41 protein-coding genes and 3 tRNA genes are annotated in these 52628 nt (G+C 45.5%); 16 read left to right on the top strand and 28 right to left on the bottom strand.

Going from position 1 to position 52628, the window contains the following annotated elements; genetic code table 11:
- Positions 1-377: 377 nt before the first annotated feature.
- The 13 genes from H9629_RS08785 to H9629_RS08725 form a co-directional block, all read right to left on the bottom strand.
- Complete coding sequence (locus H9629_RS08785) at positions 378-938, bottom strand: TPM domain-containing protein (RefSeq protein ID WP_191730938.1); 561 nt, start codon at positions 936-938, stop codon at positions 378-380.
- Positions 932-1987 (bottom strand): TPM domain-containing protein, encoded by a 1056-nt coding sequence (locus H9629_RS08780; RefSeq protein ID WP_191730937.1) that lies wholly within the window; start codon positions 1985-1987, stop codon positions 932-934. Before H9629_RS08780 ends, H9629_RS08785 begins: the two co-directional genes overlap by 7 nt.
- Positions 1988-2017: 30 nt before the next feature.
- Positions 2018-2608, bottom strand: a complete 591-nt coding sequence (locus H9629_RS08775) for a LemA family protein (RefSeq protein WP_191730936.1) — start codon at positions 2606-2608, stop codon at positions 2018-2020.
- Positions 2609-2792: 184 nt separating this feature from the next.
- Positions 2793-4214, bottom strand: a complete 1422-nt coding sequence (locus tag H9629_RS08770; RefSeq protein ID WP_191730935.1) for an FAD-dependent oxidoreductase — start codon at positions 4212-4214, stop codon at positions 2793-2795.
- 73 nt (positions 4215-4287) lie between these two features.
- On the bottom strand, positions 4288-8763 hold the full coding sequence (gene gltB / locus H9629_RS08765; RefSeq protein WP_191730934.1) for a glutamate synthase large subunit: 4476 nt from the start codon (positions 8761-8763) through the stop codon (positions 4288-4290).
- A 448-nt stretch (positions 8764-9211) separates the two neighbouring features.
- A complete protein-coding gene (locus tag H9629_RS08760; protein WP_191730933.1) occupies positions 9212-10084 on the bottom strand; it encodes a hypothetical protein in 873 nt (290 codons plus the stop codon).
- Positions 10085-10094: 10 nt separating this feature from the next.
- Positions 10095-11174, bottom strand: a complete 1080-nt coding sequence (aroB, locus tag H9629_RS08755) for a 3-dehydroquinate synthase (RefSeq protein WP_064094598.1) — start codon at positions 11172-11174, stop codon at positions 10095-10097.
- Positions 11175-11202: 28 nt separating this feature from the next.
- On the bottom strand, positions 11203-11739 hold the full coding sequence (gene aroK / locus H9629_RS08750) for a shikimate kinase AroK (protein WP_064094599.1): 537 nt from the start codon (positions 11737-11739) through the stop codon (positions 11203-11205).
- A 36-nt stretch (positions 11740-11775) separates the two neighbouring features.
- Complete coding sequence (gene pilQ, locus H9629_RS08745) at positions 11776-13941, bottom strand: type IV pilus secretin PilQ family protein (protein WP_064094600.1); 2166 nt, start codon at positions 13939-13941, stop codon at positions 11776-11778.
- An 18-nt stretch (positions 13942-13959) separates the two neighbouring features.
- Positions 13960-14487: a pilus assembly protein PilP gene (locus tag H9629_RS08740; protein WP_064094601.1), complete on the bottom strand. Its 528-nt coding sequence runs from the start codon at positions 14485-14487 to the stop codon at positions 13960-13962.
- Positions 14487-15206, bottom strand: a complete 720-nt coding sequence (gene pilO, locus H9629_RS08735) for a type IV pilus inner membrane component PilO (RefSeq protein ID WP_191730932.1) — start codon at positions 15204-15206, stop codon at positions 14487-14489. The genes H9629_RS08740 and pilO overlap by 1 nt, the downstream gene beginning before the upstream one ends.
- Positions 15203-15841: a PilN domain-containing protein gene (locus H9629_RS08730; protein ID WP_064094603.1), complete on the bottom strand. Its 639-nt coding sequence runs from the start codon at positions 15839-15841 to the stop codon at positions 15203-15205. Before H9629_RS08730 ends, pilO begins: the two co-directional genes overlap by 4 nt.
- Positions 15841-16899 (bottom strand): pilus assembly protein PilM, encoded by a 1059-nt coding sequence (locus H9629_RS08725; protein ID WP_064094604.1) that lies wholly within the window; start codon positions 16897-16899, stop codon positions 15841-15843. Before H9629_RS08725 ends, H9629_RS08730 begins: the two co-directional genes overlap by 1 nt.
- Before the next feature lie 165 nt (positions 16900-17064).
- Here H9629_RS08725 and ponA point away from each other — a divergent pair, with 165 nt between their 5' ends.
- On the top strand, positions 17065-19587 hold the full coding sequence (gene ponA / locus H9629_RS08720; protein ID WP_191730931.1) for a penicillin-binding protein PBP1a: 2523 nt from the start codon (positions 17065-17067) through the stop codon (positions 19585-19587).
- 56 nt (positions 19588-19643) lie between these two features.
- Here ponA and H9629_RS08715 read toward each other — a convergent pair whose 3' ends face one another.
- From H9629_RS08715 to H9629_RS08675, 9 genes are all read right to left on the bottom strand, one after another.
- Positions 19644-20447, bottom strand: a complete 804-nt coding sequence (locus H9629_RS08715; RefSeq protein WP_005101392.1) for a putative RNA methyltransferase — start codon at positions 20445-20447, stop codon at positions 19644-19646.
- 54 nt (positions 20448-20501) lie between these two features.
- Complete coding sequence (gene mraY, locus H9629_RS08710) at positions 20502-21620, bottom strand: phospho-N-acetylmuramoyl-pentapeptide-transferase (RefSeq protein WP_064102373.1); 1119 nt, start codon at positions 21618-21620, stop codon at positions 20502-20504.
- A complete protein-coding gene (locus H9629_RS08705; protein WP_191730930.1) occupies positions 21621-23024 on the bottom strand; it encodes a UDP-N-acetylmuramoyl-tripeptide--D-alanyl-D-alanine ligase in 1404 nt (467 codons plus the stop codon).
- Positions 23025-23033: 9 nt separating this feature from the next.
- Positions 23034-24530, bottom strand: coding sequence for a UDP-N-acetylmuramoyl-L-alanyl-D-glutamate--2,6-diaminopimelate ligase (locus tag H9629_RS08700; protein WP_144723599.1), 1497 nt, complete (start codon positions 24528-24530; stop codon positions 23034-23036).
- An 11-nt stretch (positions 24531-24541) separates the two neighbouring features.
- Complete coding sequence (ftsI, locus tag H9629_RS08695) at positions 24542-26365, bottom strand: penicillin-binding protein PBP3 (protein ID WP_191730929.1); 1824 nt, start codon at positions 26363-26365, stop codon at positions 24542-24544.
- A gap of 15 nt (positions 26366-26380) precedes the next feature.
- Entirely contained in the window at positions 26381-26647 is a 267-nt protein-coding gene (gene ftsL / locus H9629_RS08690; RefSeq protein WP_404793807.1) for a cell division protein FtsL, read from the bottom strand.
- Positions 26648-26723: 76 nt separating this feature from the next.
- A complete protein-coding gene (gene rsmH / locus H9629_RS08685; RefSeq protein ID WP_191730927.1) occupies positions 26724-27635 on the bottom strand; it encodes a 16S rRNA (cytosine(1402)-N(4))-methyltransferase RsmH in 912 nt (303 codons plus the stop codon).
- Between the two features lie 186 nt (positions 27636-27821).
- The gene (locus H9629_RS08680; RefSeq protein WP_191730926.1) at positions 27822-28841 is read right to left on the bottom strand and encodes a sulfate ABC transporter substrate-binding protein; all 1020 of its coding nucleotides are present in this window, start codon (positions 28839-28841) and stop codon (positions 27822-27824) included.
- A gap of 245 nt (positions 28842-29086) precedes the next feature.
- On the bottom strand, positions 29087-30088 hold the full coding sequence (locus H9629_RS08675) for a sulfate ABC transporter substrate-binding protein (RefSeq protein ID WP_191730940.1): 1002 nt from the start codon (positions 30086-30088) through the stop codon (positions 29087-29089).
- 394 nt (positions 30089-30482) lie between these two features.
- On the opposite strand from H9629_RS08675, the gene H9629_RS08670 reads away from it, so the two are divergent.
- From H9629_RS08670 to H9629_RS08650, 5 genes are all read left to right on the top strand, one after another.
- Positions 30483-30785 (top strand): hypothetical protein, encoded by a 303-nt coding sequence (locus H9629_RS08670; protein WP_191730925.1) that lies wholly within the window; start codon positions 30483-30485, stop codon positions 30783-30785.
- Positions 30786-30912: 127 nt separating this feature from the next.
- Positions 30913-32421, top strand: a complete 1509-nt coding sequence (gene gltX / locus H9629_RS08665) for a glutamate--tRNA ligase (RefSeq protein ID WP_191730924.1) — start codon at positions 30913-30915, stop codon at positions 32419-32421.
- A gap of 57 nt (positions 32422-32478) precedes the next feature.
- A tRNA-Ala gene (locus H9629_RS08660) sits at positions 32479-32554 on the top strand.
- A 38-nt stretch (positions 32555-32592) separates the two neighbouring features.
- Positions 32593-32668 (top strand) — tRNA-Glu (locus H9629_RS08655).
- 157 nt (positions 32669-32825) lie between these two features.
- A complete protein-coding gene (locus H9629_RS08650; protein ID WP_064094615.1) occupies positions 32826-33167 on the top strand; it encodes a hypothetical protein in 342 nt (113 codons plus the stop codon).
- Between the two features lie 76 nt (positions 33168-33243).
- On the opposite strand, the gene ettA is transcribed toward H9629_RS08650, so the two are convergent.
- Positions 33244-34905: an energy-dependent translational throttle protein EttA gene (gene ettA / locus H9629_RS08645; RefSeq protein WP_064094616.1), complete on the bottom strand. Its 1662-nt coding sequence runs from the start codon at positions 34903-34905 to the stop codon at positions 33244-33246.
- Between the two features lie 308 nt (positions 34906-35213).
- On the opposite strand from ettA, the gene H9629_RS08640 reads away from it, so the two are divergent.
- The 10 genes from H9629_RS08640 to H9629_RS08595 all read left to right on the top strand — a co-directional run bounded on the left by H9629_RS08640 (position 35214) and on the right by H9629_RS08595 (position 47062).
- The gene (locus tag H9629_RS08640) at positions 35214-36491 is read left to right on the top strand and encodes an O-acetylhomoserine aminocarboxypropyltransferase/cysteine synthase family protein (protein ID WP_064102368.1); all 1278 of its coding nucleotides are present in this window, start codon (positions 35214-35216) and stop codon (positions 36489-36491) included.
- A 296-nt stretch (positions 36492-36787) separates the two neighbouring features.
- Positions 36788-37675, top strand: a complete 888-nt coding sequence (locus tag H9629_RS08635) for an SDR family NAD(P)-dependent oxidoreductase (protein ID WP_064094618.1) — start codon at positions 36788-36790, stop codon at positions 37673-37675.
- A gap of 226 nt (positions 37676-37901) precedes the next feature.
- Positions 37902-38684 carry a bifunctional phosphoribosyl-AMP cyclohydrolase/phosphoribosyl-ATP diphosphatase HisIE gene (gene hisIE, locus H9629_RS08630; RefSeq protein WP_064102367.1) on the top strand — a complete coding sequence of 261 codons (783 nt, stop codon included), beginning with the start codon at positions 37902-37904 and terminating at the stop codon, positions 38682-38684.
- 15 nt (positions 38685-38699) lie between these two features.
- Positions 38700-40202 carry a UvrD-helicase domain-containing protein gene (locus H9629_RS08625; RefSeq protein WP_064102425.1) on the top strand — a complete coding sequence of 501 codons (1503 nt, stop codon included), beginning with the start codon at positions 38700-38702 and terminating at the stop codon, positions 40200-40202.
- Positions 40203-40841: 639 nt separating this feature from the next.
- On the top strand, positions 40842-43679 hold the full coding sequence (locus H9629_RS08620) for a monovalent cation/H+ antiporter subunit A (RefSeq protein ID WP_064094621.1): 2838 nt from the start codon (positions 40842-40844) through the stop codon (positions 43677-43679).
- Between the two features lie 4 nt (positions 43680-43683).
- Complete coding sequence (locus H9629_RS08615) at positions 43684-44049, top strand: Na+/H+ antiporter subunit C (RefSeq protein WP_004281114.1); 366 nt, start codon at positions 43684-43686, stop codon at positions 44047-44049.
- Positions 44049-45857, top strand: coding sequence for a monovalent cation/H+ antiporter subunit D (locus tag H9629_RS08610; RefSeq protein WP_064094622.1), 1809 nt, complete (start codon positions 44049-44051; stop codon positions 45855-45857). The genes H9629_RS08615 and H9629_RS08610 overlap by 1 nt, the downstream gene beginning before the upstream one ends.
- Positions 45857-46375, top strand: coding sequence for a Na+/H+ antiporter subunit E (locus H9629_RS08605; RefSeq protein WP_064094623.1), 519 nt, complete (start codon positions 45857-45859; stop codon positions 46373-46375). Before H9629_RS08610 ends, H9629_RS08605 begins: the two co-directional genes overlap by 1 nt.
- Positions 46372-46647 (top strand): monovalent cation/H+ antiporter subunit F, encoded by a 276-nt coding sequence (locus H9629_RS08600; protein WP_064094624.1) that lies wholly within the window; start codon positions 46372-46374, stop codon positions 46645-46647. Before H9629_RS08605 ends, H9629_RS08600 begins: the two co-directional genes overlap by 4 nt.
- 10 nt (positions 46648-46657) lie before the next feature.
- Positions 46658-47062 (top strand): Na+/H+ antiporter subunit G, encoded by a 405-nt coding sequence (locus H9629_RS08595; protein ID WP_064094625.1) that lies wholly within the window; start codon positions 46658-46660, stop codon positions 47060-47062.
- Between the two features lie 99 nt (positions 47063-47161).
- Here the strand turns inward: H9629_RS08595 and H9629_RS08590 are convergent, their stop codons facing one another.
- The 5 genes from H9629_RS08590 to H9629_RS08570 form a co-directional block, all read right to left on the bottom strand.
- On the bottom strand, positions 47162-47566 hold the full coding sequence (locus tag H9629_RS08590; protein ID WP_064094626.1) for a ribosome-binding factor A: 405 nt from the start codon (positions 47564-47566) through the stop codon (positions 47162-47164).
- Positions 47566-50274: a translation initiation factor IF-2 gene (gene infB, locus H9629_RS08585; RefSeq protein WP_064094627.1), complete on the bottom strand. Its 2709-nt coding sequence runs from the start codon at positions 50272-50274 to the stop codon at positions 47566-47568. Before infB ends, H9629_RS08590 begins: the two co-directional genes overlap by 1 nt.
- A gap of 10 nt (positions 50275-50284) precedes the next feature.
- Positions 50285-51769, bottom strand: a complete 1485-nt coding sequence (gene nusA, locus H9629_RS08580; RefSeq protein ID WP_064094628.1) for a transcription termination factor NusA — start codon at positions 51767-51769, stop codon at positions 50285-50287.
- 35 nt (positions 51770-51804) lie between these two features.
- Positions 51805-52329: a ribosome maturation factor RimP gene (rimP, locus tag H9629_RS08575; protein ID WP_064094629.1), complete on the bottom strand. Its 525-nt coding sequence runs from the start codon at positions 52327-52329 to the stop codon at positions 51805-51807.
- A gap of 223 nt (positions 52330-52552) precedes the next feature.
- Positions 52553-52628, bottom strand: a tRNA-Met gene (locus H9629_RS08570).

The raw sequence follows: 52628 nt of genomic DNA, 5'->3' as shown, positions 1-52628 counted from the left end.
ACCTCACACCCAAGTTGTCACTTAAATTTGAATGGATTGGGGAAAACTCAGCTTTTGAATGTTTATGCAACAAAGCCTGTCCATATTGACTTACTTATGGATTGTTCATTTTATATGGACACTTATGGAGTATCGATAAGGGTAAAACCCTTTTGTACTGTATTCATAACATTCTCCACAAATGTTTTTGTTTATTTATAAGCCTAAAGAAAAAGCTCATTTAGCTTAATTTTATATTTAGCACTAAGTATGCCAAGTTTTATTATAATAAAATTGAGAGAAAAAACAGCACTTTAAAAAAATATTTTTATTTTTGTAATCCTTATGTTTTATTTTGTGTAACTAACTGACAAAAATTGTCAGTTAGTTGACTAAAATCACCCCAGAATGATCGGTTTATTCCCCAATTCATTTTCTAAATCTATTATTTTCCGATCATAGTATTGATCTAAAACCTCTCCGATCTGCTTCACCCCTGCAATGACACCTTCTTTAAACTTCTGCTGGACCAAATGCTGAATAATATTTTGACAGATTTCATCCCAGACTTGCTGGGTGGTTGCATTTTTAATTCCACGATCAATCACAATTTCCACCTTGTGCTCGCAGAGGTTCAAATACAGCAGTACACCACTGTTATATTCGGTATCCCAAACCCCAATTTCAGCAAATAACTGTCGGGCCCGACATAAGGTATCTTGATAATAGGCAGATCGTGAAGGCAGACAGCCTTCGATCACCACCTGAATCTCCCCCACATGTCCATGCTCAGCTTCTTCCACTGCCACTGCAATCGCATGCTGATCCTGTTTGGAGAAAAAGCGCTTGGTTGCCGGCATATAAAAGAAATGCTTGAGCCAGCGTTTAAAGCTTGGCTGTGCATGTTCTTCCAGCTTGGGCTGCGTGACTATATCTGTCGTATCTGTAGTTGTTACCATGAGCCTGATGCTCCTCCCCCACCAAAACCACCACCGCCACCGCCGAAGCCGCCGCCGCCAAAACCACCACGACCACTACCGCCGCCTCGACCACCACCGGCCAAGAAGGCATGTAATATCAGCTGAGCTATAGAGGTGATCAATAAAAAGAAAATACCTGCACCAATCATCAAACTTGCAAGCAGCCCCATGCCATTTACCAGACCAGCAGCAGTCCCTGCAACTGCGGCAGTCGCAGCGCTCAGTTTTCTGCCGAAAATCATGGAACCTATGACACCTGCGACAATAATAAACAGCACACTACTGAACGTCGCCTTGCTGGCTTTTTGTGCCTGATAAGCCTGTTCCTGACGCTCTTTAAGCTCATCGGCCGCCTGTGCGGCAATTTCAGGATCCAGATTTAAAATCCGTTCTATTTCAGCCAGTCCTGAGTCGATCCCCTGAGCATATTGAGCCTGTTTAAAATACGGCGTGATCTTGTCATTGATAATCCGGCCTGCCACGATATCGGGCAGTACACCTTCCAGCCCATAGCCAGTCAGGATCTGAATACGGCGATCATTGATGGCAATGGTCATCAATAAACCATTATCGCGTTTGGCTGAACCGAGCTGCCAGGCTTCAGCAACGCGCATGGAGTAATCAAAAATATCTTCTTGCCCCGTGGTCGGAACAATCACGACACCTATTTGCCCTTTACCTTCATTATAAAGTTTCAGAATACGCTGACTGAGTTGCTGCTTTTCAGTGGCACTGAGTATATTGGCTTGGTCAATAATAGGTTGGTTCAGGCTTGGCAAGTCGCGCTGCAGCTGCCCTTCAGTCATATCATTGGCAATTTGTGGCTGTGATGCTGCTGCAGTTTCTGTTTCAGGTCCACTTTTTTGAGCTGAAGCATTTTGACCCGCTTTAGGCTGCAAAATTTCACGGGCCACGATGACTTCTTCAGTATCCGTAGCTGTGGCTGTTTCTGCTGACACAGGCGCTACCATACCCATGCCCAGCATAAGGAGCAACCCGGCACAGTATTTCAGCAGCATCTCAGGCATCTGATTTCTCGCTTATTTACAGATCAGTTATTATTCAAAGGAAACTGTAGGTGCTTTCTGTGCACTTTGCTCGGCGCTAAAGTTCGGTTTAGGCTCCATTCCGATCACTTTGGCAGTCATGACTTGCGGGAACTGACGTGCATAAGAGTTAAAGTCCTGAACCGTGGTAATGTAACGGTTACGTGCCACAGCAATCCGGTTTTCAGTTCCTTCCAGTTGTACCTGCAGATCACGGAACTGCTGATTGGCTTTCAGGTCCGGATAATTTTCAGTGACAGCCAAAAGACGTGACAAGGCACTGGTCATCTGCTCCTGTGCTTCCTGATAGCGCTGAAACAGTTCAGGATCTTCCAGTACTTCACGATCTACTTTCAGACCGGCAACATTGGCACGTGCTTGGGTCACTTCTGTTAAAACCTGCTCTTCATGCGAGGCATAGCCTTTGACTACATTGACCAGATTAGGTACCAGATCGGCACGGCGCTGATACTGGTTCTGGACTTCTGACCAAGCTGCCGTTACAGCTTCATCTTTGACTTGCAAGGTATTATAGCCACAGCCACTCAGGGTCAAGGTACTGGCCAGCATCAAAGCTATGAGAGATTGTTTTAATACACGCATGATGTCTCGTCCTCAATTCTTTATTGATATTTATATAATTAATTTGATTTTAAACACTATTTTTTGAAGTTTTGTTACTTTTTATAATATTTTTAATGCTTTCCATTTTAGGACTCAAACTTATCAAAGATTAAAAAACCCGCCGTGGCGGGTTGTTTGAATGACTTCAGTGAATTTCCAACTGTTAGATATCTAGATAATCCAGGATACCTTCAGCTGCCTGACGGCCTTCCCAGATTGCAGTTACCACAAGATCAGAACCACGAACCATGTCACCACCAGCGAAGATTTTTGGATTGGAAGTCTGGAATTTGTATTGTTGCTGCTCAGCGGCAACGACACGACCTGAACCATCCAGATTGATTTCCACATCGGTGAACCAGTCTGCTGGACTGGTACGGAAACCAAAAGCCAGCAGAACTGCATCTGCCGGCAGAATCTCTTCTGAACCTGGAATCGGCTCTGGACTACGGCGACCGCGACTGTCCGGCTCACCCAGCTGAGTAGTAATAAATTTCACACCAGTCACTTTACCATTTTCACCAACAACTTCGATCGGCTGACGGTTAAACTGAAAACTCACTCCTTCTTCACGCGCATTTTGCACTTCACGGCGTGAACCCGGCATATTTTCTTCATCACGACGGTAAGCACAAACTACCGACTCAGCACCTTGACGAATTGAGGTGCGGTTACAGTCCATAGCTGTATCACCACCGCCTAAAACGATGACTTTCTTGCCTTCAACACTGATGTATTCAGATGGATCTTTTTCCCAGCCCTGACAACGATTGACATTCGCAATCAGGAAATCCAGTGCATCATACACACCATCCAGATCTTCACCGGCAAAACCACCTTTCATATAGGTATAGGTTCCCATACCCATAAATACCGCATCATAATCAGAAAGTAGCTGGTCGATGGTCACATCTGTACCAATCTCAGTGTTCAGACGGAATTCAACCCCCATACCCGTGAAAATTTCACGGCGGCGTTTCATTACGTCTTTTTCCATTTTGAATTCTGGAATACCAAAAGTCAGCAAACCACCGATTTCCGGACGTTTGTCAAAGACTACAGGTTTTACCCCGTTACGCACCAGAATATCTGCACAGCCAAGTCCGGCAGGGCCTGCACCAATGATCGCAACTTTTTTGTCTGTCCATTTCACATTGGACATATCTGGACGCCAGCCCAATGCAAAGGCGGTATCGTTGATATATTTTTCTGCATTCCCGATCGTCACTGCACCAAAACCGTCGTTGAGGGTACACGCCCCTTCACACAGACGGTCTTGCGGACAGACACGGCCACAGACTTCAGGCAAGGTATTGGTCTGATGACACAGTTCAGCCGCCTGGAACAACCGGCCTTCAGACACCAGTTTCAACCAGTTTGGAATGTAGTTATGTACCGGACATTTCCACTCACAATACGGGTTACCACAACCTAGGCAGCGATGCGTCTGGTTGGCTGCAATTTCCGCGGTAAACGGTTTATAAATTTCTACAAATTCTGCTTTGCGGACATCAAGCTCTTTTTTCTCTGGATCTTGGCGTGCGACATCCAGAAATTGAAAGTCATTATGTAGGCGTTCAGCCATGTCTCTCTCCGTGGCTAGAGGTAAAGGCTTTACAGTTGCCTTACCTCTGCCTATATATCTGTTGGTCGTGGAATTATTGTGGATCAGCTTGAGTTGTTTTCAACAGCGTTTGCAAGTTGGCTGCTTTTGGTTTTACCAACCAGAACTTACGGCTATAGAAATCAAACTCATGGCGGATCTTGTACGCCCAAGCACTACCGGTTTCTTTAATATGTTCATCCAAAATGCGACCCAGGAAGGCTTTGTGCTCTTCCATCGCTTCCGTAGAAATACGGTTCAGCTCAATCAGTTCGTGGTTATAATGATCAACGAAGTCATTATCCAGATCAAGTACATAAGCAAAACCACCAGTCATACCCGCACCGAAGTTATGTCCGACTTTACCCAGCACTGTCACAATACCGCCGGTCATATATTCACAACAGTGATCACCTGCGCCTTCAATCACGGCAAATGCACCCGAATTACGCACCGCGAAACGCTCGCCCGCTGTACCCGCTGCATATAACTTACCGCCAGTCGCACCGTACAAACAGGTATTCCCAATAATCGCGGTATTTTGCGTCTGGAATGGCGAACCTTTTGGCGGGAAGATAGAGATGCGACCACCGGCCATGCCTTTACCGACATAGTCATTGGCATCGCCTTCCAGGCTGATGTGCAGACCACCAGCGTTCCAGACACCCAGTGACTGGCCCGCAGTACCATTCAGGTGAACTTTCACCGGATGAGCTTCCATGCTCAGGTTGCCATAGCGTTTCGCAATTTCACCAGACAGACGGGCACCAATCGAACGGTCACAGTTACCGATCATGAAGCTATATTCACCGCCAGTTCCCGCTTCAATCGCAGGTAGAATTTCATCCACCATTTTTTCAGCCAGAATGCCTTTATCAAATGGCGCATTGCCCTGTACTTCGCAGTACTGTGCTTTACCTTCTGCAGCAGGATGTGACTCAAGCAATTTACTTAAATCAAGATGTGCATGCTTTGCAGTTTCACCTGGCAAGACTTCCAGCAGATCTGTACGGCCAATCAGGTCTTTCAGACTCGATACCCCAAGTGCTGCCAGCCATTCACGGGTTTCTTCAGCAATAAAGGTGAAGAAGTTGATCAACATTTGTGGCTCGCCAATATAATGCTCTTGACGTAAATGATCTTGTTGAGTTGCTACACCGGTTGCACAGTTATTCAAGTGGCAGATACGCAGGTATTTACAACCCAATGCGATCATTGGGGTTGAACCAAAGCCGAAGCTTTCTGCACCCAGAATTGCGGCTTTTACGACATCCAGACCGGTTTTCAGACCGCCATCTGTCTGTACGCGAACTTTACCACGCAGGTCATTGACACGAAGGGCCTGATGCGCTTCAGAAAGACCCAGTTCCCACGGTGAACCTGCATGATGAATTGAAGAAAGTGGAGAAGCCGCTGTCCCGCCATCATAACCAGAAATGGTAATGAAATCGGCATAGGCTTTCGCTACACCTGCCGCAATCGTACCGACACCCGGTTCAGAAACCAGCTTAACTGACACCATCGCCTGTGGGTTAACCTGTTTTAAATCAAAGATCAACTGTGATAAATCTTCAATTGAATAGATGTCATGATGCGGAGGTGGCGAAATCAGGGTAACGCCCGGCACAGAGTAACGTAAACGGGCAATGAGACCGTTTACTTTACCACCCGGCAACTGACCACCTTCACCTGGTTTTGCACCTTGCGCGACTTTAATCTGGAGAACTTCTGCTGATGTTAAATAAGCAGGCGTTACACCAAAACGGCCCGATGCAATTTGTTTGATTTTCGAGTTACGGATGGTGCCGTAACGCGCTGGATCTTCACCGCCCTCACCCGAGTTTGAACGACCGCCAATCGTGTTCATGGCAATCGCAATCGCTTCGTGTGCTTCAGGTGATAGTGCACCCAAAGACATGCCGGCAGAGTCAAAGCGAGGCAGGATCTCTTCCACAGATTCCACTTGTTCGACTGGAATCGAGTTGTCTGTTTTGAGTTTAAATAAGTCACGAATGGTCGCAATCGGACGATTGTTTACCAGTTCTGCATACTCTTTAAAGTCTGCATAATTACCCGAACGCACTGCTTTATGCAGCGAGTTGATCACGTCTGGATTAAAGGCATGATATTCCTTGCCGAATACAAATTTCAGCAGACCGCCCTGATCAATTGGTTTACGGTTTTTCCAGGCAATATCCGCCAACTGTTTCTGGTCATTTTCAAGATCGACAAAAGTGGCACCCTGAATACGACTTGGCACACCGATGAAGCATTTATCCACCACTTCATTAGATAAGCCCACTGCTTCAAACAGCTGACCACCACGATAAGAAGCAACCGTAGAAATACCCATTTTCGAAAGGACTTTCAGTAGACCTTTTTCAATCCCTTTACGGAAATTGTTTTGTGCATAAATCGGATCACCCAATAACTCGCCTTTGGCAACCAGATCATTGATCACGTCATAAGCCAGATATGGATAGATCGCAGTTGCACCAAAACCAAGTAGCACTGCAAACTGATGCGGATCACGGGCAAAACCGGTTTCAATAATCAGATTGGCATCGGTACGCAAACCTGTCTTGATCAGGTGATGATGCACAGCACCGGTCACCATAAATGCATTGGCTGGCAAGTAGCCTTCACGGATTTTCTTGTCAGAAAGCACCAGTAAGGTTTTACCATCACGAATCGCCTGTGCAGATTCTTCACAGATACGCGCAATCGCTGCTTCCAGACCTTCAGATTCGGTATAGTTCAGATCAATATCTGCAATTTCATAGCCGGCACGACCCAGGGTACGGATTTGATGCATTTTAGAATTGGACAGTACCGGACTGGATACGATCAGACGATCTGCATGTTCAGGACCCTGTTCAAATACATTTTGTTCACGGCCAAAACAGGTTTCCAGTGACATCACAATCGATTCACGTAGCGGATCGATTGGCGGATTGGTCACCTGTGCAAACTGCTGGCGGAAATAATCCGATACATGACGTACCTGACGTGACAATACCGCCATTGGGGTATCATCACCCATTGAGCCTACAGCTTCCTGACCGCTTTCGGCTATCGGGCGCAGCAACTGGTCACGCTCTTCAAAGGTCACCATGAACATTTTTTGTGCTGCTTTCAGGCCATCGCCTTTTAAGCCTTGATCACATAAATATTCTTCCAGCTCTGGGCTGCCTTGCAGACGCACAGAATTTTCACGTAACCATTCGCGGTATGGACGCATACGTTTCAGATGATTATTGACATCTTGCGTATCCAGCACCTTGCCGGTTTGTGTGTCGATTACCAGCATTTGGCCGGGGCCAACACGTCCTTTAGAAATAACATCTTCAGGTTGATAACCCCAGACGCCAATTTCAGAAGCCAGCGTGATATAACCATTTTTGGTGATGACCCAACGTGCAGGACGCAGACCATTACGATCCAGCATACAGATCGCATGTCGGCCATCCTGAATCACCAGACCTGCAGGACCATCCCAGGCTTCCATATGTTTTGAGTTGAATTCATAGAAGGCACGCAAGTCAGCATCTAAAGTTTCCACATTCTGCCAGGCAGGCGGAACCAGCATACGCAGGGCACGGAACAGATCCATGCCGCCACCGACCAGAATCTCCAGCATGTTGTCCAGGCTCGAAGAATCCGAACCGGTGCGGTTCACAATCGGATTCAGTTCTGTTAAACCGGGCAATAACGGATTTTCAAATTTTGGTACCCGCGCCATGGCCCAGTTACGGTTCGCAGTAATGGTATTGATTTCACCATTGTGTGCGAGGTAACGGAACGGCTGTGCCAACGGCCAGCGAGGCAAGGTATTGGTCGAGAAGCGCTGATGAAACACCACGATATGCGATTCCAGACGCGGATCTGCCAGATCTGTATAAAAATCTGCAATCGCTTCTGGCATCATCAAGCCTTTATAGCTGATCACCGTTGAACATAAAGTAGTGACGTAAAAAGAAGTATCATTGCTTAACAGCTGCTCTGCACGACGACGCGCCAGGAATAACTTACGGTTAAATTCAACCTCAGTAACACCCATCGGGCAGTTTACAATCACCTGTTCAAATGCTGGCATCGATTGCAAGGCAATTTCACCCAAAGCATCGACATTGGTTGGAATCACACGCCAGGCCAGAACGATCAAACCTTCAGCTTCAATCTCTTTGTTTAAAACCTGTTTGGCGTGTGCCGCAAGCGCAGGATCAAGATTCAGGAATACCGAACCTACAGCAAAGACTTCACTTAAGGTGGTATCGCTTAAGCGTTTTGCTTCTTCACGGAAGAATTTTTTTGGCATCGCCAAGAGCAAACCACAACCATCTCCAGTCTTGCCATCTGCGGCAATACCACCACGGTGGGTCATGCAACTCAAACTATGAATCGCAGTCTTGACGAGATCATGGCTTGCATCACCCTGCATATGGGCAATTAAACCGAAACCACAGTTATCTTTAAACTCATCCGGTTGGTATAAACCTTGAGCGGGAGCTACATTATTAGGCGATGGCATGTGCATAGCGTACCCTTCTTTCACGAAGCCTCAATAGGCTGTTAAACAATCTAAATTCTTCTCTGCGCTGCGTTTAATGAACTTTCGAAGACTGTCTTGATAGAGCAAAAACATTGTTCTCTATTTCTTCAGCGTAGTCCTTTTTCAGACAGAATGCATAAAAAATAAAGTTTATTTTGCTGATGAATAACATAAAAATCAGGAATAAATATGACATTCACATAGTGTCATCGAATCATTTTTCGCGCTAAAACAGGGAGATTAATTCAATTCATGCACCAATAAAGCAAATTCCATGCCAATAAACAGAGCATAAATTAAAACAATACAGATGACAAAGATTTAGCGCAGATAAGCGCCAGACAGGTGATTTTCAATGTGCATTTTTTGCACCAAAAGCGCTCATTTTTGATTCTTTAATTTTCTAGGTGCGCTATTTTAGACCGGACTAATTAAATGGATCACTAATCTCGTTATTTTGAGGACGAGGATTAGTGTTCTGACTAGGACGAGAATTGTTTTGCGGTTGGGGCATACTCTCTACAGCGCTTTCAGATTTCTGCACATCGACCACATTTCCAGAGGTGTCACGACGCACAATTGTGGTACTGGTTGTAGCGGCATCAGGACTACGTGGCTTGATTTCTGGCTGGATTTGCGCTCTGACTCTTGCCGATTCATCTATTTTTGGCAAAGGCACATTTTTCAAATGAATGTCATAAATCTTTTGATTACTGGCTAATTCTTCTGAACCCAAACTATTCACCAAACTGACATACTGCTTGATTTGTACCACTTCAGGCTTGACCGAAGCAGGTAAATTCAAATTGAGGGTTGAAAGCGCCTGATTCGCTTGTGCCGCAGTCTTAAATTGACCATATAACAACACATACTGCTCTGGCTGATTTTCACCCGATATTCTTAAGTAAACAAAAGGCTTACGATCTGACTGTTTTTTAAGGAAACTTTTTAATATTGCTTCATTGGTCACGCGAAACAATTCAATTGCATGTTGGTTTTTCGCTTCATTAACAAACTTGGTACCGCGAAATTCCGGTTCATGACTGGCATTCACGATAGTACGCGTGGTCAGATCAAGTGGTTTCACTTCATCAGAAAGTGCACCAAGATGGGTCATTGTTGAGACTTTTTCTGGCTGAATCTGCAACTGAACTTCAGTTTCAGGCTTTTTTTCAATTTCGATGACATCATCTGAATCAGTAACCGCCCAAAAGACTAAGGCAGCAAATAGGCAGCATACACCACAGACCAGCCAGAAATAATGCTGAACCTTTTGCCAAGGAGTATGTAACGCTGCCATAAAACTAAACCTATACCTGATTGGCTAAAATTGCCTGTTTCATTAACTCGAAATCGAAGTCCCGGGTAATCACTGCTTGGCCTAATTGCTTTAACAACACCAGACGCAATTGTCCATTCAAGACTTTTTTGTCATGGGCCATATAGGCCAGAAAATCATCCAGAGGGATTTTAGGACAAACCACAGGAAGTTTGGCACGAGAAATGATTTTTTTTGTACGTTCTAAATCTTCTTGAGAAATCCAGCCCATACGCTGTGACAGATCCGCAGCCATCACCATACCGGTGGCGACAGCCTCGCCATGTAACCAGACACCATACCCCATATAGGATTCAATCGCATGACCAAAGGTATGACCTAAATTGAGTAAAGCACGTTCCCCTTGCTCCTTCTCATCATTGGCTACGATCCGTGCCTTATGTGCACATGAACGATAAACGGCTTCGGCAAGCAACTGCTCATCACGAGCAATCAGGCCTTCCATATTCGCTTCAAGCCAGACTAAAAATTTTTTATCACCAAGTAGGGCATATTTAATCACTTCAGCCAAACCTGCTGAAAGCTCACGGTCCGGTAAAGTAGCAAGCTGCGACATATCTGCCAGCACCACCTGGGGCTGCTGGAAAGCGCCAATCATGTTTTTACCCAGTGGATGATTAATCCCGGTTTTCCCACCCACACTAGAATCGACCTGCGACAGCAAGGTGGTCGGTACCTGGATAAAATATACTCCGCGCTGGAAGCAGGCCGAGGCAAATCCGGCCATATCCCCAATGACGCCACCACCTAATGCCAGTACAGTACAATCGCGGTTAAACCCGGCTTCAAGCAGAGCATCAAAAATCAGGTTCAGATGCTGGCTATCCTTATATTTTTCACCATCAGGCAAAATACAGGTCGCAACACGTTTGTCCAGAGCTTCAATTGCAGTTTGATAACGCTGCAAATAAAGTGGTGCAACTGTGGTATTACTCACAATCATCACTTGCTTGCCCTGAATATAGGGAGCCAATAAGGCCTTTGGATCCAGATCGCTTCCAATAAAAATAGGATAACGACGTTCTCCGAGTTCTACATATAAGGTTTGCATGCTTGATTAACCACTTGATTCAATGAACTTAATTTTTAGAAACAATGAGATTGAGAATCCGCTGCGCCAGATCTCGCGCAGCACCCTGATTGGTCTCAATAATATGATGTGCTACTTCCCGATACAAGGGATCACGAACTGCCAGTAAATCACGCAACTTTTGTTCCGGATTTTCGACTTGAAGGAGGGGACGGTTTTTATCGCGATAAGTACGTTGCAGTTGAATTTCAACCGGCGTATAGAGATAGACAACGATTCCGCGCTGTTTCAGATAATCTCGATTTAAGGTCTGAGTAATTGCACCACCGCCGGTGGCTAAAACCAGATGAGGACGTGAGGTAAGGTCATTAATGACAGCAGTTTCACGGTCACGGAAACCCTGCTCCCCTTCTTTTTCAAAAATCCAGGGAATAGTCGCGCCTGTTTTACGTTCAATTTCATGATCACTGTCTAGAAATTCACGCCCTAACAATTCTGCGAGATGTCGTCCTACTGTTGTTTTACCGGCCCCCATCGGCCCTACCAAATAAATATTTGGTAGGGTTTCAAACTCTTTGCTTGGCAAGGAGTCACCTATTCGTTTTGTTAAATTCAAAATATATTAATGATTTCTTGAAACACTGTCATTAACAATTCGAGGTGTAACGAAAATCAGTAGCTCACGTTTATTATCCGACTTTAAATCTTTACGGAATAAACGTCCTACATAAGGAATATCCCCCAGGAATGGCACCTTTGTTTGTGCATTACGGGTTTCCTGCTCAAAAATACCGCCTAGAACCACGGTTTCGCCATTATCCACCAAGACATTGGTAGTGATCTGGTTTTTGTTAATAGTCAACTGCCCAGTCGGTGTTGGGTTACCCGGTGAGTCACTGGTAATATTGAGTTCCATCTGTACTTTGCCATCTGGCGTAATGCTTGGTGTGACATCCAGACTTAGCGTAGCATCAATAAATTCCGTAGTAGATACTGCATTCGCACCACCACCCTCTGCTGACTGATACGGAATTTGAGAACCAGAGGCAACAGTTGCTTTCTGCTTGTCCGCAGTCAGTACTTTAGGGGTAGAAATTACTTCACCATAGCCATCTGCCTGAAGTGCAGAAAGCTCAAGATCCAGCATAAAATCAGAAAGGCTGATTAAACCAAAGGCGATACGACTGGCACCTGGACTGGTTACCCCCAAATCCACATTCAGGTTTTGTGGACGCTGAATATCATAGGTATACCCACCCAAATCATTTTCTTGAGGATCTCTGAGATCCCATAACGTCGTGTCACTACCACCGACCAGAAGACTATCATTGTTGGTAATCCCTTGAGACAGAATTCCCCATTTTACTCCCATCTCTTTGGTAAAGTCCGTAGTTGCTCGAACAATACGCGCTTCGACCATCACCTGCTTCACCTGAACATCAAGCAGATCTACCATATTACGGATTTTATCAATAAAGAGCTGGGTATCATTCACAATAATGGTATTGGTTCGTGCATCAACAGACACAGAACCACGGGAACTTAATAAACTTTCCCCACCCTCATTATTATTCGTGCTACTCGAGCCGCCTGAACTAGATGCGCCTTTATTCTGCGTAATCAGTTTCTCAATATCTGCTGCTTTGGCATAACTGAGCTGCATATATTCCGTCTGGATAGGCGCAAGTGCGACACTCTGCTTAATCGCCTTAGCTTCTTCCTCTTCCGCCTTTATCAGCTCTGTAACTGGTGCGATCCAGATCACATTGCCATTGCGGCGTTTATCCAGATTTTTGGTTTTCAGTACAATATCTAGCGCCTGATCCCAAGGCACCTCTTTTAAGCGCAAGGTAATATTACCTTGCACACTGTCCGCAGCCACCATATTGATATCGGTAAAATCAGCTAAGAGCTGTAATACACGACGGACTTCGATATCCTGAAAATCTAAAGAAATTTTCTTACCGGTATAGGCAACGGTTTTAGGACGCAAGGGACTCTTGGCTTCTGGTCGTTTCAAGCTGATGGTCAGCTTGTTATCAGTCTGATAAGCCATATATTCATAACTTTCCGCAGACTGAATCGTAATGACTCCTGAACCATTTTGATTCACAGCATCCACACTTGATACCGGAGTCGCGAAATCTGTCACATTAAGACGGCGGGTCAAATGAGCCGGAATCTTGGAACCTAAAGTGCGCACAATAACCTTGGTACCCTGCTGCTGTACATCAACAGGAGTATTATTTCCTAATAGATCAATAACGACCTGGCCTTCACCTTGCGCACCGCGCTGGAAACCAATGTTGCTAATACCCTGAGCTGACTGTTGCTGCACAGGTTGAGCTATGGCTACAGGAGTTGCCGAGTTAATTTTAAGAATAAAAGTATTGCCTTCTACTCGAGTGGTAAAGGCACCTGCATCTGTCAGATTAACCGTCAAACGGGCACGCTGTGCATCCGAAGTAACATCAACCGAACTGGCTTCACGCGTTGCGACCGGAATTTTGCTTTGTTTTAAATTCTGTTGGGCCTTGTCAAAGTCCAGAATCAAACGTGACGGTGATTCTAATTGATAGGCTTGTGGTTGAGGTGGTAAACCATTAAACATCACCCGAATTTCAGTTCCTTGACCAGGAAGCTGCATAGGTACCACATTCGTTACGGCCACTTGTGCGCTGGCTGCTTGCATCACCGCAATCGCAACAGCACCCATTGAAAACTGACGAAACACACGATTCATTGTATTAGCATCCCCAAAAATAAATTCTTTAATACTCTTATTCATTGTTATTCCTTTAAAACCTTATGGCGCCGGCCCGATGAGAACCAGGCTCCGCGGACGTTCCACATATCCTTCACGGCCATCTGGAATAATCTCAATCAGATTGATCTGTGTTGGTGTAATCCCAATCACGCGGCCATGATTAAGCCCCATATAGCTACCACGCTGGATCCGCTCAACTTCACCATCAGGGGTCTGGATTAAAGCCAGAATCTGCCCGGCCTGATTACGCATGCTGCCTTTCATGGTCAAAGTTTCCAGCGGATAACTTTCTAGCGGTTGCAGTTGACGTGATAGGTTTGGATAAACCCGTTTCCCCGCCATAATTTTCAGCTCAGCAGCCAGAGAGCTTGGTAAAAATGGGCTTTTGATCTGGTGCGCTGCATAATTAAAGGTTTCAACTGGCATAAAATCAGGTGCAGGTTCAATTGGTAAAGGCGGCTGATTACGAATATTGGCCATTTCCTGATTGACCGCATCAATACGGGAATCACATCCCACCAATAAAAACCCGAGCGTTAAAGCCGAAGTAATTTTAATTTTTTTCATTACTGCGCCCCCTGAGCCGTGCTGTCAGCTGCCGGCATTGCAGCACCGTCAGCATTACCGACATAACGATAAGTTTTGGCTTTTACCACATAATCAATAACTGGAATTTCAGATTTTTTCTCTTTGTTTTCAGTACCGGTAATAGTGAAATCATGTAGCGTAACGATACGTGACAAGCCGGCAATACTGCTCACAAAGGAACCAAAAGCGTGATAATCCCCAGTAGCTTCAATCGCAATTGGCTGCTCAATAAAGAACTCTTGCTTAATTTCAGGTTCCAGTCGGATATTTTTAAACTTCAGGCCTGAATTCACGCCGCTCAGGTTAATATCTTCAACCAGACCCGGAATTTCAGTTTCTTTCGGCAATTGTTCTAACTGCTGGTTAAAACGGGCTTCCATTTCCTGCAGTTGAATTTGATATTGTTGTAAGTTGCGTAATTTGGATTCTTTTTCGCGAAATTCATTCAGCAGGTTTTGTTCTTGGGCACTGGCTTGCGAAATCGACTCAATCGTGCTTCTGATCATGACAAAGTAAATCACTGCAAATGCCAATGCAGCAATGAAGATCCAGCAGGTAATTTTGACCGCTAAAGGCCAGCTACCATAATTATTTGGATCTAGAGTATTGAATTGTTGAAAAAACTTTTCAACAGTCATTTTATTTTTGGGTACAGCGACGACATCCTGGTTGAACTCATCGTACTCGTCATTACTCATGATGATGCCCCCGTAGTTGTAGTAACTGCTTGTTGTTCTTCGTTAAGTACTGGCTGAGCGATCTGATCCAGATCTACAGTTACAGTAAAACTGCCATAAGATTCTTCCACACGTGGAATAATCGAGCTCGGCGCCTTTTCTTTGGCTTCTTCAGCCACCAGGAAAGCGTTCATAAAGGCATTTCGATACCAAGATGAAGCTTCCAGATTGCGTAGCAGTTCAGCTACGGTATTAGGACTCTCAGCTTTACCTTCAATGGTAAATTTATCGCCGGTACGCTGGAATTTGGTGATGTACATATTGCTTGGGGTGACCCGCACAATTTCATCAATCAGATGTACTGCAATCGGACGCTGGGTCTGTAATCCCTGAATCAGTTTCATCCGCTCGACAATCGCATTACGCTGTTCTTGCAAACCTTCTAGTGCCTTTAACTGCACATCCAGATTCTGGTTGGTGCTTTGAATCAGCTGATTGGCCTGTTCATGATCCTGAAGTTTTTGATCATAATAAAACCAAGTAGAACCTGCTGCCGCTAAACCTAAGAACAGTGCCCCCACACAAATCGCCACGAATTCATTATTTCTTTTAATTCTTAGCTCATCACGCCAAGGAAGTAAGTTAATTCTTGCCATTAATCAAAACTCCTTAAGGCCAATCCACATGCAACCATGAGTGATGACGCGTCATTTTCAATTTTTTTAATATCAATTTGCGGAGAAAAGCCCATTTGCAAAAATGGATTCGCGATCGTGACACGGTAACCGAGTTTTTGTTGTAATAATTTTGCCAGCCCTGGAATATTGGCATTTCCGCCGGCCAGTAAAATATGGTCGATCTCATTGAACTGAGAGGATGAAAAAAAGAATTGTAATGAACGGGCTGCCTGCTGTACCACCGCATCCAGAAAAGGTTCCAGCACTTCAATATCATAATCATCTGGCAAGGCACGGGTTTTTTTAGCACGCCCAGCTTCTTCAAATGACAATCCATAACGGTTCTGAATTTCCTGAGTCAACTGCTTGCCGCCAAACACCTGCTCACGGGTATAAATAATCTTGTTGTTCTGCATGACCGACAAGGTGGTCATACTATGCCCAATGTCTAAAATGCCGACCGTATTAACCCCCATCGGCAAAGTATCCGAAAATACTTTAAAAGCATTTTCCAGTGCAAAGCTTTCTACATCTGCAATCTTGGGTGTCAGTCCGGCAATTTCCAAAACTTCGGAACGTGCTTCGACATTTTCGATGCGGGTCGCGACCAGCAGCACATTGACCCGGTTCGGATTGGCAAGACGGTCTGGCAGAACTTCAAAATCCAGACTGGCTTCATCGAGAGGGAAAGGAATATATTGTTCCGCATCTTCACGAATCTGAACTTCACGTTCGTCATCCGACATATCTGCATCCATCTCAATGATCTTGGTGATTGCCATTGAAGTGGGAATTGCAAAAGCGGTCTGATTCGACTGGGTATTGCCCAAATTAATTGCGCGCCCAAGCGCATCAGCAACTGCTTCTGGATTTAAGACATTTTTTTCAACAACACTGTTTTCCGATAATGGGACCAAAGCATAACTCTCTACCCAATAACGGCCACTTTTTACAGAAAGTTCTAAAACCTTAACAGAAGTCGAACTAATATCGACTCCTATTAACCCCTTATTCGGTTTACGATATAACCTGCGCACAATATACTTCCTATTATTTTTTTGTCCCCAATTCAATCTAACTTACCAATTGGTCCAGCCTATAATTTTATATAGATACAATAACTGATCTAACAATATGGATATCGACAGGATATACTGACCGGTAATTAGTTCGCCATTAGCTCTTATTAAAACTTACTTGTTATGAAAAAGCTATCTTGTTCAGGCCTTGTTCATCCATTTTTTTTGATCATTATCATTATACTGATCTCAATTCCGATGGGTTTCTATGGCATGTATCTCTATATTGCCCCATCTTTGCCTGAAATGTCCACGCTTAAAAAGGCACCTTTATTAAAGCCTTTACAAGTATTTAGTTCAGATAATGAATTAATTGCCGAATATGGCGGCAAGCTTTCAGTTCCCGTGAAATATGAACAAATTCCGCAGGAGTTTATTCATGCGTTCCTCGCAGCGGAAGATTCCAGCTTTTTTGAGCATAGCGGCATCAGCTTTAAAAGCTTGGGACGTGCCCTCAGCGAGACCGTGACCGGTTCAGATGTCCAGACCGGTGGCTCGACTATTACCATGCAAGTGGCAAAAAATTATTACCTCAGTCCTGAACGGACGTTGAAACGTAAACTGACTGAAATTTTTCTGGCCCGTAAAATTGAGCAAAACCTAAGTAAAAAAGAAATTCTGACCCTGTATGTCAATAAAATCTTTCTTGGAAAAAATGCTTATGGTATCGCAGCGGCAGCTAAAATTTACTACAACAAGAGTCTAGAAGAACTTTCAAATGCACAGATGGCCATGATCGCCGGCCTGCCTAAAGCACCTTCCCGCTATAATCCGGTTGCTAATCCCAAGCGTGCTTTAGAGCGTCGTAACTGGATTTTGGGACGTATGCTGCAATTGGGCTATTTAAACCAGAGCCAGTATCAGCAGGCCATTGCTGAACCGATTAATCTGGACATGCCGGATCGCAGTACCCGCAATAAATTCCCTTATGTGGGTGAAATGGTACGTTCTGAGCTGGTACAAAACTTTGGTGAACAGGCGATCGATTCTGGTTATAGAGTCTATACCACCATTCATAGTGAACGTCAGACCTATGCCGAGCAAGCGGTACAAGAAGGCTTAGAAGCCTATGACCGTCGACACGGCTGGCGAGGAGCTGAAGCTCATGATCAACCCCTTGAAAATTTCCGCGCCTATGCCAATACCTATCCTGCGCAAGTAACCAAGGTAGGCACTTCCAGCTTTGAAGCACTCATGCAGGATGGGAGCAGCGTGACTGTTCCGTGGTCAGGCATGTCCTGGGCACGTCGCTTTCGTAACGTTAACAGTGTAGGCGGGGCACCCAGCAAAGCCTCCCAGATTGTTAAAGTCAAAGATATTGTCCGTTTAAGACCCAATGAAAATAAAACCTCTTGGTCACTGGTACAGATTCCCAAAGTACAAGGACAGCTGATTGCTATCAATCCAAATAATGGTGCAATTGAAGCTATTGTGGGCGGATATAATTTTTATCAGTCGAAATTTAACCGGGCCATCCAAGGCTGGCGTCAACCTGGGTCTACCATTAAGCCTTTTGTTTATGCACTGGCTTTAGAACGTGGCATGACGCCACATACCATGGTCAATGATGCACCTATTACCATTGGCAAATGGTCACCGCGTAACTCGGATGGCCGTTATCTGGGCATGATCCCGCTACGCCGTGCCCTTTATCTGTCACGCAATACAGTCTCGGTGCGCTTATTGCAGACGGTCGGGATTGAACGTACACGTCAGTTATTTATGGATTTTGGTTTACAGGACAGTCAGATTCCACGTAACTATACCATTGCCTTGGGCACCCCACAGGTTCTTCCAATTCAGATGGCCACCGGTTATGCCACCTTTGCTAATGGCGGTTACCGAATTCAGCCGCACTTTATTACCCGTATTGAAGATGCCTATGGCAACACCATCTTTGAAGCCAAGCCTGAATATGCGTGCATTTCATGTATTAATGAAAAAGAAGAACCCGTTCAAGTCACTGACCCCATTACCGCCGATGATGAAGCAATTGCAATCAACAATACGACCTTGGGCCAGAAACCAGAGACTCCGAAAATTTCAGATGAAGACAGCAATTATCGTCAAGCAGAACGTATTTTAAAATCCAGCTCTGCCTATGACATGGCCAATATTTTGCGTGATGTCATTCAGCATGGTACCGGTCGTGCCGCATTAAGAATTGGTCGTAGTGATATTGGAGGTAAAACCGGTACCACCAATGATGCTAAAGATGCCTGGTTTGCCGGCTTCAATGGCAAGCTGGTAACGGTTACCTGGGTCGGTTTTGACCAGCCGACGACTTTAGGTCGCCGTGAATATGGTGGTGTAGCAGCTTTACCGATCTGGACCGATTTTATGGGCAAGGCATTAAAAGGCCAACCGGAAGCCTGGGTACGTTTAGACCGTAATGCCAAGGCACCTGTAAATCGCAACAAGGTGGTTCAAGGTGAGGAGCCGCAAAATCATCCGGCTTCTCCACCTCTGGCGACAGCACTTTACCGCCCTGCTCCAGTTGTCGTGCCAAAACGTCAGCAAAATGATTTTGAGGATTTACCGGATCAGCCAACGCGCTTACCAGATAATGAATCTGTACCGCCAGAACAGCCGCTACAGCCGAACCGGGTAGACTCCCTGGAAAACCTAATCGAAGAAGTCCAGTAATCTCCTGTTATATAAAAATAAAAGCCCTCAGTTGAGGGCTTTTATATATCCAATTTTTATTTCTTCTGGAACAGGAAAATCTGGAACTGGGCCATCAGTTCAAACCGGTCATGTTGCTCCAGAGCCAGACGCCGTTCCGGTTTGGCTTTATAGGCATAAGGGGTCATGGCAATCAGGTTTTTTAAATCAGCTTGGGGCAAAATCATTGGTGCGTCAATTACCTGCTCACGAACCAGATCAAATTCATCTTGCAGTTGCTCAACAAACTTTTGTGGCTCATGTGGTTTGACTTCTTCAAACAGTGCTTCACGCATAGCATATAAATGTTGTGGTGCCGGGGTCACCACCATCAGATAGGATTTTGGCTTTAATACCCGCAGGATTTCCTGTTTTGGAATCGGACTGAATAAACTGGTACAGAGATCAATCGATTCATCCAATACTGGCAAGGTTGCCCCGGTTCCCACCACCCAAGTAATGTCTTTATTCAGTCTGGCAGCCACCTGAACTGCATTCTTGGCAATATCGACCCCCACACATTGCAGCACTTCAGCCTGCATGGCATTGGTGTAATAGCCTTCGCCACAGCCGATATCCAGCAGGTTTTCAATCCGTAAATCTCGGATTTTCTCGACCACAGCCTGCTGTAGAGGCGCATAATGACCTGCACTCAGGAATGCACGGCGTGCCTGAACCGATTCAGGTGTATCACCCGGATTTTTACTATGCTTATGCTGAACTACATGCAGATTCACATAACCTTGTTTGGCCACATCGTAGCTATGATGATTCTCACATCGCCATGTTCTTTCATTTAAGCTCAACTGCTGGCGACAGACTGGGCACATGAGTAAATTCATCATTTTCTCCAAAACAAAAAAGCCGGCATGCGCCGACTTTTTCTCATGCATTTCTTAACGCAATTTTAAGGTCATTAGACCCAAAACTACCAGCATAATCGTAATAATCCAGAAACGGATCACCACCTGGGTTTCACGCCAGCCTTTCTTTTCATAATGATGATGTAGCGGCGCCATCAGAAATACGCGTTTATTACGCATTCTTAATGAACCGATTTGCAGGAATACTGAAATCGCCTCAACCAGAAATACACCCGCCATAATCGCAAACACGATTTCCTGACGAACCATGACAGCAATGGTACCCAGCATCGCACCGAGGGATAAGGCTCCAACATCTCCCATAAATACCTGGGCCGGATGGGCGTTATACCAGAGAAATGCCAGACCGGCACCGATCATCGCTGCACAGATCACCACCAGTTCAGACGAATATTTCACATAAGGAATATGCAGGTAATTGGCAAAACGCACATCACCCGCGAGGTAAGCGAATACGCCCAAACCTGCAGCCACCAGTACAATCGGCATGATCGCCAGACCATCCAGACCGTCGGTCAGGTTCACTGCATTGGATGCCCCATTAATCACGAAGTACGTGAAAATAATGAAGCCAATACCCAATGGAATGACCGACAAAGGAATGGTTAGATCCTTAAAGAATGGAATTAGCAAATCCAGCATATTCGCGGTATGTACCGGATTGGTTTGTTGCTGTGCAATCACATACAAGGCAATACCAGCACCCAACGAACCCACTGAAGTCCAGAAGAATTTTTTCTTCGCAGGCAAACCGGCATTGTCTTTATAACGGATCTTGATCCAGTCATCAGCCCAGCCCACGGCACCAAAAATTACCATCACCGCCAGCACAATCCAGACATAAGGATTAGACAGATCTGCCCAGAGCAAAGTCGAAATCCCGATGGATAATAGGATCAGCACCCCACCCATGGTCGGTGTGCCCATTTTCTTGGCATGATTTTCAGGAGCAAACGAACTGACCGCCTGACCATATTTCAGCGCCTGCAGTTTGCGGATCATGATCGGACCCAAGACCAAACCAATGGTCATTGCCGTCAAGACACTCAGCAGAGCACGTAAAGTTAAATAACGAACTACCTGAAACGTGCTATCAAAGCCCGCCAGATGGTCAAATAGCCATAACAGCATTTAGAGTTTCTCCATCAATGCAGCCATCAATGTTTCCATATGGGTATAACGCGACCCTTTGAACAGCAAAGATATCGGCTGGGGATGATGTGTTTCAATCAAATCAATTAAAAACGGTAAGGCCTGCTCCTGATTCAGGAAAGCCTGCATTTTCTTACCATATTGCGTACTACGGGCACCTTCTTGTGCGGCAGGAGCGAATTCACCCACAGCCACCACAAAATTAATACCTTTTACCGAGACCAGATCCCGACCGAGCTTGTAATGCTCGATTGCGGCAGATGAACCGAGTTCACCAATATCGCCGGTCACCATCACCCGGATGCCTTGCTGCTGTGCTAACACTTCAGCCGCCGCTCGCATTGAGCCCGGATTGGCATTGTAGGTGTCATCAATAAATAAAAATTCTTTGTGCGGAATAAAGTTCAGACGGCCTTTAGCACCGACTGCCTGTTCCAGGCCAGCCACGATATCATCAAGATTAATACCAATCGCCAAGGCAAATGCAGCGGCAGCTGTGGCATTCTCGACATTATGCTCGCCGGCAAATGGTAACTGAACTGTTTTCGAGCCTTGTGGCGTATTCAGTGTGAAGCTTGAAGATTGAGCTTCAAGCACCATATCGCTGGCATAGACTTCACCACCCGTACCAAAACTTAAGCTTTTTTCAGTTCTTACTGCGGCACGAATGGCTTCAGCAAAATCATCGGCAGCAGGAATAATCGAAGTCTCAGAGATATGCGCATAAATTTCGGATTTTGCACGGCAAATTCCGTCACGGCCGCCAAATTCACCCAAGTGTGCCGTGCCAATATTAATAATTCCGGCTACATGCGGCTGCACCATGTTTGAAGTGTAATCAATTTCACCCTGATGACTTGCACCGAGTTCCATCACCGCATATTGATGTTCAGAACGCAGCTCCAGCAACATTACTGGCACGCCAAGGTCATTATTCAAATTACCACGCGTCACCAAGGTCGGCGCAAGACGCGACAGGATGCTCCCCAGCATTTCTTTAGTCGTGGTTTTACCACTGCTGCCGGTCAAGGCAATCACTTTGAGCTGAGGATTCTGCTGACGGCGATAAGCCCCCAACAATCCCAATGCCAGACGGGTATCTTCTACCACCAGTTGGCAAATATCAGCATCCACTGGACGGCTGACAATGGCAATGTCACAACCTTGAGCCGCCACTTGCGCAATAAAGTCATGCGCGTCAAAACGCTCGCCTTTCAGCGCCAGAAAAGCATCACCTGCTTCTGCATCACGTGAATCGGTCAAAATCCGTTTGATCTGGCCTGCAGGCTTTTTATCATTCAGCCAGTAGCCTTGGGTGGCCTGCTGTAATTGTTCTATACTCCACGGCTCCAGCGCCGCAGTACTTGTTGTTGAGGTATGCATATCTGAATCCTAATGCGCTGAATAGGCAGTATCTGTGTTGCAATGCTGGCCATCAATCGCAGCCTGCACTTCGACCACGTCATCAAACCAGTGACGTACGCCATCAATTTCCTGATAATTTTCGTGCCCTTTTCCTGCAATCACCACAATATCACCCGCCTGCGCCTGTTTAACGGCAAACTTGATTGCTTCACGACGGTCATGAATTTCATGATAGATTTTGCCGGAAAAATCGATGCTATTTTTCATATCCGCAAAAATTTGTGCCGGATCTTCGGTCCGCGGGTTATCAGAAGTGAGAACTGCGATATCGGAACCCTCTAATGCAGCTTGGGTCATCAGTGGACGTTTACCGCGATCACGGTCGCCGCCACAGCCGAAGACTGCCCAGAGATTTTGTGAGACATGCCGTTTCAAGGTCACCAGAACCTGAGTCAGGGCATCCGGGGTATGGGCATAATCCACCACAAACAGACGTTCGCCATCACGCAGCACCTGCATCCGACCGGGCGCACCTTTGAGCTGGGGCACAGTTGCAATCAAACTTTCCAAGTCAAATCCGGCCTGTTCCACCATGATCAGACTAGCGACCAGATTTTCAATATTGAAATGACCCAGCAGTGGACTGTTAACCATATATTCAGCAGAAGCAGTTTCTAGTTTAAAGGTCGCACCTGAAATGCTGTACTGAATATCCTGAACCTGATAATCCGCTTTTTGCTTGGTGGAATAAGTCAAAATTTTAGGCTGTGCCGGATTATTTTTCGCGGCATCCAGCATGATCTGTGCATGTTCATCATCGATATTGATAACAGCCACTTTTAAAGATTCAAACCGGAATAAACCAGACTTTGCTTCTGCATAAGCTTGCAGCGTTCCATGATAATCCAGATGGTCACGACTCAAATTGCTGTAGCCTGCAATCTCGATATCACAACCATTCAAGCGGCCTTGTTCCAGACCATGCGAACTGGCTTCAATCGAGGCAAACTCCGCACCGGCCTGCGCATAGCCATGCAAGGCATTTTGCAGTTGCAAGGCATCCAGGGTGGTATGCGAAGATGCTTCCAGATTTGGCAAAATCCCGTTACCCGTGGTACCCATCACTGCACAGGCTTTACCTTGCAGCATGATGAATTCAGCCACCAAGCGAGAAATCGTGGTTTTACCATTGGTGCCGGTAACTGCCAGAATTCGAGCAGCTTGAACAGGTTGAGTCGCTTGCAAATACTGCTTTTGCCACTGCCCCATCAGATAACGCACATCTGCCACTACCAGATTTGGAGATACCTCCAGCTCAGTTTCTGAAATCACGGCCAATGCACCCTGATCCAAAGCTTTCTGGGCAAATTGAGCAGTTTTTTTTGGTTGTGACAGGCTGGTCAGGGCAATAAAAATCTGTCCCGGTTTGACTTTACGACTATCCAGCTCGAAGCCCTGAAAGGATTTCTTCATCCAGTCAGCGACCTCATGAGAGGTGTAGATATCTTGAAATGTAATAGACATTGATCACCTATTTACTGGACTTTGGGAGTTTCTAAAGGTTTGTCCAAAGGGACATTCAGGAGACGCAGAGATTCCTGCATCACGCGGGCAAAGACTGGTGCAGATACGGTACCCCCATAGTAGGTACCCTGTGGGTTTTCTACCACTACCACCATGGCGATCCGTGGATCACTGACGGGTGCTACACCGGCAAATAAAGCCCGGTATTCATTGGTCGAATAACCTTTACGGTCAGCACGCAGCTTATGTGCAGTACCGGTTTTACCTGCCACGCGATAGCCTGGAATGGTGGCGCGAGTCGCCGTACCACCTGGCAAGGTTGCGGTTTCCATCATCATCAGCACCTGATCGGCAATATTGGCATCGATCATCTGTTCACCCTGCGGCTGTTCTTCCAGCTTATACAGACTTAGCGGCATTTTTACGCCTTTATTGGCCAGCATGGCATAGGCATCAGCCAGCTGAAGTACCGTTGCATTCAGACCATAACCATAGGACATGGTCGCCACTTCTGACACATTCCATTTGCTAGGAGGCAGAATCAGACCGGCACTTTCACCCGGAAATTTCACCGCTGACCGCTGACCAAAACCCAAACGTTTATAGAAGGTCGGCAAGGTTTCATACGGCAGCGACAAGGCCAGTTTAGCCACACCAACGTTAGATGATTTCTGGATAATACCACCTAGGGTCAACTGACCATAATTATGGGTATCACGAATGGTATGATTACCTACCCGCATACTGCCTGGTGTGGTATTCACCACTGAATTCGCTGTATATTTGCCACTTTCCAGCGCCATTGCCACGGTTAGCGGCTTCATGGTCGAACCCGGTTCGAAGGAATCGACCGCCCCGCGGTTACGCATGGCATCCTTGTTAAGCAGGCTGTTTTTGTCATTTGGGTTATACGATGGCCATGAAGACAGCGCCAGAATTTCACCGGTTTTGACATCTACAGCAATCGCAGTCGCCGAACGGGCATTGTTGGCAACTCCGGCCGCAGTCAGCTCACGGTACATGATATATTGCAGACGCGAGTCGATACTTAAGGTAATATTTTCGCCCGGTTCAACTTCTTTAATCACTTCCGGTTCTTTAACCCGGTTGCCTTTCTTATCTCGAATGATCTGCTGCTCGCCATCCTTACCAGAAAGACGGGCATTCAGCTGCATTTCCAGACCTTCAATCCCTATGCCCTCACTATTGGTCAGGCCAATAATCTGAGAGTTCGGCTGCGGCTGCGGATAATAGCGCTTATAGTTTTTCTCGGTATATACGCCCTGAAAATTACGCTTCATGATCAGTTCGGCCTGTTGTGGCGGAACTTCTTTTTTCAGGATCAGATAACGTGAACGCGGACGTTCTTGCATTTTTTTGCGCAGTTCTGCCCGATCCATACCGACTGCATCAGCCAGCTCATCCAGATTCAGGTTTTTATCCGGCAACTGACGTTTGAGTTTGCGGCTATTCGGTTCTTTTTCCAGCGCCAGCATGGTTTCATCATAGAGCTTTTTATTGTCAAAATAATCACGTGGATCAATCACAATTTTCATGATCGGGGTACTAATCGCTAATGGAATCCCATTACGATCATAAATCACGCCACGCATCGCCTTGATGGTATTGGTTCTTAAAATATTGGCATTGGCTTTATTCTGCAAAAAATCTTTATTAATAATCTGCACATAGAAGGCACGGCAAATCAGTGTCACGAAACACAGCAACACCACCGCCCACATGATGTAAAAACGATTGATATAAACATTTGAGGCATTTTTGTCGGTGACCGATTGTTTTTTACGTACCGGTTGCTTCTTTCTCTTGTCTACCATGTCCGAACGCTAGCCTTATTTTTTCTCATCTGAAGTTTGTGGTAAGGAAATCACCACACTCTGTGAAACTGGAGGGGAATACATACGCAACTGTGTCACTGCACGCGTACCGATCTGTGCCGTCGCGCCAAAAGTTTGCTGTTCAATCAGCAAACGGCCCCACTCCGCATTGAGATCATCGCGCTCACGCAGATAAGTACTTAGCTTTCTGTTGTCCTGACGGTATTCAAACACCTGAAATACCACAAATACTGCACTGACAAAGACCATCAGTATCAGCATGAGATAAATTGCAACTTTTTTCAGCCACAATTTTTCTGTTTTTTTATCAACCACTTCCGTTTTCATGATCTGCCTATTAAGCTAAACGTTCTGCTACCCGGAGCCATGCGCTACGTGAACGGGAATTGGCTTTAACCTCCTCCTCACTGGCTTTAACACGAGCAACTTTCTTCAAACGTCGCGTATCTTTCTGTTGTTGTGGCATTCCCCAGCCTGAATCCTCTTCAAGCGTTGACTCTTTTTGAATAAATTGTTTAATCAAGCGGTCTTCCAGTGAATGGAAACTAATCACCGCCAAACGCCCTTGCGGCTTCAAGATTTCTACCGCCTGAGGCAAGAAGATTTCAATATCTTCTAATTCCTTATTAATAGCAATACGAATCGCTTGGAAAGTACGGGTCGCAGCATGCTTGTTTTTTTCCCATTTCGGGTGCGCTACTTTTACGATCTCGGCCAGCTTGGCCGTGGTATCAATATATCCGGCAGCCTTAATAGCCTTGGCAATACGGCGACTATAACGCTCTTCACCATATTTAAAAATGATATTCGCCAGTGCTTCTTCTTCAATCTGGGTCAGCCATTCTGCTGCCGTTGGACCTTGCGAGTTGTCCATACGCATATCCAGCGGGCCATCTTTCATAAAACTGAAGCCACGTTCAGCCTGATCCAGCTGTGGTGAAGAAACACCCAGATCCGCCATTACCCCATCAACTTGTTCAATACCCAGTTCAGCCAATGCCTCTTTCAGATCAGCAAAGCTGGCATGGATAATTTTAAAACGTGGATCTTCTTGTTCGAGTTCGGCTGCCACCGCCAGTGCCTGTGGATCTTTATCAAAGGCATAAACACGTGCATGTTCATCTAATTTAGACAGCAATAAACGCGTATGTCCGCCCCGGCCAAAGGTTCCATCCACATAAGTTCCCGTATTGCGACCCGCCAACAAGGCATCAATCGTTTCGTGAAGTAATACAGAAATATGTGACATAAAAACTCAATCAGTAGGGGGAAAAATTTAACTGCACATTATCACCCTGTTTGAGCAAAGCTCCAAACGACTTTTTGTAGATAAATATTACTTTCCATAGAGAAAACCGTTTTAGCATTTTCTGCCACAAAAAAAGCCTCCAGTTCAGGAGGCTTTTTTTATCAGCAAGATGACTTCGCAGATCAATTAACGCTTGCTGTTATAAATCTGGTCGAAAATTGCACCATTGGCAAAATGGGTTTTCTGTGCATTGGCCCAACCACCAAAGACCTCATCAATCGTAAAGGTTTTGATTTTCGGGAACTGTGCCGAATATTTGGCCAATACTTTTTCATTACGTGGACGATAGAAATGCTTAGCAGCCATTTCCTGACCCAATGGTGAATACAGGTAATTGATATAACCGGTTGCTAACCATTTATTGCCATTTTTATCTACGGTACGATCCACAATCGCTACTGAGGGTTCAGTCAAAATCGTAATCGATGGATAAACGATATCAAACTTGTCTTTACCCAAGGTTTTTTGCGTGACCAAGGCTTCATTTTCCCAGGTCAGTAATACATCGCCAATACCACGCTCAGCAAAGGTGGTCATTGAAGCCCGTGCAGCAGAATCCATTACTTTGACGTTCTTATAAAGCTTGCCAACAAAATCCTGCGCCTTGGCTTTGTTACCACCCGGCTGTTTCTCGGCATAACCCCATGCAGACAGATACACCCAACGCGGTAAGCCACCGGTTTTCGGGTTCGGGGTAATAATTTGCACCCCTGGCTTGGTCAAATCTTTCCAGTCCTTGATGCCTTTCGGGTTGCCCTTGCGGACCATGAATACGATCGTTGAGGTATAAGGTGCCGAGTTATGAGGAAATTCCTTTTGCCAGCCTGGCTGAATCTGACCAGATTTCACAATTTCTTCAATGTCATTGGCCAGCGCCAAAGTCACCACATCACCTTTCAAACCATCGACCACAGAACGTGCCTGTTTGCCCGAACCGCCATGTGACTGCTTGAAATTCACATCCAGACCAGTCCGGTTTTTCCAGTAAGCGCCGAATGATTTGTTAAATTCGTCGTAGAACTCGCGTGTGGCATCATAAGACACATTCAAAAATTGACGGTCTGCGGCTTGAGCGGCAGTTGCAGTCATGCCTAAACCGACCACCAATAAGGCAGCACTAAATAACGATTTGAGTTGAGTTTTCATAGAAACAGGGAGTTTATCTTCATTGGTTATAACTATATGAAATAAAATCATTTATCGCAATTCACCCGCTGCTGGTGCAACACGATAGAATAAAAGGTTTTTCTTGATTAGTATTTTGTTTTTAAAAGAAAAAGTTAATTATTATTCTACTTATCTCTAATATATAGAATTTTATGCATTAGATATAAAGAAAATGGATAATAACTTGCACCATTTTCTTTATCTCATTCTAAACCGCTGTTTAGCTATCTTTTTTCATTATAAATCTGATCATAAATCGCCCCATTGATAAAATGCGTTTTTTGCGCTCTGGCCCAGCCACCAAAGACTTTATCAATGGTGAAGGTCTGGATGTTCGGGAATTGGGCTGAATATTTGGCAGCGACTTTGGCGTCCCGCGGACGGAAGAAATATTTCGCAGCCAGCTCCTGCCCTTTCGGTGAATATAAATAGTTCAAATAGCCTTTTGCCAGATGGGTCGTGCCATTTTTATTCACGTTTTTATCGACAATTGCCACCGATGGCTCGGCCAGAATTGAAATCGATGGATAGACGATGTCGTACTTGTCTTTACCCAAGCCTTGTGTCGCCAGCAAGGCTTCATTTTCCCAGGATAAAAGCACATCCCCGATACCGCGCTCGGCAAAAGTTGTCAGCGAACCACGCGCACCGGAGTCGAGTACTTTGACATTGCTATAGAGCTTTTTCACCAGCTCTTTGGCCTTAGTATCATTACCGCTAGGTTGTTTCAGTGCATAACCCCAAGCAGACAGGTAGATCCAGCGCGGTGCACCCCCAGTTTTGGGATTTGGGGTAATAATTTCTACGCCCGGTTTGGTCAGATCATTCCAGTCTTTAATTTGCTTTGGATTACCTTTACGTACTAGAAATACGATCGTAGAAGTATAAGGCGCCGAATTGCTCGGAAACTCTTTTTGCCAGCCTTTCTCGATTAAACTCGCTTTGACAATTTCTTCGATATCATTGGCCAATGCCAAGGTCACCACATCGGCCTGCAAACCGTCGACCACTGAACGTGCCTGCTTGCCTGAACCACCATGTGACTGCTTAAAATTAACCGTCTGTCCGGTTTTCTGCTTCCAGAACTTGCCAAATTCTTCGTTATACTCCTGATAAAATTCCCGGGTCGGGTCATAAGACACATTCAGGAAATCTTTGGCGATGGAATTCTGTACTGCTGTTCCTGCTATAATTGTCAAGATTGCTGATGCTATTATTCTTTTCATCATATGTAACTCATTGTTTATATGATCTGCACTATACAAATCAAAAATAAACCTAACAATCATATGCTTATAATAATATTTATAATCTATTTCTGATTTTGAGATATCTCCTAACAATTAAATCCGGATACATATTTCGCCATAAAATTAATCTTCTGCTACAATATAAGACAGTTCTTCACGTTGTCTTCACAGTTTTCTGTTAAAAATAGGCCACTAAAACAGGAAATTACGTTTTTTAGTAATTTTCCACAGAGTTATATAATTTCTTTTGTAAAAAATGTGACTTGGTTCTACTTCTTTATGAACAACTGTGATTAAATTGTAGACAGAGTATTAAAAAAAACATTTTTAACAAAATAAAACCAACCAGAAGTAAGGAGGAAGTTTGGATATGAAATTTAAATTGTTCACAACCAGCATCCTAAGCCTGATTATGTTGTTTTCGATTCAGCTCGGTCATGCCGTGGTTGTGAAGGCAGACTTGCCGAAAACAGTAGTAAGCACCGCTGAAAACAAGTCATCGCCGATTGAAAAAGCGATTCAGCAACAAAAAAGCGAAAAAACGCTCCATACAGAAGATAATTTAAAAGTCTTAACTGCTCTTAAAATTGCACCATCGCAAAATTTCTTGGCAGCACAGAATTATCGTTTTACCCGCTTCGTACAAAGTATTTTTTCGAGCGATCACTCTTAATCAGTACCAAAAGAGCTGAATACGTACAGATTTAAAAGCCACATTACTCAATGTTGAATAAAGCATTAAGTGATGTGGCTTTTTCGCTATAATAGTTACAATTTTATATTCAAGATTAGATCCGGCTATGACTGTTCGTACTCGTATTGCACCTTCTCCTACTGGTTTTCCGCATGTAGGGACTGCCTATATCGCCCTGTTTAACTTATGTTTTGCTAAACAGCACGGTGGTGAATTCATTCTTCGTATCGAAGATACCGACCAACTCCGCTCAACGCCTGAATCTGAGAAAATGATCCTGGATTCATTGCGCTGGTTGGGCTTAAACTGGTCAGAAGGTCCTGATGTAGGTGGTCCACATGCGCCTTACCGTCAGTCCGAACGTATGGATATCTATAAGCAATATGCACTTGAACTGGTAGAAAAAGGACATGCTTTCTACTGTTTCGCAACTGCAGAAGAACTCGATCAGATGCGTTCAGAACAGCAGGCACGTGGTGAAACGCCTCGTTATGACGGTCGCGGTCTACAACTTTCACAAGAAGAAGTTGAGCGCCGTTTGGCCGCTGGCGAACCACATGTGATTCGCATGAAAGTCCCAACTGAAGGCGTATGTAAATTTAATGACATGCTGCGTGGCGAAGTGGAAATTCCATGGGCGCAAGTAGACATGCAGATTCTGCTGAAAACCGATGGCCTCCCAACCTACCACTTAGCAAATGTGGTGGATGACCATTTAATGCAAATCACCCACGTGATTCGTGGTGAAGAATGGATTCCATCTGCACCGAAACATCAGCTTCTTTACCAATATTTCGGCTGGGAAATGCCTGTGCTGTGCCACATGCCACTTTTACGTAACCCGGATAAATCTAAATTATCTAAACGTAAGAACCCAACATCAATCAACTACTACAAAGATATCGGCGTACTGCCTGAAGCCCTGTTGAACTACTTGGGTCGTATGGGTTGGTCAATGCCAGATGAACGTGAAAAATTCACTTTGGCAGAAATGATTGAGCATTTTGATATTAAACGTGTCTCTTTGGGCGGCCCAATCTTTGATGTAGAGAAATTGAACTGGTTAAATGGTCAATGGATCAAGGCACTCAGCCCGGCTGAATTACTTGACACCTTATTGGCCTGGAAAGCAGACCGCGCAAAACTGGAAGAAATTGCAGCTGCGATTCAACCGCGTATTAACCTGCTGTCTGAAGCGGTGAACTGGTCGGCACATTACTTCAACCACCTCCCGACCCTGAGCAAAGAACAGTTTGTAAGCAAAAAACTGTCTGAAGAGCAAGTGCGTCAAAGCCTGCAATTTGCGATCTGGCGTCTGGAAAGTCTGTTCACCTGGAACAATGACACAGTGAGCCAGACCTTGATGGACTTGGCTGCACAAATGGAAATCAAGTTACGTGACTTCATGCCTGCGTTCTTTATTGCCATTGCCGGTTCGACAGCCTCTACCCCAGTCATGCAGACGATGGTCACCATTGGTCCGGATTTAACCTTTGCACGTTTACGTCATGCACTGGAAATTGTCGGCGGCCCGAGCAAAAAAGAGCTAAAAGTCTGGGAAAAGCTCAATGAAAGCTTAAAATTGCCGAAAAATGAAGCAGTTGATCAAGCTTAATTAATTTTTTTATTGACGTGTGAGTATGATATCCCTAATATAGCGCTCACACAGGCTGGGGTCATAGCTCAGTTGGTAGAGCGCTACAATGGCATTGTAGAGGTCAGGAGTTCGATCCTCCTTGACTCCACCAAATCAAGTCTTGCTTTAGCTGTGTAATTTGCCTCAATTGTCCCTATCGTCTAGAGGCCTAGGACATCGCCCTTTCACGGCGGTAACCGGGGTTCGAATCCCCGTAGGGACGCCATATTCAAGATGACCATAATAAATTATGGTCATCTTATAAAAAACCCAAGCATTGCGACTTGGGTTTTTTATTGCCTGTATATTTTATGTTGGGCAATATTTCGGTTTCTTCGCATCTTCCGATAAAATAATCAGTAATTTAGAATTTTGGAGTTGTAATGCAATATCGTTGCCCTAAGTGTCAAAGCCCGAAAATCATGCCGGTGGCCCAGCCAGGTCAAGCAGCTCCACGTCCAGTGGTTCCTAAAAGCCTAATGTTTCTGGTACCCGCCCTGTTCCTGTTGTTATTGCTAGTGATTATTAGCATTGCGATGTGGGTTTTTGGCGATGGTGCAGGTACGACTTTACAGACTGCAACTGTGATCGTTTTTATTCTTTCTTTGATCGCAGGTTTTATGTTCTATAAGGACTTACCTGATTTTAAAATTTCAATGCAGGCATTTATGCAAACACAAAAGAAATGGAAATGCCGTGAATGCAACCATGAATGGGAAGTCTAATTTACCCTTCAGCATGCAATAAGTATAAAAAAAACCAGCCCTGAGGCTGGTTTTTTATTTACAAAATTTAGGGTTATTAAGCACCAATTTTGCGATATTTTTGACGCTTCGTTACTAAGTCATCACCATCACGTTTACGGCGATATGCTTCGAATTCAGCATAGTTACCGGTGAAGAATTCAGGTGTTTCACCTTCGAATGACAAGATATGTGTTGCAATACGATCCAGGAACCAACGGTCATGCGAGATCACCATGACTGTACCCGGGAATACAAGAATTGCATCCTCAAGTGCACGTAAAGTTTCGATATCCAAGTCGTTTGATGGTTCATCCAGCAAGATCACGTTAGCGCCCATTTGCAGGATTTTCGCAAGTTGTAAACGGTTACGCTCACCACCAGACAATTGACCTACGCGTTTTTGCTGATCCTGACCTTTAAAGTTAAAACGACCGATATATGCACGTGATGCGATTTCGTATTCGCCAATCTTCAAGATATCCAAACCACCAGACACTTCTTCCCAGACGGTTTTGTTGTTATCTAAGGTGTCACGGATCTGACCCACATACGCCACTTTCACTGACTCACCCAGCGTTACCGTACCGGTATCAGGTTGCAGTTCGCCCGTCATCATACGGAACAGTGTGGTTTTACCTGCACCGTTTTCACCCACGATACCCACAATTGCGGCAGGTGGTACCGTGAATGTTAAATCTTTGTACAGTAAACGATCACCAAACGATTTGCTGATGCCTTCAACTTCTACAACCTTGTTGCCCAGACGTGGACCAGGTGGAATGTAGATTTCAGAAGTTTCGTTACGCTGCTGGAATTCGCGTGAGTTAAGCTCTTCAAAACGCTCCATACGCGCTTTGTTTTTCTTTTGCTGGCCTTTGGCATTTGAACGAACCCATTCAAGTTCTTTTTTCAACGCCTTAGCAAAAGATTCTTCCTGCTTGTTCTCTTGCTCTAAACGGGCATTTTTCTGCTCAAGCCAAGAAGAATAGTTACCTTGATATGGAATACCCATGCCACGGTCAAGCTCAAGAATCCATTCAGCTACGTTATCCAGGAAGTAACGGTCATGCGTAATGGCTACGATGGTACCCGGGAAGTCTTTCAGGAAACGTTCCAACCAAGCCACAGATGAAGCATCCAAGTGGTTCGTCGGTTCGTCTAGAAGTAACATGTCCGGCTTAGACAGAAGTAAACGGCACAGTGCCACACGACGGCGTTCACCACCTGAAAGCTTAGATACATCTGCATCCCAAGCTGGCAGGTTCAATGCCGCAGCAGCCTGATCCATCTGGTTCGCAAGGTTATGCGCATCCCAGGTCTGGATAATTGCTTCAAGCTTTTCTTGTTCTTTCGCAAGTGCATCGAAATCCGCATCTTCTGCTGCATATTCAGCAAAGACTTCATCCAGACGCGCTAAAGCATCAAGCGGTTCACGTAAACCATCTTCGACATTTCCACGAACGTCTTTGGTTTCATCTAAAGGTGGTTCTTGCTCAAGATAACCGATTTTAATACCCGGCTGTGCACGCGCTTCACCAGAGAAATCTTTATCTACGCCCGCCATAATACGAAGCAAGGTAGATTTACCTGCACCGTTTAAACCAAGCACACCAATTTTAGCGCCTGGGAAAAATGATAAGGAGATGTCTTTCAGGATTTCGCGCTTAGGCGGAACCATCTTCGACACTCGGTTCATCGTGTAAATATATTGGGCCACGTAGGACTCCTCAACTGAAAAACCAAATAGGGTTAGAACAACGACCCCAGCTCAAAAATGAGCGAAAAAATAATCGGCTATTATACGCAGAAAGCAGCAAAAACATAAGCCATTGCCATGAACTTGCATGCATTGTTACAAGTTTATTGCTGATGTTTTTTTAAACAACCATTTTCAGTAAAATAACCGGATTAAATCCAGACTGGTATATGAATATTTCATATATTCATTTCAATAAAATTGCACTTTTACTTATATGTAAAAATGCTACACTCAAGCCATAAGCTTAAACAAGAAGATCAAACAGAATGAGTTATAAAGCAGAAACTTTAGCGATTCACGCAGGCTATACCCCCGAAGCAACCACTAAAGCAGTGGCTGTACCAATTTATCAAACCACATCTTATGCCTTTGACAATACACAACATGGGGCCGATTTGTTTGATTTAAAGGTACAGGGAAATATCTATACCCGGATTATGAACCCGACCACTGCAGTACTTGAACAACGTGTAGCAGCGCTTGAGGGTGGAATTGGTGCACTGGCTTTGGCCTCTGGCATGGCTGCGATTACCTATGCAATTCAGACCATTGCTGAAGCTGGGGACAATATTGCTTCGGTATCGACGCTTTACGGAGGTACCTATAATCTTTTTGCGCACACCCTGCCCAAACAAGGTATTGAAGTCCGTTTCTTTGATTATGAAAAACCGGAAAGTCTGCATGACCTGATTGATGAAAAAACCAAACTGGTTTTTGTGGAATCAATTGGTAACCCACTGGGTAATATTATTGATCTGGAAGAAATCTCTAAAATTGCGCACGAATATGGCGTGCCGGTCATTGTCGACAATACTGTTGCCACCCCAGTACTTCAAAAATCTTTCGATTTCGGTGCAGATATTATCGTGCATTCCCTGACCAAATATATCGGTGGTCATGGCAATTCCATTGGCGGCATCATTGTGGATAGCGGCAAATTCCCGTGGGGTAAATATCCTGAACGCTTCCCTGCCCTCAATACACCAGATCCAAGTTACCACGGCGTGAACTATGTTGAAGTTTTGGGGGAAGCAGCATATATCGCACGTGCGCGTGTAGTGCCGCTGCGTAATACCGGCGCTGCGATTAGTCCACAAAATGTGTTTCTGATTCTGCAAGGTCTGGAAACCTTAAGCCTGCGAATGGAACGTCATACCGAAAACGCACTGAAAGTCGCTGAATATCTGCAAAAACATCCTAAAGTGAAATGGGTCAATTACGCTGGCCTGAAAGATCATCCACAGCATGCCTTGGCACAGAAATATGTGAAAGGTAAACCGTCTGCCATTCTGACTTTCGGAGTACAGCATGGCCTTGAAGGGGGCACACGTTTTATTGATGCCCTGCAACTGTTCACCCGTCTGGTCAATATCGGTGATGCCAAAAGTCTGGCCTGTCATCCTGCCACCACCACCCATCGTCAGCTGAATGCTGAAGAACTGAAATCTGCCGGTGTCAGTGAAGATATGGTACGACTTTCCATTGGAATTGAGCATATTGACGACCTGATTGCCGATCTGGAACAGGCATTGGCCGCCGTTTAAAGCAGTGCTTAGAACTGACCCGAAACCTCATCATTTCTGATGAGGTTTTTTATTTATTTTCTAAAACAGCCACTTGCTTTGCTTTTTATTTTCATGATAAAAGTTAAATGAAATAGCGAACACAAATAGAGCAATTACTCTAATTTTTATTTTAATTTCAATAATTTAATGTATAGATTTTCCTGAAGAATTAGTTATCATATCCATACTCACCTTCGCTCTCGTCTTCTGTTAGAGCGCCATAGACCTTTAATAAAAATAATTTGAACGCAGACTTCAAATTAGGGATAACAAACGTGAAAACTAGACTACTCAAACAACTGGAAAAGTGTGTTGCAGGTAAAACCGTGCTGATTACTGGTGCATCCAGCGGTATTGGCCTAACCACAGCACATCAATTGGCCGATGCAGGTGCCCATGTTTTACTGGTAGCCCGTACTCAAGAAACCCTAGAACAAGTAAAATCAGAAATTGAAGCAAAAGGCGGTAAAGCCTCGATATTTCCATGTGATTTAAACAATATGGAAGCGATTGACGAAGTCTCCAAGCAGATCATTGCTTCAGTCGACCATATTGATATCCTGATTAATAATGCGGGTCGTTCGATTCGCCGTGCCGTACATGAATCGGTAGATCGTTTCCATGATTTCGAACGTACCATGCAGCTGAATTATTTTGGTGCGGTGCGTCTGGTCATGAATATCCTGCCACAAATGATGATTCGCCGCGCGGGTCATATCATCAATATCAGTTCAATTGGCGTGTTGGCCAATGCGACCCGCTTTTCAGCCTATGTAGCATCAAAAGCTGCGCTGGATGCCTTTAGCCGCTGCCTGTCTGCTGAAGTACATGCGCATAAAATTGCAATCACCTCGGTTTATATGCCTTTAGTGCGTACCCCGATGATTGCACCGACCAAAATCTATAAATATGTTCCAACGCTTTCTCCAGAACAGGCAGCCGACCTGATTGCCTATGCAATCATGAAGCGCCCGAAGAAAGTCGCGACCGGTTTGGGCCGTCTGGCATCCATTACCTATTCCATTGCGCCAGATATCAACAATGTCTTGATGTCCATTGGTTTCAACCTGTTCCCAAGTTCAAGTGCATCTGTGGGCCAACCACAAAAATTGAACTTGGTGCAGAAAGCATATGCGCGTCTGTTCCCGGGCGAACACTGGTAATTTTTCATACGGATAATTGAATCGCAATACGAGCCGCCAACTAGGCGGCTTTTCTCTGTCTCATTTTTGCAAGATCTGAAATAAAGTGGACGGATTTAAAAAACCACGACACAGCCTGTCCTGATCAACACAGATTTTTGCCGCAAATGCTGCGAGATCACGTACACTATCAGCGGATATTTCCTATCCGTATTTTTATATTTTGATTGAAATGATGGAAACCCTTATGAACAATGTGCAATGGCTCGATGAAGTAAAATTTAACGAACAAGGATTAGTCCCTGCCATTGCCCAGCATCATCAAACTGGACGTGTGTTGATGGTGGCCTGGATGAACCGTGAAGCATTGGCTTTAACTGCCGAAAAAAATCAGGCAGTGTATTTCTCCCGTTCACGCAACAAATTATGGCATAAGGGTGAAGAATCAGGACATTTTCAAACTGTACATGAAATCCGTCTGGACTGTGATGCCGACGTGATTGTGCTGCAAATTGAACAGCATGGTGGCATTGCCTGCCATACTGGCCGTGAATCATGCTTCTATCGCAAGCTCACGCCAAATGGCTGGGAAACTGTCGATGCACAGCTGAAAGACCCGTCTGCAATTTATGGCGAAAAATCTACGAATCCGCATACGCTGGCGATGGAAGCATCAACCGCCCAATCTGAACAGGTCGAAGTCTTGTCTTATCTGGGACAAATGATGGCAGAACGCAAACAGGCCAATCCAGATTCCTCTTATGTAGCCAAGCTCTACCATAAAGGCCTGAACAAGATTCTGGAAAAAGTGGGTGAAGAAAGCTTTGAAACTGTGCTGGCAGCCAAAGACTTTGATCAGGATGCTTCGGCAGACCATAAAAATGATCTGATCTATGAAGTGGCAGATCTTTGGTTCCATACCATCGTCATGCTCGGTTATTTCGACCTAGATGTGCAATTGGTATTAAATGAACTGGCACGTCGCCAAGGCTTGTCTGGTCTGGTTGAAAAAGCCAACCGTCAGCATTAAGCCTTGAATTCATCTGTGTCTGATTTAAAAAAACCGACCGCGACCTATGAGCAGGCGACTGCTATTGATAACGCACGTCTGGGCAAATCCTTTAAGGTGATTGCCTATGCAGGTACAGGTAAAACGACTACCCTGCAAATGATCAGTGATGCCATGCCGCAAAGACGTGGCATGTATCTGGCCTTTAACAAAGCCATTGCCAGTGAAGCGCAGGCCAAGTTCCACCGGGGTGTGGATTGCCGGACTTTTCACTCGCTGGCATTTCGCAGTGTTCCACGTGGAGTGACCGACAAGCTGCGTCTGCCACGCTTGAGTCCGAGTTTTATTGCCAAAGAGTACCGGCTTGAACCGATGACCATGCGCCGCATGATGGGCGGACGCTATGAGAAATATGTCTTGATGCCATCAAGACTGGCAAGCTTGGTCGCCAATGCGGTCGGCTATTTCTGTTCGACCAGTTCGCAGTATCCTGCCCCGCGGCATATTCAGGCGCCAAGCTGGCTACATCCGGATGATATCGAGACCTTGCAGCAGAAGCTTTATCCGGCAGTCGAACGGCGCTGGCTAGAGTCGATTGATCCAAATCATCAGGCCGGCATTGGTCATGACATTTACCTGAAACTCTGGGCACTGTCTGAGCCGAATATTCCGGCCGATTATGTGCTATTCGATGAAGCTCAGGATGCCGATCCCTTAATGCTGGGAATTCTACTGAAACAGCGCAGCACCCAAGTGATTTATGTTGGAGATGCGCATCAGCAGATCTATGCCTGGCGCGGTGCAGTCAATGCCATGCAGCAACTGCCTCTGCCTGAATCACGTCTGACCACCTCATTTCGTTTTGGTCCTGAAATTGCCCTGAATGCCAATGCCATTTTAGGTGCCCTCAATGAGACTGTGCCTTTGCTGGGCAATCCGTTGTTAGATTCTAAAGTCGTGAATAAACCGCATACCAAAATGCGTGATGCAATTTTATGTCGGACCAATGCCCGGGCCATGGAATTGCTACTGGCCGGACTGGTACGCGGTGACAAAGTCAGCCTGCAGGCCGATCATGTCAAACTGAATCGCTTTGTCGATGCGGCTGCTATACTAAAACAGGGCAAGCGTGTGGTTGATGTGCCGGAACTGGCCTGGTTTAACTCCTGGCATGATGTCCATGAATACTGTGAAACCAATGAAGGCAGTGACATCAAGCCACTGGTCAAACTGGTGGACGAGCATGGCACCGATCCGCTGAAAAAAGCCCTGGCTAAAATTACCCCGATTGCCCAGGCTGACTATATTATTTCCACGGCGCACAAAGCCAAAGGTCTGGAGTGGGATCGGGTTCATATTGAAGATGACTATCAATTCAAGCTGAATGAAAAAGACCATAAAATTAGTGATGAAGAATTAAGATTACTTTATGTGGCCTGTACCCGTGCCAAAGTGAGTTTAAATATTCATCACATTTATGACCTGATTCAGCAACTGAAAATCAAAATGCCGCAGTCACTCCGCCAGGCAGCCGGTTAAGATACAAATATAGATGTGAACAACATGGGACTAAAGTAACGTCCATCAAAGTACTTTATTCATGATAATTACTCTGTTTAGCAAAAATAGCCAGGCCATTTTCCACTCTGCCCAAGCTCATGAAACAGATTTAGGTAGGTATCTGGTAGCCATTAGAAAATGTTTATATAGATAAAGCTCCCCAAAAGCTCAAAAACAACCAAGTACATTTTAGGGACCTGATATAGAGAGGCTTGAAAAGAAAAATATCGAGTCAGGCAGTTTCCCCAGCATAAGAAACCCTGTTTTTATTTATATTTACAATCAATGGCTGAGATCTAATCTTAATTTTCGGTCACTTCTGGATGATCTGTTTAAGCATCCCTCTGCTGTTAAAACCAAGCTCACGTATAATTTATAAGTTCCACATAAAAACGTTGATGTTGTTGTTATCCTGTAATATGATCGGATTTATTTGCGAATTTCATTGTAAAATCGGAATTTGCTATCGTTCATAAGTTGCGCAATACAACTGTTTTATATTCTTTTTGAATATTCTTTTGGCTTTCAAGATTGAGAAGTTTGGATCGCTCCTTGTGGTCCTGTAGTCCTTGGAAGATAAAGATTCACCCTAGGTTGATCACAGCCTAAATCACGACAATGGATACGAGTGTGCTGCCGATTATTATATTGTTACCGTTAGTATTAGGCACAACCCTTGTCTCGTGGCTGAAGCAATTTTCGCGCGAGGTAACGGCTTTAGGGGCAATTGGTGTCAGCCTCAGCAGTTTCTTATTATTATTGAGTCAGGCGCCTGCCATATTTGATGGCGCAGTGATTACCCAGACCTGGTCCTGGCTGCCGCAGCTGGGTATTGATTTCAGTTTTCGTCTGGATTCCCTGGGACTGCTGTTTGCCCTGCTGATCAGCGGGATTGGTACGCTGATTTATATTTATGCCTATTATTATCTGAATCCCAAAAATTCGCTGAGCAAGCTGTATCTTCTGCTGATGCTGTTTATGGCAGCTATGCTCGGGATTTCATTGTCAAATAACCTGATTCTTTTATTGGTTTTCTGGGAATTGACCAGTATTTCATCTTTCCTGCTAGTGGGTTACTGGAGCAATTACGAAGCTGCGCAACGTGGCTCACGTATGGCTCTGACCATTACTGGACTGGGTGGTCTGGCCATGCTGGGTGGTTTTATCCTGCTTGGTCAAATCACTGGTACCTACCAGATTGATCAAATCCTTACGATGACCGAACAGATTCAGTCACATGCTTTATTTGTACCGGCTCTCTTGCTGATTTTACTCGGTGCTTTTACCAAAAGTGCGCAGTTTCCCTTCCATTTCTGGTTACCGAATGCCATGGCTGCGCCGACACCTGTCTCGGCCTATTTACACTCGGCCACTATGGTCAAAGCCGGTTTATTTCTGGTCGCACGCTTGCTACCGATCTTCGTCGGTGCTGCACTGTTTCATAATATTGTAACCTTTGTCGGTCTGTTTACCCTATGTATGGCCGCTTTTTTTGCCATTTTCAAGGAAGACCTGAAGGGCTTACTCGCCTATTCAACCATCAGCCATTTAGGCCTGATCATGTGTCTGCTTGGGATCGGTTCTCCTCTGGCGGTTGCAGCTGCAATTTTTCATATTATTAACCATGCCACCTTTAAAGCGGCCCTGTTTATGATTGCCGGAATTATCGACCATGAATCGGGCACACGTGACTTGCGCAAACTGTCAGGCTTATGGCAACTGCTACCCTATACCGCTACCCTGACCATGATTACGGCGGCGGCTATGGCAGGTGTGCCACTGACCAATGGCTTCCTGTCCAAGGAAATGTTCTTTACCGAACTGGTCGCGAACTTGAGTGGTCCGGTCATGGTCGTTTCAGCCATTGTCGCAACACTGGCCGGGATTTTTGCAGTCGCCTATTCTACTCGACTGGTGCATGGGGTATTTTTCGATGGTCCGCTAGGCAAGCAGGTTCCGAATAAAGATGCACATGAACCTCCGTTTGGCATGCGTGCACCCGCAACCTTATTGGCAATCTTGTGTATTTTGGTGGGTATATTCCCGGCACTTCTGGTTGAAAAAATTGTAAACAGCTCCACCCGGGCATCGACTCAGGATTTTGCTTTTGAAGGCACTCATCTGGCACTATGGCATGGCTTCAACCTGCCGCTGCTGATGAGCGTGATAGCCCTCGTTGGCGGAGTCATCTTCTATTTTTCTCTTGCCAAAGGTGGTACCTTACGCGAAATCGACCTGGATCCAAAACTGGGCCGCTTGCAGGGCCGGGTATTGTTCGAACTGTTTTTGAAAAATCTGCTGCTGAATTCACGCCGTTTCCGCCGTGCCACTGAAAATGGCAAATTACAAAGCTATTTATTGTGGATCGTGATTTTTACTGTCGCACTGGTCAGTTTCCCACTGGTGAACAATGCGGTGGGCACGGGTACACGTGAACTGACCCACGCCCCTGCTCTGGCGATTATCTTGTGGTTACTCCTGTTTTCTGCCTGCTGGATGCTGCTGTGGTTCCATCATGAGCGGATTAAAGCTGTACTGATTAGCGGTGCAGTCGGTCTGGTCGTCACCATGGTTTTTATCGGTTTCTCGGCACCCGATCTGGCATTGACCCAGATTACGGTCGATGTGGTCACCACGGTTCTGCTACTGATGAGTTTATCTTTACTGCCTCAGTTAACACCGTATGAATCGAGTCCGACCCGTCGCTGGCGTGATGCCATTATTGCAATAGGTGGCGGTCTTGGAATAGCAGCTATTGCCTGGCTGATCATGACCCGTGATCATAATTCCATTTCATGGTTCTTCCTGCAACAGTCGATTCCACTGGGCGGCGGCACCAATGTGGTGAATGTGATTCTGGTCGACTTCCGTGGTTTCGATACCTTTGGCGAAATTACCGTACTTGGAATTGCCGCGATTGGTGTACTTAGCCTGATGGATGGAATGCGTGCCCATGGCGCCACCATCACCCAGGGTCTGACCTATCGTTTTAATCCTTCACCCCTGATGTTACGTATTACTGCATCATGGATCTTGCCTGTAGCACTGGTGGTCAGCCTGTACATCTTTATGCGTGGCCATAATTTGCCAGGCGGTGGATTTATTGCAGGCTTGGTCACCTCACTGGCACTTATTATTCAATATATCGCAGTGGGGCAGGATAAAACCGAACAGTTGCTGGGGGCCAAATCTGGCCGTCTCTATGAAATCTGGATTGGAGTCGGCTTAACCATTGCCGGTTTGACCGGTGTCGCGGCCTGGTTCTGGTCACGTCCATTCCTGACCAGTGCACATATCTATGTCTCTCCGCCAATGATTGGAGAAATGCATTTGGCTTCGGCTGCGCTGTTTGATGTTGGCGTTTATGTCACTGTTGTGGGTGCAACGATGCTGATGATTTCAGTCTTAGGCGATTCACGTCACTCAAGCATGACTGGCCCTGTACCAAGAGGATAATAGAATGATCAGTTTAGAATTTTTATTAGCCTCTGCGATTGGCCTGCTGACGGCCACAGGCATTTATCTGATCCTGCGTGCCCGTACCTTCCCGGTAGTGTTGGGTCTCGCCATGATTGGTTATGCAGTCAACCTGTTTTTATTTGCCATGGGCCGAATTCAGATGAATTCGCCTGCAGTATTGACTGAAGCCTCGAAAGTGACCGATCCCCTTCCTCAGGCACTGGTGCTGACAGCCATCGTGATTGGCTTTGCCACCACTGCCTTTATTGTCCAACTGGCATTGCGTAGCCGCTACGAATCAGGAACAGACCACGTTGACTCCAAAGAAGAAATACCAAATCTTGACCCGCGCGAGGATGAGCCTTAATGACTGATCTTCTCAATTTCTGGAATCAACATACCCCTATTTTCAGTATTCTTTTACCGGCCTTTACCGCTTTTGTCCTGGTTCTTTTAGGCAACCCGGGTTCAGGCTCTCTGGTGACGGACTGGCGTCAGCCCTGGCGTCGGGGTATCAGCTATGTCTCGAGTATCTTGGGCCTGATCATTGCTGTCAGCTATTTAGTAGACAGTAGTCAGGGTCAGATCAATGTTTATACGCTGGGCGAATGGGTCGCACCTTTTGGTATTGTACTGGTTCTCGATCAGCTCTCTGCGATGATGCTGGTTTTGACCTATGCCCTTGCAGTGCCGGTGCTCTGGTATGCCAGTAAAGAATGGGATATGCGTGGGCGTTATTTCCATGCCATGGTGCATTTCCTGCTCATGGGTTTGACCGGTGCCTTCCTGACCGGTGACCTGTTTAACCTGTTCGTGTTTTTTGAAATCTTGTTGATGGCATCCTATGTACTACTGCTACATGGACAAGGCAAGGCCCGTTTCCAGCTGGGAATCCACTACGTCACCATTAATCTGTTTGCTTCTGCCCTATTCCTGATTGGACTCGGGATGATTTATGGCAGTGTCGGCAGTCTGAATATGGCAGATGTGGCCCGCTTGATGCCTACCCTCGCTGAAGATCAGCACAAGCTGGCGGTTGCTGGTGGATTAATGCTGTTTGTCGTGTTCGGAATTAAAGCGGCGATGCTACCGCTTGGCTTCTGGTTACCCAAAACCTATGCCGTAGCCACCACACCTGTGGCAGCACTCTTTACCATCATGACCAAAGTCGGGGTGTATGCAATTTTACGGATTAATGGAACTGTTTTTGATGATGAATACAGCCACCAGATCCTGATGAATTGCCTGCTGGTGATTGGTCTGATTACGTCGGTTTATGGCGTGATTTGCGCAATCGGCACAGAACGTCTGCGCCGTTTTATCGGCTTTATGGTGCTGTCTTCAGTCGGAACAATTCTGGTAGCAATCGGCATGAATACAACTGCAGCCTGGGCCGGTGCATTGTATTATATGGTGCACAGTACCCTGATTGGCGCAGCCTTTTATATCCTGTCAGGCTGGATTACCTCACAGCGCGGCGAATTTAAGGATCACTTTAAAATCGCGCCACTGATGAAACAGAACAAGCTGGTTTCGATTGTCTATTTCATCATTGCCTTGATGATGGCCGGCCTGCCACCGTTTAGTGGTTTCTTCGGTAAAGTCTTTATTTTGCAGGCTTCTGCCAATTCAGACTATCAGATGATTATTATCCTGACCATTTTATTGGTAAGCTTCCTCAGTATTCTGGCCTTTACCCGGGTTGGTTTCGTGCTGTTCTGGCGTTCGACCAGACCTGAGGATGACCTTAATTCTGAAGATTTTCACAAATACGAAGCCCTACCAAGTAAGGCACCCGCACGTAATGATCGTGTAATCTATCTATTGCTTGCTGGCCTGACTGCCTATGTGGTGTTTGCCGGACCGATCTATCAATATAATTATCAGACTGCAGAACAGATTAAAAATAATCCGGTTTATGAAGCTGCCTTGTTAAAACGCGATGCAGAAGGCCAGTTTATCAGTGTGCAACCTTTTGATCCAAGCTATTTACCTGAAACCAAGTACGGTGGTGAGACAGTCGATCCGAATGCACATCTGGTTCCTTATACGATTTCGGAAGCCACTCTGGAAGGTGAAAACATTTCTGAATTCAAGCAACGCCAGATTGATCAGCAGTATGTTGAACAAAACAGATATGATGATAATCAACTTAAACCGGTGGAGGGACCTTAATGGCTGTATCATTCCTGCAACGTTGGTTCCCGCATCCGCTGGTTTCTGTGATCGTTGGGCTAAGCTGGATTCTGCTGGCACATAATCTGGAAGCTGGAACATTGCTTTTCGCGCTGGTTCTGGCGATTGTCATTCCGAAAATGGTTGCACCTTTTATTGACTATACCCCGAATATCCAGTGGGCTCCTGCCCTGCGCCTGTTCTTTGTCGTGGTTTGGGATATTGTAGTAGCCAATATTAAAGTCGCAAAACTGGTACTTGGTCCAACCAAGAACCTGCATCCGAAATGGTTTCGCGTGCCTTTGGAAACCGAGCATGAGGAAGTCAATGCCTTGCTGGCAATGATCATTACTACAACGCCCGGTACAGTATCTGCAGGCATTGATCAGGATCGTGGTGATATTCTGGTTCATGCCTTAAGCACAGAGGATGAAGCAGCAGAAATCGAAACGATCAAACAGCGCTACGAACAGCCTCTGATTGAAATTTTCAGCGCACAGACAGGAGAAAAAGCATGACTATTCTGCCTTATGCATTAATGATTTGCCTGGGTGCTATCACTGTCTCGATGTTACTCTGCCTGATCCGGCTCATCACTGGCCCTTCTATCGTTGACCGGCTCTTGGCACTCGATACCCTGTTCCTGAATGCCACCTGTCTGATTGTCATTTTAGGGATTTACTGGAGTAGCAGCTTCCTGTTTGAAGGGGCCTTACTGGTTGCGATGCTTGGCTTTGTTTCGACTGCAGCCTTGGCACGTTATTTCACCACTGGCCATGTGATCGACTAGGAGTTTTTAAATGTCCTTAATTTTAGAAATACTGGTGTCGATTTTTTTATTGATTGGTGCTTTCTTTATGTTGGTCGGCGGGATCGGTATGGTCCGTCTGCCCGATCTGTTTATGCGTCTGCACGCCCCGACCAAATCCAGTACTTTGGGCCTGGGCAGCTTTTTGATGGCCTCAATTCTGTTCTCGGCCATATATGGCCGTTTCGGTTTTGCTGAAGTGCTCATCACCCTGTTCGCCTTCATTACCGCACCGGTATCTGCCAATCTGATGGCACAGGCTGCATTACATTTGCGTTTACGCTCTTTGAGTGGCGAGGTTCCGGAAACGCTGGAACGCCCTCTGCCTTGGCAGCGCTCACGTCGCCGTGCTTTTTATGAGAAAAAAATGAACCATAAAGATGATGATCTCACTTAATCCAGACTATTTTTAGATTGGTCTATCAGTAGCTTAATTTTTGATACAACCAGACAATAAAAAAGCCACCCAAAGGTGGCTTTTTTATTGTGTTAAGACTTATTCATTGTCTTTTTTTGCTTCTGCTTCAGGTAAGTCCTTCACAGCTTCAGCGATCAAACCAAACATATAGTTACCATATGCATTGGTCTTATCATAATGGAAACGTAGACGAGGCGTAATACGGGTTTTAATACGACGACTCAGCTCATGGCGCAGGAAACCGGATGCTTTGTTTAATACATCCAGAGTTTCTTTATTTGCCGCTTCGCTTTGTTCGTCGCCAAGTTCACGTCCCATTACAGTGACATAAACTTCCGCATATCCCAGGTCTGGGCTCACCTTCACCGCAGAGATGGTCACCAGACCACCTAAGCGTGGATCTTTCAGCTCCTGACGGATCAGTTCTGACAACTCGCGTTGTACTGTATCCGCCATACGCTTCAGACGTTGACTACCCGCCATTAAAGACTCCGTTTAATCAGTTGAACATCGTACACTTCGATCTTGTCGAGAGGTTTGATGTCTTTATAGCCTTTCACCGCAAGACCACATTCCATACCGGCACGAACTTCTTCAACCACTTCTTTGTAGCGACGAAGAGATTCAAGCTCACCCTGGAACACAACCACGTCATCACGTAATACGCGAATCGGTTTGTTACGATGTAATACACCTTCAAGCACCATACAGCCTGCAGCCGCACCGAATTTACTTGAGTGGAATACTTCACGTACCTGTGCAACACCCAGAATCGTTTCACGATGTTCAGGTGCAAGCTTACCGCTCATTGCTGCTTTCACGTCATCGATCAATTGATAGATGATTGAGTAGTAACGAATGTCGATATTGTCCGCATCGGCTTTTTGGCGTGCTGCATTATCCGCACGTACGTTAAAGCCAAGCAGAACTGCTTCTGAAGATTCAGCCAGTGTTACGTCAGACTCGGTGATTGCACCAACGCCTGAACCGATAATACGTACTTTCACTTCATCTGTTGCAAGTTCAGCAAGTGCTACATGCAAGGCTTCCAGCGTACCGCGTACATCAGTCTTCAGTACCACATTGACGATAGGCACATCTTTCTTGCCCATAGATGCCATGATATTTTCAAGACGCATTGCAGATTGACGCTCAAGACGTTTTTGACGTTCACGGTCCATACGCGCATCAGCAACTTCACGTGCTTTCTTCTCATCGCTGACCACAAGAACTTCATCACCCGCCATTGGTGCTTCTGGAAGACCCAGAATTTCAACCGGAATTGAAGGACCAGCAGACTTGATACGTTTACCGTTTTCATCTGTCATCGCACGTACGCGACCATAAGACGAACCAGCAAGTACCAGGTCACCCACTTTCAGGGTACCGTTTTGAACAAGAATAGAAGTCACAGCACCACGGCTGTTATCTACACGTGCTTCAATAACCACACCTTGCGCAGCACCTTCTTCAGATGCTTTCAACTCTAACATTTCTGCTTGAATCAAAATCAGGTCCAGCAGCTCATCAATACCTTGACCCGTGTGGGCTGAAACCATGGCAACCGGCACATCACCGCCCCATTGTTCAGGCACGATCTGTTTAGCAGTCAATTCATTCAGAACACGGTCTGGATCAGCAGACTCTTTATCCATCTTGTTGATCGCAACAATGATCGGCGTACCTGCAGCACGCGCATGATCAATTGCTTCTGCAGTTTGTGGCATCACACCATCATCTGCTGCTACAACAAGTACCACGATATCAGTCGCTTTGGCACCACGTGAACGCATCGCAGTAAACGCTGCGTGTCCCGGAGTATCAAGGAAAGTAATAATACCTTTATCGGTAGTTACATGGTAAGCGCCGATATGCTGGGTAATACCGCCCGCTTCACCTTGAGCCACTTTGGCACGGCGAATACGGTCAAGCAGTGATGTTTTACCATGGTCAACGTGACCCATGATAGTCACAACAGGCGCACGAGTGGTTTGCGCACCACGTGCTTCTTCAGCTGCTTCCAGCAAGTTATCTTCAGCTTGTGTATCAGAAACCAGTACCGGATTATGGCCCATTTCTTCAACCACAAGTGCAGCAATTTCCTGATCAATCGCCTGGTTCTGAGTTACTAGCTCACCCATTTTCATGAGTGATTTAATCACTTCGCGAACCTTAACTGCCATTTTCGCAGCCAAGTCAGCAACTACAATCGTTTCACCGATTTCAACATCGTAAACCTGTTTTTTCACAGGTTTTTCGAAACCATGCTTGTTGCCCTGGCTGGTTTTTAAACCACGTTTAGGCTGTTTGCTGAAGCTTTGCTCTTCCTGACCACGACGGCCACCTTTTTTCGGTGCACGCGCGCTCGGCGTATTGGTACCACGTTTGATTTCGCGGTCTTCTTTGGCAAAAGAGTCTTCATATGCCTGGCCAACAAGACCGGCTGCCAGAGGAGAATCATCAACAACACGAATGGTTGCAGTGGTATCTTCAGCAGAGTACTTGGTCGCCATTTGACGCATTTGTTCAAGCGTACGTTGCTGCGCTTCTTCAGCCGCTTTACGACGTGCTGCTTCTTCAACAGCTTTTAATTTTGCTGCTTCCGCTTCACGTAGTTTTTTCTGTTCAGCTGTTTCTACTTGCTTAACCGTTTGTTTTACAATCGGTTTATTGGTTGATTTGCGTTTTACCACAACTGCAGCTTTAGAAACTTCCTGCTTGTCACTGGTTTGCTTTGCAGCAGCACGCATCGCTTCTAGCGCTTTACTGGCATTATTGACGCCAGTTTTTGGAGCTTCAGCAGAAGCCGCTTGCGCTGTATTCTGCTCAGGCGCAGCTTTGGCCTGTTGCTCAGCCTTGGCTTTCGCCAATGCTTCTGCTTTGATCTGTTCCGGATCTGGCTTAACAAATGTATGCTTCTTGCGAACTTCTACATTAATTGTTTTTGCCTTACCTGAAGTACTGGCTACTTTAGCCGTACTGGTCGTTTTACGTTTCAACGTGATTTGCCCTGCTTGGCTCTCTGAACCTTGTGATTTTTTCACATGGCTCATCAAGCTATCTTGTTGTTCGGTGGTAATAATATCGTCAGCTTTACGCTGTGGTAAACCTGCCTCACGAACCTGCTCTAGGAGCTTCTCAACTGGACGACCCACGCTGAGGGCTAACTCTTTAATTGACTTGTCCGTCATATACTACCTCCTAGTTAAACCATGATTCGCGCGCTTTCATAATGAGTTGACCCGCTTTCTCAGCACCCAAACCTTCAATATCTGCGATATCGTCGGTTGCCTGATCTGCTAAATCATCCACGGTTACCACACCACGAGCTGCTAGAGCTTGCGCGATCTCTGCTGTCATGCCTTCCATTGCAACAAGTTCTTCACTTGGCGCTTGGATATTCTCTTGCTGTTGTAATGCATCAGCAAGTGCAATTTCTTTCGCACGGCTTTGCAATAATTCAACTAGTTCAGCATCAAGTTCGATTTCATCGAATGTTTCTGCCGGGACGTAAGCAATTTCTTCAAGCGAGGTGAAGCCCATTTCTACTAATGCCATCGCCAAATCTTCCGCGATATCCAGACGTTGTACAAACATGTCCAGATATTGTTGCGCTTCGTTTTGTTGACGGGCGTAGTATTCCTCTTCCAGCATCATGTCCAGCTTATAGCCAGTCAGTTCTGATGCCAGACGAACGTTCTGACCTTGTGAACCAATCGCACGTGCCAACTGATCGCTGGCAGCGAAGATAATATCCGCAGTACGTGCATCTTCATCGATGACAATACTCGATACATCTGCTGGTTCCAATGCACTTGCGATATATTGCGCAGGATCATCCGACCAGACTACGACATCAATACGCTCACCATTGAGCTCTTGCTGTACAGCCTGAATTCGGGTACCACGCATACCAATACAAGCACCCACCGGGTCAATACGGTGGTCATTGGTTTTTACTGCAATCTTGGCACGCACGCCCGGTTGACGAGCTGCAGCTTTAATTTCAATAATTTCTTCAGAAATCTCAGGGATCTCTTTCTTCATCAATGCGATCAGCATTTCAGGCTTGGCACGCGACAATAACAATTGCGCACCGCGACCTTCACGGTTCACGCTATAAAGAATTGCACTTACGCGCTGCTTTGGACGAAGAATCTCTTTCGGAATCATTTCTTCCCGGGCAAGATAAGCTTCGGCATTGTCACCTAAGTCGATAATAAAGCCATCTTTGGTTTGTTTTTTCACTTCACCGTAGATCAGCTCGCCGACTTTAGATTCATAAGCATCTGCCACAAGTGCGCGTTCTGCTTCACGGATTTTCTGTACGATCACTTGCTTGGCAATTTGTGCCGCAATACGACCGAAATCAATCGATTCAACTTCCAGTTCACGAATGTCGCCAATTGACCATTTTGCAGGATCAACATCAGAAATCGCATCCTGACAAGCTGGCATTTCATGATCTTCATCTGCCACCACTTCCCACTGACGGAAAGTGCGATAGTCACCTGTCTTGCGATCGATTTCTACACGTAAACGTGCTTCTTCCGAATTTGTACCTTCGTAGAATTTTTTCTTTGTCGCTGCAACTAAAGCTTGCTCAAGCGCCTCAAAGATCGCTTCACGAGGTACACCTTTTTCGTTACTAACCGTTTCAACGACGGTCAGAATTTCACGTGCCATACGTCACCTATGCGTTCAAATTCTTATTTATTAAATTAATCTTGGAAGACCAAATTTGCTTTATCAATATTGTGACTGTCGATCTCCAATACCTGCTGCTTTTCCACTTCAACCTGAATCATTTCATTTTCCAGGTCGACAGCAACCAGTTTTGCCTGGAATTTACGACGGTTATCTACTGCGCTGATCAATCGTAGTGCTACGGTTTGACCAATATAACCTGACATCTGCTCAAGCTGAAAAAAAGGACGGTCCCAGCCTGGTGATGAAACTTCAAGTGAATACTCACCTGAAATTGGATCATGGACATCCAGCATTGCACCCACTTGCTGCGTGACACGCACACAATCCTGAACGCCAATACCACGCCCCTGTTCTTCTTCACCATCTTCATTAACGACTGGTGCAACGCTCTCATCGACTGGTTTGTCGATATAGATACGTAATAACGAACGTTTCCCTTGTGGCAGGAACTCAATCCCCCAAAGGTTTACATTACAGGCTTCAACTGCCGGTGCAATCAAGTCCTGAAGTGCTTGAGTTTTATTTGATAGCTTCATTTACTCTCGTCATCTGGTGCGATTTTATGATCTATTTGACCACTACAAACCACTACAAACTATAGTAGTAGTGAAACATGGAGATTTGATCAAATAATGTCGACACTACACGATAGCCAATAAAAAAGGGCGTAAATCGCCCCAATTACTGCACAATTTAAGACTTTTTTCAAATCCCACTGTGCAAAAAGGCCCACCTTGTTGTGAGCCTCTTTTAGAAACTTGGTAGCGGGAGCTGGATTTGAACCAACGACCTTCGGGTTATGAGCCCGACGAGCTACCAGACTGCTCCATCCCGC

The sequence above is a fragment of the Acinetobacter pecorum genome (assembly GCF_014837015.1).
Classification (GTDB): Bacteria; Pseudomonadota; Gammaproteobacteria; order Pseudomonadales; family Moraxellaceae; genus Acinetobacter; species Acinetobacter pecorum.
This window is presented reverse-complemented; position numbering and strand designations above follow the sequence as displayed.

What these genes read in the sequence shown, in the direction of transcription:
- H9629_RS08785 (WP_191730938.1), bottom strand. Translation starts at nt 938, where the DNA reads ATGGTAACAACTACAGATACGACAGATATAGTCACGCAGCCCAAGCTG.
- H9629_RS08780 (WP_191730937.1), bottom strand. Translation starts at nt 1,987, where the DNA reads ATGCCTGAGATGCTGCTGAAATACTGTGCCGGGTTGCTCCTTATGCTG.
- H9629_RS08775 (WP_191730936.1), bottom strand. Translation starts at nt 2,608, where the DNA reads ATGCGTGTATTAAAACAATCTCTCATAGCTTTGATGCTGGCCAGTACC.
- H9629_RS08770 (WP_191730935.1), bottom strand. Translation starts at nt 4,214, where the DNA reads ATGGCTGAACGCCTACATAATGACTTTCAATTTCTGGATGTCGCACGC.
- gltB (WP_191730934.1), bottom strand. Translation starts at nt 8,763, where the DNA reads ATGCCATCGCCTAATAATGTAGCTCCCGCTCAAGGTTTATACCAACCG.
- H9629_RS08760 (WP_191730933.1), bottom strand. Translation starts at nt 10,084, where the DNA reads ATGGCAGCGTTACATACTCCTTGGCAAAAGGTTCAGCATTATTTCTGG.
- aroB (WP_064094598.1), bottom strand. Translation starts at nt 11,174, where the DNA reads ATGCAAACCTTATATGTAGAACTCGGAGAACGTCGTTATCCTATTTTT.
- pilQ (WP_064094600.1), bottom strand. Translation starts at nt 13,941, where the DNA reads ATGAATAAGAGTATTAAAGAATTTATTTTTGGGGATGCTAATACAATG.
- H9629_RS08740 (WP_064094601.1), bottom strand. Translation starts at nt 14,487, where the DNA reads ATGAAAAAAATTAAAATTACTTCGGCTTTAACGCTCGGGTTTTTATTG.
- pilO (WP_191730932.1), bottom strand. Translation starts at nt 15,206, where the DNA reads ATGAGTAATGACGAGTACGATGAGTTCAACCAGGATGTCGTCGCTGTA.
- H9629_RS08730 (WP_064094603.1), bottom strand. Translation starts at nt 15,841, where the DNA reads ATGGCAAGAATTAACTTACTTCCTTGGCGTGATGAGCTAAGAATTAAA.
- ponA (WP_191730931.1), top strand. Translation starts at nt 17,065, where the DNA reads ATGAAAAAGCTATCTTGTTCAGGCCTTGTTCATCCATTTTTTTTGATC.
- H9629_RS08715 (WP_005101392.1), bottom strand. Translation starts at nt 20,447, where the DNA reads ATGAATTTACTCATGTGCCCAGTCTGTCGCCAGCAGTTGAGCTTAAAT.
- mraY (WP_064102373.1), bottom strand. Translation starts at nt 21,620, where the DNA reads ATGCTGTTATGGCTATTTGACCATCTGGCGGGCTTTGATAGCACGTTT.
- H9629_RS08705 (WP_191730930.1), bottom strand. Translation starts at nt 23,024, where the DNA reads ATGCATACCTCAACAACAAGTACTGCGGCGCTGGAGCCGTGGAGTATA.
- H9629_RS08700 (WP_144723599.1), bottom strand. Translation starts at nt 24,530, where the DNA reads ATGTCTATTACATTTCAAGATATCTACACCTCTCATGAGGTCGCTGAC.
- ftsI (WP_191730929.1), bottom strand. Translation starts at nt 26,365, where the DNA reads ATGGTAGACAAGAGAAAGAAGCAACCGGTACGTAAAAAACAATCGGTC.
- ftsL (WP_404793807.1), bottom strand. Translation starts at nt 26,647, where the DNA reads ATGCTGATACTGATGGTCTTTGTCAGTGCAGTATTTGTGGTATTTCAG.
- rsmH (WP_191730927.1), bottom strand. Translation starts at nt 27,635, where the DNA reads ATGTCACATATTTCTGTATTACTTCACGAAACGATTGATGCCTTGTTG.
- H9629_RS08680 (WP_191730926.1), bottom strand. Translation starts at nt 28,841, where the DNA reads ATGAAAACTCAACTCAAATCGTTATTTAGTGCTGCCTTATTGGTGGTC.
- H9629_RS08675 (WP_191730940.1), bottom strand. Translation starts at nt 30,088, where the DNA reads ATGAAAAGAATAATAGCATCAGCAATCTTGACAATTATAGCAGGAACA.
- H9629_RS08670 (WP_191730925.1), top strand. Translation starts at nt 30,483, where the DNA reads ATGAAATTTAAATTGTTCACAACCAGCATCCTAAGCCTGATTATGTTG.
- gltX (WP_191730924.1), top strand. Translation starts at nt 30,913, where the DNA reads ATGACTGTTCGTACTCGTATTGCACCTTCTCCTACTGGTTTTCCGCAT.
- H9629_RS08650 (WP_064094615.1), top strand. Translation starts at nt 32,826, where the DNA reads ATGCAATATCGTTGCCCTAAGTGTCAAAGCCCGAAAATCATGCCGGTG.
- H9629_RS08640 (WP_064102368.1), top strand. Translation starts at nt 35,214, where the DNA reads ATGAGTTATAAAGCAGAAACTTTAGCGATTCACGCAGGCTATACCCCC.
- hisIE (WP_064102367.1), top strand. Translation starts at nt 37,902, where the DNA reads ATGAACAATGTGCAATGGCTCGATGAAGTAAAATTTAACGAACAAGGA.
- H9629_RS08620 (WP_064094621.1), top strand. Translation starts at nt 40,842, where the DNA reads ATGGATACGAGTGTGCTGCCGATTATTATATTGTTACCGTTAGTATTA.
- H9629_RS08615 (WP_004281114.1), top strand. Translation starts at nt 43,684, where the DNA reads ATGATCAGTTTAGAATTTTTATTAGCCTCTGCGATTGGCCTGCTGACG.
- H9629_RS08610 (WP_064094622.1), top strand. Translation starts at nt 44,049, where the DNA reads ATGACTGATCTTCTCAATTTCTGGAATCAACATACCCCTATTTTCAGT.
- H9629_RS08605 (WP_064094623.1), top strand. Translation starts at nt 45,857, where the DNA reads ATGGCTGTATCATTCCTGCAACGTTGGTTCCCGCATCCGCTGGTTTCT.
- H9629_RS08600 (WP_064094624.1), top strand. Translation starts at nt 46,372, where the DNA reads ATGACTATTCTGCCTTATGCATTAATGATTTGCCTGGGTGCTATCACT.
- H9629_RS08595 (WP_064094625.1), top strand. Translation starts at nt 46,658, where the DNA reads ATGTCCTTAATTTTAGAAATACTGGTGTCGATTTTTTTATTGATTGGT.
- H9629_RS08590 (WP_064094626.1), bottom strand. Translation starts at nt 47,566, where the DNA reads ATGGCGGGTAGTCAACGTCTGAAGCGTATGGCGGATACAGTACAACGC.
- infB (WP_064094627.1), bottom strand. Translation starts at nt 50,274, where the DNA reads ATGACGGACAAGTCAATTAAAGAGTTAGCCCTCAGCGTGGGTCGTCCA.
- nusA (WP_064094628.1), bottom strand. Translation starts at nt 51,769, where the DNA reads ATGGCACGTGAAATTCTGACCGTCGTTGAAACGGTTAGTAACGAAAAA.
- rimP (WP_064094629.1), bottom strand. Translation starts at nt 52,329, where the DNA reads ATGAAGCTATCAAATAAAACTCAAGCACTTCAGGACTTGATTGCACCG.